The sequence below is a fragment of the Pseudomonas fluorescens genome, assembly GCF_902497875.1.
GTDB classification, from domain to species: Bacteria; Pseudomonadota; Gammaproteobacteria; order Pseudomonadales; family Pseudomonadaceae; genus Aquipseudomonas; species Aquipseudomonas fluorescens_BR.
In genome coordinates, this window is sequence record NZ_CABVHY010000006.1 from 170,837 (window position 1) to 227,306 (window position 56,470).

Sequence of the window (56,470 nt, forward strand, 5' to 3'; positions counted from 1 at the left end):
AAGCGCTTGAACGATGATTTTGGCATACCCCACGAAGTCGGGATGCCCAGGTTGGTAGATCGCCTGGCGTGCTTCGATCTTCGATGCCTGGAGAATCCGCTGTTTGGCGAGGCCAGTGTGCGCGCCGCCCTTGATGGCCTGGCGGACCTGTTGCAGGAAGTCGCCGAAGCCAGCGGGCAAGTGTCCGATCGGCTGGCACTGCGGCATTTCGCTCACGTCGATGATGTCAGCCAACAAACGGTGTCCGTCTGATGAGCGCCCATTACCAGATTCTCCACGACACCCACTATCACTACGACAGCCCGGTGTCGCTGGCCCAGCAGCTTGCGCACCTGTGGCCACGGTCTTGTGCCTGGCAGCGCTGCACTGAACAGCAACTGCTGATCAGCCCGGAGCCGACTTCGCGCCGCGATGAGCTGGATGTATTCGGTAACCCGCTGACTCGCCTGGCCTTCGAACGGCCTCACGATGAGCTGCGGGTCAATGCCCGGCTCAGGGTCGAGGTGCTGGCCAGGCCCGCGCTGGACTTCAACCACTCGCTGGCTTGGGACCTGACCCGCAGTGCGCTGACTTACAGCGGCCAGCCGGTTGCCTCGGCGTTGCTGGAAGCCTGTCGCTATCGCTTCGAATCGCCTTACGTGCATTTGAAGAGCAGCTTCGTCGAGTTTTCCGAAAGCTGCTTCCCCCCTGGCAGGCCGTTGATGCTGGGGGTTCAGGCATTGATGGAAAAAATCTTCAGGGAGTTCACCTTCGATGCCGAGGCGACCCAGGTCGCCACGCCACTGGTGGAAGTGCTGGAGCGTCGACGTGGAGTCTGTCAGGACTTTGCCCATCTGATGCTCGCCTGCCTGCGCTCCCGTGGGCTGGCGGCGCGTTATGTCAGCGGCTACCTGTTGACCCAGCCACCGCCGGGCCAGCCGCGGTTGATCGGGGCTGACGCATCTCACGCTTGGGTTTCAGTGTTTTGTCCGGTGCTGGGCTGGGTCGACTTCGACCCGACCAACAACGTGCAGCCGGCGCTGGAGCACATCACTCTGGCCTGGGGTCGGGATTTTTCCGATGTTTCGCCGTTGCGTGGGGTGATTCTCGGGGGAGGGAGTCATGATCCCGAAGTGCGGGTAACGGTGATGCCGTTGGAAGAACACGATTTATGAGTGAATGCACTCCCCTGTGGCGAGGGGGCTTGTCGGAACGCCGCACCGCCCCGCTGGGGCGCGAAGCGGTCCTAAAACCTGCAATCGCATTTTATCAGGCACAGCGAATTCACCGGCTTTGCGGCTGCTGCGCAGCCGAACGGGGGCAAGCCCCCTCGCCACAAGGTTCGCGACCAATCAATGCTGGGTGGTTTTCTGCTTCGGGGATTTGTGCAATTGGAGTGTGGCGCTGTGAGGGTCAGCAGCGTAACTGCTGACCCTGGACACAGATCCGATGGGCCTGATCAGATCATCCGGCCCGGAGGGTCTCAGGCGTCAGGCGCCTGATCTTTCGGTGCTTCAACATCATCGGCAACCACTTCACCCTCTGCATCCGGGTTCAGTGCGGCGGCTTCTTCTTCAGCTGTAGCTTTCTTGCGTTGAAGCTTTTCCTCTTTCTTCTGCTCTTTAGCCAAGTCTCTCTGACGTTTGGCGAACGAGTAATTAGGTTTAGCCATGGGCGATCCTCTGGGGTCGAAGGTGAGGTTGAGCGGCGCGTATTCTGCCTTAAACAGGGCTCAAGGGTTAGCTGGGTTTTTGCCCGGCCCATTTTGGCGGTACCGAGGGTTTCCAGGCATCCAGCGCATCGAGCAATAGTTGCGGCGATTCGCTCACTTGCAGCATGGCACGGTGATGGTCGCGAACGAAGCCTTCACCGACGACATGATCAAGAAAACCGGTGAGTTTCTGGTAAAAGCCATTCACTTCCAACAGACCCAGCGGTTTGCCGTGGTAGCCGAGCTGGCCCCAGGTCCAGACTTCGAACAGTTCTTCCAGAGTGCCCAAGCCGCCAGGCAGGGCGATAAAGGCGTCGCTCAGCTCAGCCATGCGGGCCTTGCGCGCATGCATGCCGTCGACCACTTCCAGGCGGGTCAGGCCTTCGTGGCCGATCTCCGAGCTTTTCAGGCTTTGCGGGATGATCCCGATCACTTCACCGCCCGCCGCCAGCGCGGCATCGGCGACGATCCCCATCAAGCCGACCGCACCGCCGCCATAGACCAGGGTCAGCTTGCGCCTGGCCAGTTCCTGTCCCAAGGCAATCGCCGCTTCACGGTACGCCGGATGGGTGCCAGTACTGGCACCACAAAATACACAAACAGACGCTAAAGACATGCCTTACTCCGTGGTCAGTAATGTCCCCAGAGTAATGGCTGATGGATAGCTCTCCAAGGATTAAACCTCGCGCCGGGCCTTTTCATAGGTGCCGCTGGCACCGCAGGCGTAGGCGGCAAGCAAACTGCGAAACAAGCTATTAAGGTGCATGGCAGACACTCCAGATGAGGATGACGAGCTGAGCATAGGGCGTCATGAAACCGCTGGCTGGTTGATTATTTCGATCGGCGTCATAGCCTGAAAGTTGTATACAACTTGTTGCTCCAGGTCATAGGAACTTGTACCGATTTCAGGCAGTCTTCCCTTTTGTTAACCCTGCCTTGGAGATTCACCATGTTTGCCAAACTCGTTGCGGTTTCTCTGCTGACATTGGCCAGCAGCCAATTGATGGCTGCCGAGTGCAAAGTCGATGTCGATTCCACCGATCAGATGTCCTTCAGCACCAAGGAAATCACCATCGACAAGAGCTGCAAGACCTTCACCGTCAACCTGTCTCACTCAGGCAAGCAGCCGAAAAACGCCATGGGCCATAACTGGGTACTGAGCAAAAGCGCAGACATGGCCGGCGTCGCCACCGATGGCATGGCGGCGGGAATTGACAAGAACTACCTGAAAGAAGGCGACAGCCGCATCATCGCCCACACCAAAATCATTGGCGGTGGCGAGAAAGACTCGGTGACCTTTGACGTCTCGAAACTGACCGCAGGCGAAAGCTACGAGTTCTTCTGCTCGTTCCCGGGCCACAACTCGATGATGAAAGGAACTGTTGTTCTGAAGTAAGCAGGCTCACCGCGTTATCGTTCATCGCGAGCAAGCTCGCTCCTACATTTGATCTGCGCCAAGCACACTATCGTGGGCTGGCGCAGATTCAGTGTGGGAGCGAGCTTGCTCGCGATAGCGGCCTTAGCATCGACAAATGTTTCAGCCAAAGAAAAGCCCACCGAGGATCAACCCTCAGTGGGCTTTTTGCTGTTCCGCCGCCGCTTACGGCGCGAACGGCATCACGCGCTTGTGATGGGTTTTCCTGTAGGTGTCGCAGATGATCTTGAACGCTTCTTCACGCACCGGTTGGCCGTGCAGGAACGCATCGATCTCGGCATAGGTCACGCCGTGGGAGGCTTCATCCGGTTTGCCCGGAGACAGATCTTCAAGGTCGGCAGTCGGGATTTTTTCCACCAGCGACTCCGGCGCCCCGAAATGCCGCGCGATAGCCCGGACCTGATTCTTCACCAGCCCGCTCAGTGGCGCTAGATCGCAGGCGCCGTCGCCGAACTTGGTGAAGAAGCCCATCACCGCTTCCGCCGCGTGGTCAGTGCCGATCACCAAGCCCTGAGCAGCGCCGGCGATGGTGTACTGCGCAACCATACGCATCCGCGCCTTGGTGTTGCCCAGGACGAAATCCACCCAGACCGCGTGCTTGCCTTCAAAGGCTGCCACTTCATTGGCCAGTGACTTGACTGCCGGGCCGATGTTCACCGTATGGCGCTCGTCCGGGGCGATGAAGTCCACCGCTGCCTGGGCATCGGATTCATCAAACTGGGTTTCATAGGGCAGACGCACTGCGATGAATCGGTACTGCGGGTCCGCAGTTTGCTCGCGCAGTTGTTTCATTGCCCGTTGAGCCAGCAGGCCGGCGGTCAGGGAATCGACGCCACCGCTGATGCCTAGCACCAGGGTTTTGAGCCCCGAGCTCAGCAGACAGTCCTGGATAAAGGTGATCCGCCGGGCGATTTCCGCCTCAAGGGCGGCCTGGTCGATAAAGGGCGGTTGGACCTTGAGCTGTTCAGCAATCTCACGCTGTACGGCTTGCATGATTCACTCCTTGCTTGATTTGCCTGATAGGGCGGCAGGTACTTTGAAAACGTGGCGCAAATAGGCGACAAAATTCGGATCGGTGCAATGGGTCTTGCCCGGTTCATCGGAAATCTTGGCGACGGGCTCACCATCGCAGGCGGTCATTTTAAGCACGATGCTCATCGGCTCGACACCGGGAATATCGCACGTCAGGTTGGTACCGATACCAAAGCTGACATTGATCCGACCACGCAGTGCACGAAATATCTCCAGCGACCGGGGCAGTGTCAGGCTGTCGGAGAACACCAGGGTCTTGCTCATCGGCTCGATGCCCAGCTTGTGGTAGTGGGCGATGGCCTTTTCGGCCCAGAGGATCGGATCGCCGGAGTCGTGACGCAGACCGTCGAACAGCTTGGCGAAGTACAGATCGAAATCGCTGAGAAACGCATCGGTGGTGATGCAGTCGGTCAAGGCGATCCCTAGCAGGCCGCGGTACTCGCGGACCCAGCAATCGAGCGCGGCGATCTGGCTATCGACCAGCCTTGGGCCGAGTTGCTGATGGGCCATGATCCATTCGTGGGCCATGGTGCCCAGCGGCTTCATGTCCAGTTCACGAGACAGATGCACATTGCTGGTGCCGACGAATCGCCCCGGGAAATCGTGCTTGAGCACGTTGACCACTTCTTCCTGGACTCGGTACGAGAAGCGCCGACGGGTGCCGAAGTCGGCGACCTGCAGGTGCGCCAGTTCATCGGCGCTGGCGTTGGCCGTCAGCCAGTCAAACTTGCGGTACAGCTGCTCGCGGGCCTGCTCCAGGACAATTTCGCGGTAGCAATAGCGGTTGCGCACTTCGCTGACGATCGCCAGCAGCGGCACTTCGAAGAGAATGATGTGCAGCCACGGACCGCGCAGGCGGATGAACAGCTCGCCGTTTTCGATACCGGTGTGGACGTAGCGCAGATTGAAGCGGAACAAGCCGAGAAAACGCAGGAAATCCGGCTTCAGGAAGCTGATGTGTTCCAGAAAACTCAATTGATCTGCGCTCAGGCTCAATTCGGCCAGACGCTCGATCTGAAAGCGGATCTCGGCCAGATACGGCCGCAAATCCTCACTGTTACGGCAGCGGAATTCCCATTCGACTTCAACGTTGGGATAGTTGTGCAGCACCGCCTGCATCATGGTCAGCTTGTAGAAATCGGTGTCGAGCAGGTTCTGCACGATGCGATCGGCAAACACACTCTCGCTCATAACGGGAATCTCCAGGCTGGTCGCCGCTGGGCCGCGACATCTCAGCTGTTTCAATGAATGGGCTAGTGGCGCATATCAGCGGCCTGTTTTGCCAGTGTTTTTTGCATTCCCACCGAGCCATGTCCCCGTAGGAGCTGCCGAAGGCTGCGATCTTTTGATCCTGGTTCCTGGTGCAAGTCTTACCACCGCAGCGCTCCTAAAAAGATCGCAGCCTGCGGCAGCTACGGTAGTCAGGTGTTTGGACTATCCACCTGCTCCAACATCCATTTCACAAAATCCCGCACCTTCGGCACTTCCGCCGAATGCTCGGGGTAGGCCAGGTAATAGGCGTCGCTGCTGGGCATCGCGTGTTGCCATGGGATCACCAGTTTGCCGTCGGCCAGTTCCTCTTCCACCAGGAATCGCGGCAATAGCGCTACGCCGCAACCGACCTGAGCGGCGCGGATGCACATGTAAAAGGTCTCGAAACGCGGGCCGTGATAGCTGTGCTCGGTGTGGTAGCCCTGGCTGTCGAACCAGTCGTGCCAGGCCTGGGGACGGGAGGCATTTTGCAGCAGCACCAGTTCGCTGAGTTGCGTCGGGTCGGTGAAGGGGGTCTCCGGCAGGCTGCCGGGGGCACACACAGGCACCAGTTCTTCGCCGAACAATCTCAGGCTCTCGGTGCCGGGGCGCGAGCCTTGGCCGAAGTAGAATGCCAGATCGCTGCGGCCTTGCAGCAGGGCGTCGGCTTCCTGTTCGTTGCACAGGTCCAGATGGATATGCGGATGGCGCAAACGCCAGCCCTTGAGCCGCGGCACCAGCCAGCGCGCACCGAAGGTCGACGGCGTCGAGACCCGCAGCACTTCAGTTTCGCCGCCGTAGGAGCGCAGGTAGTGGGTCGACATTTCGACCTGGGTGAGGATTTTACGCACCTCGACCAGGTACAGGTCACCGGCCGGGGTCATTTGCAGGCGTCGGCGAACACGCCGGAACAGCAAGTGCTGCAACAACTCCTCAAGCTGCGCGACCTGTTTGCTGACGGCGCTTTGGGTCAGGTTCAGCTCTTCGGCGGCGCGGGTAAAACTTAAGTGACGGGTGACCGCCTCAAAGCACTGCAGTGCGGTGATCGATGGCAGGTGGCGTTTATTCAGCATGGGTGGTCCCTTGTTCTTGTCTCAGCGCTGCGATGCCGACGCAGCATGAATAAACGGAATGATATCTCGCCTAAAGGTCGTTTGTTGACAAGTCTCAGTGCGGCTACAACTAGAGGTCTGAATAGCCGCGTTTGCCGGCTACGAACTTTCTGTTTTTCATGTTTGAGGAGTGACCCATGGTTGCCGCATTGCTTGATCGTCTTGGTGTGAACCCGGCGCTGTACCAGAACGGTAAACAGCCAGTGCATTCACCGATTGATGGCAGTCGTATTGCCGCCGTGAACTGGGAAGGCGCTGCGCAAGTCGAGCAGCAGGTCAGTCGCGCAGAGCATGCATTCGAACTCTGGCGCAAGGTTCCGGCGCCGCGTCGTGGCGAGCTGGTGCGTCAGTTGGGAGATATTCTGCGCGAATACAAGGCCGATCTCGGTGAGCTGGTGTCGTGGGAAGCCGGCAAGATTACTCAGGAAGGCCTGGGTGAAGTGCAAGAGATGATCGATATCTGCGACTTCGCGGTCGGCCTGTCTCGTCAGCTGTACGGTCTGACCATCGCTTCCGAGCGTCCAGGTCACCATATGCGTGAATCCTGGCACCCGCTGGGGGTGGTCGGGGTGATCAGTGCGTTCAACTTCCCGGTCGCGGTCTGGGCCTGGAACACTACGCTGGCGCTGGTCTGCGGCAACGCCGTGATCTGGAAGCCGTCGGAGAAGACCCCGCTGACCGCACTGGCCTGCCAGGCGCTGTTCGAGCGTGTACTGAAGAACTTCAGCGATGCGCCGCCGTACCTCAGCCAAGTGATCATCGGTGGTCGTGATGCCGGTGAGGCCCTGGTCGACGATCCGCGCGTGGCCTTGATCAGCGCCACCGGCAGCACCCGCATGGGCCGTGAAGTGGCGCCGAAAATCGCCGCACGTTTCGCCCGCAGCATTCTTGAACTGGGTGGCAACAACGCGATGATCCTCGGCCCAAGCGCCGACCTCGATATGGCGGTACGGGCGATTCTGTTCAGCGCGGTCGGTACCGCGGGTCAGCGTTGCACCAGTCTTCGTCGGCTGATTGCTCATGAATCGGTCAAGGAAGAGATCGTCACCCGCCTCAAGGCTGCTTATTCCAAAGTGCGCATCGGCAACCCGCTGGAAGGCAATCTGGTCGGTCCGCTGATCGACAAACACAGCTTCGAGAACATGCAGGATGCGCTGGAGCAGGCACTGAGCGAAGGCGGCCGGGTGTTCGGTGGCAAGCGTCAGCTGGAAGAGCAATTCCCCAACGCCTATTACGTATCGCCGGCCATCGTCGAGATGCCGGAGCAGAGCGATGTGGTCTGCACTGAAACCTTCGCGCCGATTCTGTACGTGGTGGGTTACACGGATTTCGCCGACGCGCTGCGCCTGAACAACGCCGTGCCACAAGGCCTGTCGTCGTGCATCTTCACCACGGACGTGCGTGAGGCCGAGCAGTTCATGTCGGCGGTGGGCAGTGACTGCGGCATCGCCAACGTCAACATCGGCCCGAGCGGCGCGGAAATCGGCGGCGCCTTTGGTGGTGAGAAAGAAACCGGCGGCGGTCGCGAGTCCGGCTCCGATGCATGGCGCGGTTACATGCGTCGCCAGACCAATACCGTCAACTACTCGCTGGAGTTGCCGTTGGCGCAGGGGATTACCTTCGACTGAAGGGTTCCAGTCGGCATCGGGTGCGCCTGAAAAGATCGCAGCCTGCGGCAGCTCCTACGGGATTTGCGCACGGCTGCGATTTTGCGGATGTGTCCGGTGGCGAAGGCTGCGATCTTTGTCCAGGGTCGCACTCACAACGAGGGTTGGTTAGGTTTCATTTTCGGAGTCTGGCAATGCCGCTACGCGAAGAATGTCTATGGGAAAAACTGACGCCGCAAAGGCCTGACAATGCGGTACTTCAGGGCGAACTGACGGTGGATGTCTGCGTGATCGGCGCCGGCATTACCGGGCTGTCGGCGGCGATTCATTTGCTTGAGCAAGGCAAACGGGTGTGTGTACTCGAAGCCCATCGCACCGGCCACGGCGGCTCCGGGCGCAATGTCGGGCTGGTGAATGCCGGCATGTGGATTCCCCCGGACGAGATTGAAGCCGGTTTCGGCAAAACGGTCGGCAGCCAGCTCAATCGCATGCTCGGTGCCGCGCCATCACTGGTGTTCAGCCTGATCGACAAATACCACATCGATTGCCAGTTGCGTCGCGAGGGTACCTTGCACATGGGCCACAACGCCCGTGGCGAAGCCGACCTGCGCAGTCGAGAAGAACAATGGAAGCGTCGCGGCGCCCCGGTGGAGTTGTTGACCGGTGCCGCCTGCGAAGCCGCCACCGGCACCAAAAAAATCGCCGCGGCCTTGCTTGATCGGCGTGCTGGCACCCTGAACCCGATGGCCTACACCTGCGGTCTGGCCAAGGCGGCTGTGGGCCTGGGGGGGCAGTTGTTCGACCATTCGCCGGTCACCCAACTGGAACGTCAGGGTCAGTGCTGGTCGGTGCAGACTGCACAGGGTTCGGTGCTGGCCGAGCAAGTGGTGATTGCTTCCAATGCCTACACCGAAGGCGAGTGGACCGAACTGCGCCGCAACTTCTTCCCCGGTTATTACTACCAGATCGCTTCCAAGCCGCTGACCGAAGAGGCGGCGCAACAGATTCTGCCCGGTGGCCAGGGCTCATGGGATACCCGTCAGGTACTGAGCAGCATTCGTCGGGATGCCGATGGGCGCCTGTTGCTTGGCAGCCTGGGCAATGGCAACAAGAAGCCGACCTGGTTCTTGAAGTCCTGGGCCGACCGGGTCCAGCAGCATTACTTTCCCTACCTCAAACCGGTGGAGTGGGAGTCCACCTGGACCGGTTGCATTGCCTTTACCCCTGATCACTTGATGCGCCTGTTCGAACCTGCGCCCGGTTTAGTGGCAGTCACCGGCTATAACGGTCGCGGCGTGACCACGGGCAGCGTCGTTGGCAAAGCCTTCGCCGATTACCTGTGTAACGGAAATCCTCAGGCCTTGCCGATCCCCTTTGCCCCCATGCGACCATTGGCCGGAGTGGGGCTGCGCAGCTGTTTGTACGAGGCGGGCTTCTCTCTGTATCACGCGGGCCAGTGCCTGCGGATCGTTATCTAATTGTCGAAAAGTGTTGCAGGATGCTGCGGTTTTCAGCGAAGCGACTAGCCTGTAGTGGTGCGGGTTGTAGCAGTCCCGCACCGGCAGTGTGCACTTCGGTGACGCATGCTGTTACAGGCAGGTTGCACGTTATTAAGTGTCGCGGTTGCAATGATGGCACTTGATGGTTGCGCCTTTAAAAAAATACGGTTTTACCTTCCGCGGTTTAGACGGTTGCACGCCCAATGAAAATGGGCTCAAAACAGTCGATAAAACAATAACAGTGCGACTTTTTTCAGAATAAAAAACCAATGGCACGGCACTTGCTCTGAGCATTCAGTGAAGTCGCAGTGCCAACTAAAAAAGAACCATGGAGCATCACCTCATGTCCCAGACGTTTTACAAGAAAGGCTTTCTGGCCCTCGCAGTGTCAGCTGCGTTGGGTGTTTCTGCGTTTGCTCAGGCTGACATCAAGTTCGGGGTAGCGGGTCCAATGACCGGTGCCAACGCATCGTTCGGCGAACAGTACATGAGAGGAGCGCAGGCAGCGGCGGACGAAATCAACGCCAAGGGCGGCGTCAATGGCGAGAAGATCGTGTTGGTGAAAGGCGATGATGCCTGTGAGCCGAAACAGGCCGTGGCTGTGGCCAACCGCATGGTTGACCAGGACAAGGTGGCGGGCGTAGTCGGGCACTTCTGCTCATCTTCGACCATTCCGGCTTCCGAGGTGTACAGCGATGCCGGCGTGATCGCGATCACCCCAGGCTCCACCAACCCGGCGGTGACCGAACGTGGCCTGAGTGCCATGTTCCGTATGTGCGGGCGTGACGATCAGCAAGGTATCGTTGCCGGCGACTACATCGTCGACGTGCTCAAGGGCAAAAAAGTCGCGGTACTGCACGATAAGGACACCTATGGCCAAGGCCTGGCGGATGCCACCAAGGCACAGCTGACCAAGCGCGGCGTGACGCCGGTGCTGTACGAAGGCCTGACCCGTGGTGAAAAAGACTTCAGCGCCGTGGTGACCAAGATCCGCGCCGCGGGTGCCGACATCGTCTACTTCGGTGGCCTGCACCCGGAAGCCGGTCCTCTGGTTCGCCAGTTGCGCGAGCAGGGTTTGAAAGACGTCAAGTTCATGTCCGATGACGGTATTGTTACCGACGAGCTGGTGACCACTGCTGGCGGTCCTCAGTACGTCGACGGCGTTTACATGACCTTCGGCGCCGACCCGCGCATGCTGCCAGAGAGCAAGGCGGTGGTAGAGCAATTCCGCAAGTCGGGTTACGAGCCTGAGGGCTACACCCTGTATGCCTACGCTTCAGTCCAGACGCTGGCCGCCGCCTTCAACGGTGCCAAATCCGACAAGGGCGAAGACGCGGCCAAATGGCTGAAAGCCAATGCGGTCAAAACCGTGATGGGCGAGAAGACCTGGGACGCCAAAGGCGACCTGAAGGTTTCCGACTACGTGGTTTACCAGTGGGACAAGGACGGCAAATACCACCAGCTGGAAAAACAGAAGTGACATGAACCTCTGATCTGGCCGACACCTGCGGTGTCGGCCAGACGCAAAGCGTGTCCGTGCAGTACCTGTCTTTTCTCGTAGAGCTGCACAAGTGTGTGTTGCCGGGTGGTTGAACCCCAAGCCGTCGCAGCAAGTGTTTGTGCAGTCTCTCAAGTGTGTGAGATTGCGTTATGGATGGTATTTTCCTGCAGCAACTGATCAATGGACTGACCCTAGGGTCCGTCTATGGTCTGATCGCCATCGGCTACACAATGGTCTATGGCATCATTGGCATGATCAACTTCGCCCACGGCGAGGTTTACATGATTTCCGCTTACCTCGCGGCAATCAGTCTGGCTCTGCTGGCCTACTTCGGTATCGAATCCTTCCCGCTGCTCATTCTCGGAACCCTGGTCTTCACCGTCGTTGTGACGGGGATCTATGGCTGGGTCATCGAGCGTGTCGCGTATAAACCGCTGCGCAACTCTACCCGACTGGCACCGCTGATCAGCGCCATCGGCATCTCGCTGATTCTGCAGAACTACGCGCAGATCAGTCAGGGTGCAAAACAACAAGGTGTGCCGACGCTGCTTGCCGGCGCGCTGAAAGTCGATATCGGCACTGGTTTCGTCCAGCTCACCTACACCAAGATCTTCATTCTGATCGCAGCATTCGCCGGGATGGCCGTGCTGACCTACATCATCAAGTACACCAAGCTCGGGCGCATGTGCCGCGCCACCCAGCAAGACCGCAAGATGGCCTCGATCCTGGGGATCAACACTGACCGGGTGATTTCCTACGTGTTCATCATCGGTGCAGCCATGGCGGCCCTGGCCGGTGTGCTGATCACCATGAACTACGGCACGTTCGACTTCTATGCCGGCTTCGTCATTGGCATCAAGGCGTTCACCGCGGCGGTACTGGGCGGGATCGGTTCGTTGCCCGGCGCCATGCTCGGCGGGATCATTCTCGGGATCTCCGAGTCGCTGTTCTCCGGCCTGATCAACTCTGACTATAAAGACGTGTTCAGTTTCTCGCTGCTGGTGCTGATCCTGATCTTCCGTCCTCAAGGCCTGCTGGGTCGCCCACTCGTGGCGAAGGTGTAAGTATGTCTGCTGCCAATAAACCGATTGATATCAAAAAAAGTGTCATTGACGCCGTTCTGGCCGGGCTGATCTCGCTGATCGTGTTCGGGCCGATTGTCGGCGTAGTGCTCGACGGCTACAGCTTCAACCTCCAGCCCGCGCGCGTTGGCTGGCTGGTGGCGATCGTCATGGTCGGACGCTTTGCAATGAGCTTGTTCATGCAAACCCCCAAAGGTTTGAAAATCCTCCATGGCTTCGAAAGCACGGGCTCAGGTGTGCATGTGCTGGCGCCGGACTACAAGTCACGGCTGCGCTGGATCATTCCGGCGCTGATCGTGATCGCCATCGTGTTTCCGTTCTTTGCCAACAAGTACATTCTGACCGTGGTCATTCTCGGCCTGATCTACGTGTTGCTCGGCCTTGGGCTGAACATAGTGGTCGGCCTGGCCGGCTTGCTCGATCTGGGCTACGTGGCGTTCTATGCCATCGGCGCCTATGGCCTGGCGTTGGGTTATCAATACCTCGGACTGGGGTTCTGGACGGTGTTGCCATTGTCGGCCCTGGCGGCGGGGCTCGCGGGATGCCTGCTCGGCTTCCCGGTCTTGCGAATGCATGGGGACTACCTGGCCATCGTGACCCTGGGTTTCGGCGAGATCATTCGTCTGGTCCTCAACAACTGGTTGTCCTTCACTGGCGGGCCGAACGGCATGCCGGTGCCATCGCCGACCTTTTTCGGCCTGGAGTTCGGACGCCGGGCCAAGGAAGGAGGGGTGCCGTTCCATGAGTTCTTCGGCCTTGAATACAACCCCAACATCAAGTTCCTGTTCATCTACATCGTGTTGTTCCTGGTGGTATTGCTGGTGCTCTATATCAAGCATCGCCTGACGCGGATGCCGGTCGGCCGGGCCTGGGAAGCGTTGCGTGAAGACGAAATCGCCTGTCGCTCGATGGGCCTGAACCACGTGCTGGTCAAGCTCTCGGCCTTCACCATCGGTGCTTCCACGGCGGGTTTGGCTGGGGTGTTTTTCGCCAGCTACCAGGGCTTCGTCAACCCGTCATCGTTCACCTTCTTCGAATCGGCACTGATTCTTGCCATCGTGGTACTGGGCGGCATGGGTTCGACGGTCGGTGTGGTGATCGCCGCGTTCGTGCTCACGGTCGCGCCGGAGTTGCTGCGCACCTTCTCCGAATATCGGGTGCTGCTGTTCGGCGTGTTGATGGTGGTGATGATGATCTGGCGACCACGGGGCCTGATTCGCATCAGCCGTACCGGTGTGACCCCGCGTAAAGGAGTGGCGCCATGAACGATGAAGTCATTCTCTCGGTCGAGAACCTGATGATGCACTTCGGCGGCATCAAAGCCCTGAGCGACGTCAGCCTGCAAGTCAAACGCAACTCGATCTTCGCTCTGATCGGCCCCAACGGCGCAGGCAAGACCACGGTGTTCAACTGCCTGACCGGCTTCTACAAAGCCTCCGGCGGCAAGATCGAGCTCAATACCCGTGGCGAGCCCATCAACGTCATCAAGATGCTTGGCGAGCCCTTTCGCGCGACCGATTTCGTCTCGCCGAGAAGCTTCGCCAGCCGGCTGTTCTACAAGATGTTTGGCGGCACTCACCTGATCAACCGCGCCGGGCTGGCGCGGACCTTCCAGAACATTCGCCTGTTCAGGGAAATGTCGGTGGTGGAAAACCTGCTGGTGGCCCAGCACATGTGGGTCAACCGCAACTTGCTGTCCGGAATTTTCAACACCAAGGGCTATCGCAAGGCTGAAAGCGATGCGCTGGATCACGCGTTTTACTGGCTGGAAGTGGTGAATCTGGTGGACTGCGCCAACCGTCTGGCCGGTGAGTTGTCCTACGGACAGCAACGGCGCCTGGAGATCGCCCGGGCCATGTGCACCCGGCCCAAGCTTATCTGCCTCGACGAACCGGCTGCCGGCCTCAACCCTCAAGAAACCGAAGCGCTGAGCGCGATGATCCGGCTGCTGCGCGACGAACACGATCTGACTGTGGTGCTGATCGAACACGACATGGGCATGGTAATGAGCATTTCCGACCACATTGTGGTGCTGGACCACGGCAACGTGATTGCCGAAGGTGGCCCTGAAGCGATCCGCAACGATCCGAAGGTGATCGCTGCCTACCTGGGCGCTGATGAAGAGGAGCTGGTATGAGTCAACCGATCCTCGAACTGAAAGAGATCGATGTGTTCTACGGGCCGATCCAGGCCCTGAAGAAGGTCTCGCTGCACATCAATGAAGGGGAAACCGTCGCCCTGATCGGCTCCAACGGGGCCGGCAAGTCGACGCTGCTGATGTCGATCTTCGGTCAGCCTCGGGCCGAGGATGGGCAGATCATCTACCAGGGAGTCGACATTACCCACAAATCGTCTCATTACATCGCCTCCCACGGCATCGCTCAATCGCCGGAAGGACGGCGGGTATTCCCCGACATGACGGTCGAGGAAAATCTGCTGATGGGCACCATTCCGATCGGTGACAAATACGCCACCGAGGACATGCAGCGCATGTTCGAGCTGTTCCCACGGCTCAAGGAGCGGCGTACTCAGCGAGCCATGACCATGTCCGGCGGCGAGCAGCAAATGCTCGCCATCGCTCGGGCGCTGATGAGCCGACCCAAGCTGCTATTGCTCGACGAGCCGAGCCTGGGGCTGGCGCCTATCGTGGTGAAACAGATCTTCGCCACCCTGCGCGAGCTGGCTGCGACCGGTATGACGATCTTTCTCGTGGAGCAGAACGCCAACCATGCGCTCAAGTTGTCGGATCGGGCGTATGTGATGGTCAACGGCGAAATCCGCTTGAGCGGTACCGGCAAGGAGCTGCTGGTCAACGAAGAGGTGCGCAACGCCTATCTCGGCGGTCACTGAGTTCTTTCTTGCAGGACCCAGCCTCGGCGAGTGATCGCCGGGGCTTTTTTCGGTCTGCAAAACACCACTAATCCTTTGTGGGAGCGAGCTTGCTCGCGATAGCAATCCGTCAGGGACCGCAGTGCTGAATGTGCTGCAGTCATCGCGAGCAAGCTCGCTCCCACAAGGACCGTGTTGCTCTTTTGAGAAATTGTGGAAAACAAATTTAACAACCTGTTAAAGCGCGACATAAAGCCGCTGCAAATAACTGTTTTGTCACAGTTTTGACTTGTCCCCGTTTGCTGTGGAACTGACTGTGGGTAACGTGGGAGTATCTGGCTGGACGCCTTGTTTTACGTGGCTTTCAGAGTTGTGGTTGTTTTTTGATCAAGGGTTTTTACGTGGCTTTAGGCGGGCGTTGTCAACCTTTTTATTGTCGCAGCAGATGGACCGAAAAGGCGTTGCACAGCCTGTGGATAAGTCTGTGGTTAAACTCTGGAAAGAAGCGGCAAGACGGCGTAATTACTGGCTTGGCGCCATCGTGGGGAGAACGGAAAGGGCGCACTGATTGCAGAGGGCTGCATGTGACGCTCCCGCGGGTCAAGCAAAATACTTGCAAAGTCACGCTGCAGGCCTTGTGGATAGCGGCTCCGAGGAAATTGCACTTGCCCCCAAAGACTGTGGACGGGGCTGTGGATAAGATGCGTGCACATGGCTGCAGGCCACGGTGGGCCGGGCTTTGGATCGAGTGATCAATTTTTGTACAGTGATTATGCTCTTCGTAGCAGCTGCCGAAGGCTGCGTTCGGCCTGGGCCGCATTCGGACGAAGCGGTCGTAAATCAGGTGCCCGCGATTAACTTGGTGAAACCGAGTCGCCTGGATTGCGACCGCTTCGCGCTCGAACGCAGGCTTCGCCAGCTGCTACGAAGGGTTGTGCCGCATACTTTTCCTTTGCTTCGGTTGCCGCTATGGCGCCAGCCGGGCATGCTGCAAGGCGACTTTTATTCAATGATGGCTGATTCAGGCCCAGCAAGGAGAACACGATGTCCAACACCCTGTTTATTACCGGCGCGACCTCCGGTTTTGGTGAAGCCTGTGCCCGTCGTTTTGCCGAGGCGGGATGGTCATTGGTGCTGACAGGCCGTCGTGAAGAGCGCCTGAATGCCTTGTGCGCCGAACTCTCGAAGCAGACCGAAGTCCATGGCCTGGTGCTTGATGTACGTGATCGCAAGGCCATGGAGGAGGCGATTGCCAATCTACCGCCATCCTTCAGCAAGCTGCGCGGGCTGATCAACAACGCCGGCCTGGCGCTGGGCGTCGACCCGGCGCCCAAGTGCGATCTGGACGACTGGGACACCATGGTCGATACCAACATCAAGGGCCTGATGTACAGCACCCGCTTGTTGCTGCCACGCTTGATTGCCCACGGTCGCGGTGCCGGGATCATCAACCTGGGCTCCATCGCCGGTAACTATCCGTACCCGGGCAGCCACGTCTATGGCGCGAGCAAGGCCTTCGTCAAACAGTTCTCGCTGAACCTGCGCTGCGACCTGCAGGGCACCGGTGTGCGGGTGACCAACATCGAGCCGGGTCTGTGCGAAAGCGAGTTCTCGCTGGTGCGCTTTGCCGGTGACCAGGCCCGCTACGATGCGACGTACGCTGGCGCCGAGCCGATCCAGCCGCAGGACATCGCCGAGACGATTTTCTGGGTCCTCAACACCCCGGCGCACATCAACATCAACAGCCTCGAGCTGATGCCGGTGAGCCAGACCTGGGGTGGTTTTGCCATTGAGCGCGGGGCCAAGGGTTAAAACCGAGTCGCCCCTTGTGGCGAGCGGGCTTGCCCGCGCTAGGGCGCGTAGCGGCCCTAAAACCTGCAACCGCGATTTATCAGCAAGACCGCGTTTGCTGGCTTTACGACTGCTGCGCAGCCGAACGGGGGCAAGCCCCTCACCACACGGGTCTGACAGTCAGCCGAAGTATTCGACCAGGCCGCGATAGCAGGTCGCCAAATGATAAGGCGTGGTCGATGGCATATCCCGACGGCTCACTGTGCCTGCCGCATCCAGGCACTCATACCAGCCACCGGCATGCAGAAACCGCTGTTGCAGCGCATTCAACTGGCGTTGCAACAGCGGCTGGGCGTCTGGCCGCAACGTCAGGGCGCGCAGGTATTCGGCTTGAGCCCAGATCCGCTGAGTACCGTCACGAACGCTTCCGTCGGTATCCAGCATGCCACTGACGGTGCCGGTTTGCGGATCGACGCCGACCTGTTCGGCATAGGCGAAGGCGCGTTCCAGCGAGGCGTGCAGCGGCGAGCCTTTGAGCAATGGGGAAGACTCGAGCAGGAAGAACCACTCGAACTGATGCCCCGGCTCGAACCAGTTATCCACAGCCCCCAATGGCTTCTCCATCATTACGCCGTGCTGACGGTCGATGAAGCGCCTTTGCATGGCATCGCACAGTGAGCCAAGGGCCGATTGCACGGCGGCGTCCTGGCGAACCGATAGCGTGGCAAGGAAGGCTTCGGCCAAGTGCATCAGGGGGTTCTGCAAGGGCCCGGATTTGAGCGATGACCAGTCCCGCTCGAGACTGGCTTCATACAAACCGTCGTCGCTGGCGAAGTGCTCGGCCAGCATTTCCAGGGCGGCATCGAGCACCGACTCCACCAGCGGTTCACGAACCTTGTCCCAGTAATGGGCGCAGGCGAAGATGATGAACGCGTGGGTATAGAGGTCTTTGCGTTGGTCCAGCGGCGTGCCTTGGGCGTCGATGCTGTAGAACCAGCCGCCATGCTCGGCATCGTGGAAATGCCGCTGCAACGAGCGGAACAGCGCCGCGGCGTGGTCCTCGGCAGCGGCAAACCCGGGTTCGCCGATCAGGCTTGAAAACAGGTAAAGCTGACGCGCGCAGGCCATGGCCCGGTAACGTTGTGGCGGCAAGGGCCGATGTTCGGCGTCCAGCGCTTCATAGGGCAGCGCCAGCTCGGCATTCCAGCCAGGACCCTGCCAAAGCGGCACGATCACATCATGGAAATGCTGCTGCACGGCCGCGAACAAAGCGGTCAATTCAGGCTGGGAGGCGGAGCTGGAAACATCGGGCATCGGCGCGTCGTCACGGCAGGGGTGTTTGCGCGACATGGTAGCAGAGAGGTTGGCATGAGAGAGGTTGTGTCTTTCAGACCGCCAATCGCGAGCAAGCTCGCTCCCACACTGGACCTGTGTCGATCACAAGTTATGTGATCGACGAATATCTAAGGTGGGAGCGAGCTTGCTCGCGATGAGGCCAGAGCAAATGCTGAAAATTCAGCCCGCCAACAACCAAACCCCAGTCGCCGCCGACGCCGCCCCGGCCAGCCTCACCAGTGGTGCAGCCGCTCGCGGCAGTACGCGCACTACCACGAAACCAACAGCATGCAGCGCCGCCGTGGCGGCAACGAAACCTGCGGCATAGGCCCAAGGGCTGGACATCTCCGGCAGCTCCAGGCCATGCGCCACGCCATGGAACAGGGCAAACAGGGCTGTTGCGCCAAGCGCCAGGCTCAACGGCGGACGCACTGCCAGCGCCACGGCCAGTCCCAGCGCCAGTACCGAAGCGGCGATTCCACTTTCCAGCGCCGGCAGGTTCAGCCCTTCAAAACCAAGCAGGCCTCCAATCAACATAGTGCCGACAAAGGTGCAGGGTAGCGCCCAGCGCGCCGCCCCTTGTTGTTGCGCAGCCCACAAGCCAACCGCGAGCATCGCCAGCAGGTGATCGAGGCCGCCGATCGGGTGGCTGATGCCGGCGATCAAACCGTTATCGCCATGGCCGGGGTGGGCGAAGGCGAGAGCGGGAGTGAGCAGCAGGGCGACGGCGCCGAGGATGCGTTTGAGTGTCATGAATAAGCTTCCTTGTTGATGTTCTTTTTCAATGAAGGCATCAGGCCGCGGTCAGCAGCCCCTGGCGTTCGATAAAAGCGATGATTGCGTCCAGCCCAAAGCCGGTTTTCTGGTTGCTGAAAACGAACGGCTTATCGCCGCGCATGCGTTTGGTGTCGCTGTCCATCAGCTCCAGCGAAGCGCCCACCAGTGGGGCCAGGTCGATCTTGTTGATCACCAGCAGGTCGGATTTGCAGATCCCCGGGCCGCCCTTGCGTGGCAGCTTGTCACCGGCCGAGACGTCGATCACGTAGATGGTCAGGTCCGACAATTCGGGGCTGAAGGTCGCCGACAGATTGTCGCCGCCGGACTCCACCAGAATCAGATCGAGACCGGGGAAGCGCCGATTCAACTGATCGACCGCTTCGAGGTTGATCGAGGCATCCTCACGAATCGCCGTGTGCGGGCAACCGCCGGTTTCCACACCGATAATCCGCTCCGGCGCCAACGCCGCATTTCGCACCAGGAAATCGGCGTCTTCACGGGTGTAGATGTCGTTGGTGACCACCGCCAGGTTGTAGCGTTCGCGCAGGGCCAGGCACAGGGCCAGAGTCAGGGCGGTCTTGCCGGAACCGACCGGGCCGCCGATACCAACGCGCAACGGTTGTGCGTTCATGTGTTTCTCCTAGGAGCGGAATAGACGGCTGTACTGGCGCTCATGGGCCATGCACGCCAGGGACAGGCCGAAAGTGGCGCTGCCGTACTGATCGGGAGCGATGTTCGAAGCCTTGTGCTGGGCTTGCTGCAGCACCGGCAGCAGTTCGCTGGTAAGACGCTGGGCAGCTTGTTGGCCAAGCGGCAGGGTCTTCATCAGCACCGCCAGTTGATTTTCCAGCCAGCTCCAGAGCCAGGCGGCCAGCGCGTCCTGCGGGCTGATTTGCCAAGCGCGAGCGGCCAGCGCCCAGCCAAGAGCCAGGTGCGGTTCTGGATGTTGCGCAAGAAAGCTCCGGGCGGGGGCGTCGAGTTCCGGCAAGCCATTGAGCAGCTGTTGCAGGGAGTAGCCCATTTGCCGGCTTTCCTGATGCAGTTCGCGGGTCTCGCGGCTGGCACGGTGTGCTTCGCAGTGTTGCAACAGTTCGGCCCAGTCTTCGTCCGCCGCGGCGCGGCAGTGAGCGAGCAACAGCGGTGCTTCAAAGCGCGCCAGGTTGAGCAGCAACTGATCGCTGATCCAGCGTCGGGCCGTTTGCGGGTCGCTGACTCGAGCCTGTTCCACGGCCATTTCCAGCCCTTGGGAATAGCTGTAGCCGCCGATCGGCAGTTGCGGGCTGGCCAGACGCAGCAAGGCCCAGGCCGGGTTCATGGGCGTACGCCGAACTGGTGCAGGCGTGGTGGGTAGTTGAAGTCTTCGTCGCCATGCCGTGAATGGTGGTGGCCACCGCCATAGGCACCCTGTTCCGGCTGGAATGGCGCTTCGAGGGGCTCGGTGTGGGCGCCAAGCTGTTCAAGCATGGCCTTGAGGACGTAGTCGTCAAGCAGGCGTAGCCAGCCATCACCGACCTGCAGCGCGACATGCCGATTGCCCAGATGATAGGCGGCTCGGGTCAGCTCAAAGGCATTGGCGCAGGTGACGTGCAGCAGCCGCTCGGGACGAGCGCAGACTCGCACGATGCGCCCGTCTTCGGCTTGCAGGAACTCGCCGTCATGCAAGGGTGGTTGACCACGCTCCAAAAACAGACCGACGTCTTCACCATCGGCACTGAAACAGCGCAGCCGGCTTTTTCTGCGTGCCTCGAAATTCAGGTGCAGTTCGGCGGTCCAGAGGGGTTGAGGGTCGATTCTGCGATGAATCACCAGCATTGGAGGGCTTCCAGCAAGAGACGTTGTTCAGGCTAGAGCAAGGCCCTTGCCAACAGCGCTGGATGTAGGAAAAAACCGAAAACACTGTAGGTGCGTTGCCTGCGCCAGAAAGGGAGGGCGCAGGTTTTGCGTGGGAATGGTGCGGCGAAGAAGTCGGCGCACCGTTTTGCGGCGAGAGGTTTGCCCCCTCGGCGGGCAGCCGGTGTTCACCCGCTGCTCAGCTCCGTCAGTCAGGCTCCATCACCCCGCGATAAAACAACCACTCCTGCTCCAGCGCATGAGCTTGATTGCCAGCCTTGCGAAAACCGTGGCGTTCGTCGGGGTAGTAATGAGCCTGGGCCGGGATGCCGTTGTCCTGCAAGGCTTTGAGCATGTCACGGGTCTGTTGCGGGACGACCACGGCGTCGAGTTCGCCCTGGAAAAATATCACTGGCACGCGAATGTTGCCGGCATGCAGCAGTGGTGTGCGGGCGTTGTAGCGCTCGGCGTCCTGTTCGGGGTCGCCGATCAGCCAGTCGAGGTAATCACCCTCGAACTTGTGGGTTGTGCGAGCCAGCGCGATCGGATCGCTGACACCGTACAGGCTGGCGCCAGCGCGGAAAACCTGGTGAAACGCCAGCGCGCAGAGGGTGGTGTAACCGCCGGCACTGCCGCCACGGATGAAGGCGTTTTCGCCATCAATCAACCCTTGCCCGGCGAGGTAGGCGACGACGGCGCACGCGTCCTCGACATCCACCTCGCCCCAGCTCAAATGCAACGCTTGCCGATAGGCGCGACCGTAGCCGCTGCTGCCGCGGTAGTTGAGGTCGGCGATGGCAAAGCCTCGTTGTGTCCAGTACTGGATACGCGGATCGAGCATCGGGTAGCAGGCGGAAGTCGGGCCGCCGTGGATAAACACCACCAAGGGCGGTTTGGCGACGCCGTTCATGGCCGGGTAGAAAAAGCCATGGGCTTCGTCCTTGCCGCTTGGGTAGCGCAAGGTTTGCGGACGACTGATCTGCTCGGCAGGCAAGGGCGCAATACCACCGGCGAGTACCTGGACCTCATGGGTATCGCGATGGATGGCGACTACCGCCGCGGGGCTCACGGGCGACGCAACTATGCAGTAAACAAACTGTTTATCCAGCGCCAGATTGCGGAATCGGCTGTAACCGCCGGTGAAATCTTCCAGTGATCCATCACCTTTGCGCAGCCCCAATCGGCCAAAACCCGCTTCGGTCCAGCTCGCCAGGTAGGCGCCTTCACCCAGTGGCAACCAGCTACTGCCACCCAGTTGCCAGGGCGCGGGTGCGTGATCGGCTGCAGCACTGGGCAGCGGGCTAAAGCCTGATGCGGATTCGATCCAGGGTTGCCAGAACCCTGCGCGATCCGTCAGGCAATAAAGACCGCCAGACTGATCAAAACGCGGTTGTTGCAGGGACTCTTCGGCGCCATCGCCGGCCACGCAACGCGGTGGGCTCCAATCGCTGCCCACCTGATGCTCGGCCACCATCAGGCGGGTAGAGGTCCAGGGTTGATGGGGACGATCCCATTCGATCCAGGCTAGCCGCTGACCATCTGGACTCAAGGTCGGCGCAGCGTAGAAGTCCGCGCCTTCGGCCAGTAACTGACGTTGCCCACTGGCGCTATCGATGGCGACCAATCGGTGTTGATCAAGGTTCTCTTCGACTGCCAGAACCTGTCCGGCCGCGAACTGCAGATCGCCATAACGGCACACGCCCTGGGTCAACGCCTGGGGAGTCTCGCCTTGCAGTGATTGCCGATACACTTGCTGGTCCGTTTCGTTGACGAACACCAGCCCGTCATCGCTCAGGCAGAACGAACCGCCGCCATATTCATAGACCCGACTGCGCACGCTGAACCCCGAGGGCGTCAGGCAGCGGGCTTGACCCGCGTGCCAGTGCCAGATCCGGCAGGCCGCATCTTCGGGGCGGTATTCATTCCAGAACAGGCCGTGCCGGCCGACTTGCAGTTCAGCGAAGTCGATACCGGCGGCGACAGCCCGGGCGGCGCTGAAAGGTTCAGCCTTTAACGATGAGGCGTGAGTTTCGTTCATTGCGAAAGGCCAGTTGTTCGATGGTCTGGGTCGCGTGCTCGGCTTCTTCGCGGGCCTTGAGAATCACGCCGTGATGTTCCGATTTGCTGCACACCGGATCGGCGTTGCTCGCATCGCCGGTGAGCATGAAGGCCTGGCAGCGGCAGCCGCCGAAGTCCTTTTCTTTCTCGTCGCAGGAGCGGCAGGGCTCGGGCATCCAGTCATAGCCGCGAAATTTGTTGAAGCCGAACGAGTCATACCAGATGTGCTGCATGCTGTGCTCGCGCACGTTCGGGAATTGCACCGGCAGCTGCCGCGCGCCGTGACACGGCAGGGCAGTGCCGTCCGGAGTGACGGTGAGGAAGATACTGCCCCAGCCGTTCATGCAGCCTTTGGGGCGTTCCTCGTAGTAATCCGGAGTGACGAAGATCAGCTTGCACGGATTCCCTTCGGCTTCCAGTTTGACGCGGTATTCGTTGGTGACACGTTCGGCGCGAACCAGTTGATCTTTGGTCGGCAACAGGCCGACTCGGTTGAGCTGAGCCCAGCCGTAGAACTGGCAGGTGGCGAGCTCGACGAAGTCGGCTTCCAGTGCGATGCACAGCTCGATGATGCGGTCGATCTTGTCGATGTTGTGCCGATGGGTGACGAAGTTCAGCACCATCGGATAGCCGTGGGCTTTCACCGCACGAGCCATTTCGAGCTTTTGCGCGAAGGCTTTTTTCGAACCGGCCAGCAAGTTGTTCACTTGCTCGTCGCTGGCCTGGAAACTGATCTGGATATGGTCCAGCCCGGCTTTCTTGAAGTCACTGATTTTCTGCTCGGTGAGGCCGATGCCGGAGGTAATCAGGTTGGTGTAGAAACCCAGCTTGCGGGCTTCAGCAATCAGCTCGGCGAGGTCCTGGCGCACCAGCGGTTCGCCGCCGGAAAAACCCAGCTGCGCGGCGCCCATCTCCCGTGCTTCGCGGAACACCTTGATCCACTGTTCGGTGCTCAGCTCCTTGCCCTGCTCGGCGAAATCCAGCGGATTGGAGCAATAGGGGCATTGCAGCGGGCAGCGGTAGGTCAGCTCGGCCAGCAGCCACAAGGGCAGGCCGATCTCAGGCTTGGGCGGTATCCGTAGCGCCTGTTCAGACAAGTTCGATCCAGTGCTGTGCACGGGCGACCTCCATGAATTGCTCGATGTCGTCAGCGAGCTCGGGTATGCCGGGGAATTTGGCGTCCAGTTCGGCGATGATCGCCGCGACGTCACGCTCTCCGTCGATCAGGCCGCCAATCAGCGCGGCACTTTCGTTGAGTTTGATCATGCCTTCGGGGTACAGCAGCACATGGCCTTTTTGCGCCGGTTCGTACTGGTAACGGTAGCCGGTCCGCCAGGTCGGGGTCTTGCTGCGATCGAAACTCATAGGGTGATCCCTTTGTGCCAGACCCGCTGTTCGGTCACGCTGTGATAAGGCGGGCGGTTCAGTTCGTAGGCCATGCTCATGGCATCGAGCATGCTCCAAAGGATGTCCAGTTTGAACTGGAGAATTTCCAGCATGCGCTCCTGGCCGACCCGCGTGGTGTAGTGCTGCAGAGTGATCGCCATGCCGTGCTCCACATCCCGTCGAGCCTGGCTCAGGCGCATGCGGAAATACTCATAACCGGCCGGGTCGATCCAGGGGTAATGCTGCGGCCAGCTGTCGAGTCGCGACTGGTGGATTTGCGGGGCGAACAGTTCAGTCAACGAGCTGCTGGCGGCTTCCTGCCAATTGGCCCGGCGGGCGAAGTTGACGTAGGCGTCGACGGCAAAACGCACGCCGGGCAAGACCAGTTCCTGGGAGCGCAGTTGATCCGGGTCGAGGCCGACCGCCTGGCCCAGCCGCAGCCAGGCTTCGATGCCACCGTCTTCACCGGGCGCGCCATCGTGGTCCAGCAGGCGCTGAATCCACTCGCGGCGGACCTCGCGGTCCGGGCAGTTGGCCAGGATCGCCGCGTCCTTGAGCGGGATGTTCACCTGATAATAAAAACGGTTGGCAACCCAGCCCTGGATCTGCTCGCGGGTCGCCCGACCTTCATACATCGCCACGTGATAAGGGTGATAGATGTGGTAGTAGGCACCCTTGGCGCGCAGCGCCTGTTCGAATTCGGCGGGGGACATTGGTTGGTCAGGCATTTCGGTTCTCCGGGGAACAACTTTATGTCGTCTGGGTAAGCTGCTTTCGCGCAAACCCTGTGGCGAGGGGGCTTGCCCCCGTTCGGCTGCGAAGCAGTCGTGAAACCGGTTCATGCGTTCTATCAGATCAGTTGCGTTGGATGATTTCAGGACCGTGGCGCGGCCCAACGGGGGCAAGCCCCCTCGCCACAATTGCCTGCAATTGATCGTGTGACGATCGCGGCTACAGCTCAATACTCATTCCGTCGTAAGCCACCTCGACCTTTCGTCGTAGAAGTTCGGCACGTTCGGCGGAGTCTTCGTCGAGAATCGGGTTGGTGTTGTTGATGTGGATAAGCACTTTGCGCTGCTTGGGCAACTGTTCCAGTACTTCCAGCATGCCGCCGGGACCGTTCTGTGCCAGATGGCCCATCTCCCGACCGGTACGGGTGCCAACGCCACGGCGCTGCATTTCGTCGTCGTCCCACATCGTGCCATCCACCAGCAGGCAGTCGCTGCCGGCCATGATTTCCAGCAACGGTGCATCGACCTTGCCCAGGCCCGGCGCGTAGAACAGCTTGCCGCCGGTGCGCAGGTCTTCGACGATCAGCCCGATATTGTCGCCGGGGTGTGGGTCGAAGCGATGGGGCGAGTAGGGTGGTGCGGCGCTGCGCAGCGGCAGCGGGGTGAAGCGCAGGTTCGGGCAGGCGGGGATGGTGAACGTGCCTTCGAGCTCGATGCGGTTCCAGTTCAACCCGCTATTCCAGTGAGTGAGCATGGTGAACAGCGGGAAACCGCTACTCAGGTCCTCATGGACCATGTCGGTGCACCAGACCTGGTGCGGGCAGCCTTCGCGCAGGCTGAGCAGGCCGGTGGTGTGATCGATCTGGCTGTCCATCAGGATGATCGCGCTGATCCCGGTATCGCGCAGGGCACGGCCCGGTTGCATCGGGGCGAAGTTCTGCAGTTGCGCGCGGATGTCCGGCGAGGCATTGCACAGCACCCAGTTCACGCCATCATCGGAGATCGCGATGGACGACTGGGTGCGTGCCTCGGCCCGCAGGCTGCCGTCGCGAAAACCCGCGCAGTTCACGCAATTGCAGTTCCACTGCGGGAACCCACCGCCGGCGGCGGAACCTAGAATCTGGACAAACATCGCCGCTCCATTACTCAAAAGCTGAAAATAAAAACGCCCCGGGCTGGCCGAGGCGTTGCACCACGTTTTCTACTCAAAGGCAGAATTAACGGCTGGCGAAGTACATGGTGACTTCAAAGCCGATACGCAGGTCGGTGTAAGCAGGTTTGGACCAGGTCATAAAAACGTTCCTTCAGGCGGGTGAGAAAAATTCCACTCTATACATATAGTCCACCTCCCGTGGGAGGTGTTCATATGTTTGCCGGGCTATGGTACTGAAACGTTTCCGCTAATTGGAGATATCTATCGAAGAAAGCTCATTACAGCCCCGGTAATGATCGGGCAGTCGGTTGCCAGGTGCCATCCGGGCAGGCACCGCTGGCCAGGCATCTACGGCCACCTTCTGCGTGAATCAACCGCCTTGCCGCGTCGAGCAACGCTGTGCGGTCCAGTAGCAACACGGCCTGTTGCAACTGAAGCAGGTAATCCGACGAATGGCCGCCCAGTTTGCCCTGCCACAGCAGTTCAAAGGCCTGGGCAAGCGGCATGGTATTGCCGTCGAGTTGTTCGGCCAGGGTCTGACGTTGATTGATCAAAGACGCATCATCGAGCGTCGAGATGAGTTCGGGCAGTCGCTTCAGGAAGGCTTCGATGTGTTCGAGGATCTTTTCCACCGATGCGTTCGGCGATTGCACGCCGAACAGCAGCCCAGTCTGCCCGTTGATCTGGCGGACACCGCTGAACACCGCATAGCCCAATTGCAGTTCGACCCGCAGGCGTTGATAGAAAGGCGTTTGGCAAAGTTGGGCCAGCAGGCGCCACGCGGCTTCGTCGGCCAATGCCTGAGTGGGCGTAGGGCAAAACAGCAGCAGCGCATTTTCATTGGCGTCGCTGGGTACTTCACTCCAGAGGTGTTGGCCGGCAATGGAGGCGGCCGCTGTCATCTTACTGTCGGGAATGCCAGGCACGCGGTTCAATACACGGGTGATTGCCGTTTGACCGGTTGCCGGCAGACCTGCGCTCAGTCCATCCCAGCGTGCAGTGGCCCACTGTTGTTGCAGATCCGCATGGCTGACAGGCTGCGGCGCAGGACGCGGGCTCTGTCCCAGGCATTGCTCGGGCAGCTCTTTGAGCAACTGCCGAATCGCAATCATCGGCACAGGCGAGTCATTGCTTTTCCAGGCATCGGCGGCGGGTTTCGTCAGGCACAGCAGCGCCTGTTCGAGAATCGCCGGCATCGGCTCATGCCGCCCGCTCATTTTCAGCAGCCATTGGTTGCCCGTTTCGCTGAAGGACAGCTCGACGCCCGCCTGACGGGCGTCGTCGCACAGGCTTTGCAGACTGCGGGCGAGTGTCGGTTGAAGATTGGCTGACGGTGCCGGGTCGAGACGCCAGCGCAGGTAAATCGCCGCTTCGCCGCTGTCGTCCGCCAGTGCCGGGCTGAACTGCATGGGCGAATGTTCACGGCGACTGCGCGTTCGATCCTGGGCAAACGTGCGCAAGCCCCGATGGGCGCTGGTTTGTCCACGGATCAACCCAGCCGGCGCTGGCGCCTCGGCGGTGCGTAGGAAAGGGTTAGCAGGCGGCAGCTGCCAAGCGACAGTCAAGTTATCCACAGGCGTGGGATTCATCTGCTGCAAGATCGCCTTGAGGGCAATCGCACCCGACTCCGAGAGTTCTGGCTCCAACTTCTCGCAATCCAGACGGGCAAGCATCAAGGCGTCGCTGGCCTGACGTTTTCGCCGTTGCAACAAGGCATATTCTTCGCGCAGTTCAGACCAATCGGCATGGCCAGCGAAGAAGCTCAGCCAATCGCCAAGCAGCTCGCTGATTGTCCCGGTTTGCGTTGCGGCGTTGGCCGTCAGCTTGAATTCGACCTGCAGCACCGCTTGTCCGGCGAACTGGTACAGCGGCGTCGCCTTCAGGTTGTCGATCAGTTGGCGCTGGCGTAACTCGGCGAACAAACCTCCCGGTTTCGAAGCGTTCAGCCAGGTGCAGAGAAAATCCAACGCTTCAGCGGAGGCGTTCGGCAAGCGTTCAAACGTAAACAGCAGGTTGAATCGGCGTTCGTCAGTCTGTTGATAACTGCCATTTGCGGTTGTCATCAACGTGGGCGGGGCGCTTTGCGGTTGCTGCTCACCGACGGTGAAGTCGGTGCTGAAGCGTTGCGCCAAGCTCAGCAATTCATCCACAGACTGTGGCCCGGCAAGGCTCAAGGTCATTTGGCCGGTCTGAAAGAAGCGTTGATAGAGCGCGCTTAATGCCTGTTGAAACTCAGGCTGTTGCACCGCCAGGCTGTCGCGGTTGCCGGCATGGAAGCCACGCAAGGGATGATCGGGCGAGAGCCCGTTGAACAAGGCGACGTGTCGCTGCGCCTCAGCATCCTGAGACCAGGCAATGAACTCCGCTTCCAGCACTTCCCGTTCGCGCAACTGATCGTCTGGATTCAGACGCGGGTGGGCGAGCATGTCGCACAAACGCTCAAGTCCGCCGGCGAAGGCATTTGGTTGCAATTCGAAGAAGAAATCGGTGGTGCGCTCGCGAGTGCTAGCGTTCAGCTGTCCGCCGTGGCGTTGCACGTAGGCCATCAACCCATCGTTTGCGGGAAAGCGTTCGGTGCCGAGAAATAACAGATGCTCAAGAAAGTGCGCCAGGCCAGGCCAGGCCAGCGGCACGTCGTGACTCCCGGCGGCGACCCGCAAGGCAGCGGCGCAGCGCTTCAAGCGTGGCGCGTGACGCAGAGAGATCCGTAGCCCGTTAGCCAGGATCTCAGTGTGGGGATGAGGGTGGTTCAGCGCGGGCATGAGCACTTCCAGAACAGTGAAGCGCTCATGCTAGCGGATAACCACCGATCAGCGCTTGTTCAGGTCGCCATAAAGCTCGGGTCGACGATCATGAAAGTAGCGATTGACCGCGCGTGAATCGATCATCAATTGGCGATCCAGGGTTGCGACAATCAACGCCTCATCCAGACCGGCCTGGGCGAGACGACTGCCATCCGGTGCGGCAATGCTGCTTTGACCGCAGTAGTGGATCTCGCCTTCATGGCCGCAGTAGTTGGCATAAGCCACATAACACTGGTTTTCGAAGGCGCGGGCACGCACGGTGACGTCGGCGATAAAGTCGTACGGAATCATATTCGCCGTCGGCACCAGAATCAGCTCGGCACCGGCCAGGGCCAGTCGGCGGGCATTTTCCGGGAATTCCAGGTCGTAGCAGATCAGAAAGCCTAGCTTCCACCCGTTCAACTCCACCAGGGGAAACTCGTCGGGGCCGACACTGAACATCGAGTGATCGAGCTCACCGAACAAATGAGTCTTGCGGTAATTGCACAGGCTTTGGCCCTTGGCATCGATCAACTGCACGGCGTTGTAGATCTGCCCGTCGTCGCCGCGCTCCGGGTAGCCATAGAGGATGGCCACTCCCGAAGACTTGGCGATGTTGGCAATGCGTTGTGCCGACTCGCCATCGCGCGCCTCGGCCAGTGCGCCGACCGCCTCGACGCCGATGTTGTAGCCGCTGAGGAACATTTCCGGCAGCACCAGCAAATCAGCGTCCCTGGCTTCCATCGCCAGGTGTTGCAGACGCTGCAGATTGCCAGTCACGTCCAGTGGCAGCGGTGGGCATTGGTAGAGGGCGACACGCATAGTGAGCTTCCTTTTACTCGGGCAGGGCTATCGGGCCGATTTCATGGAACACATCACCCGGGCCAGGGTTCTGCGCAGGCGTCTCGCCGCCGAAGTGTTTCATGATGCCCCACACGGCATTCAGCGAAGTCTGCACTGCGCCTTCAACCCACGCCGGGGTCCATGAAACATCGTCGCCTGCAATGAAGATTCCGCGCTGCTCGACGGGCATGTCTTGCTGCATGAAGTGTGCATACATGCGTTGGTTGTAGCGATAGTGGCCCGGCAGCGCACCCTTGAAGGCACCGAGGAAATGCGGATCGGCTTCCCAGGAGATGGTGATCGGGTCGCCGATAATACGCGCGGCGATATCGACTTTCGGGTAGATCTTCTTCAACGCGTCCAGCGCCAGCTTCACGCGTTTTTCCACCGGTTGCGGGAGCATTTTCAACGCGTCGCTCATCCACGAATACGACAGGCAGATCACCCCGGGCTTGTCGTCGCCATTGTCGAAGAGGTAAGTGCCACGGGTCAGGCGGTCGGTGAGGGTCATGCTCATCAGGTCGCGCCCGGTTTCCGGGTCCTTGTCCTTCCAGAACGGCCGGTCGACCATGACGAAGGTTTTCGACGACTGCATGTAGCGGGTGCGGTCCAGGGCCATCCACATCTTCTGCGAGAACAAGGTTTCGTCGCATTCGATCTGGGTGGTCAGCAGCCAGCTCTGGCAAGTGGTCAGTACCGCGGCGTATTCCCGGGTATCGCCCCAATTGTCGGTGACGGCAAAACGACCGTTGGCCGCGTGGGCGATGCGTTTAACGCCAGTGCGCGGCGCGCCGCTGTGCAGCGAGCTCAGGCTGGTGCCTGCGGGCCAATGGGCACAGCGCTCGGGTACATGGCGCCAGATGCCCAGCGGCACTTGCTCGACGCCGCCAACCACCAGGTGCTGGTGGTCGTCGCAGTTGGTCATCACCACGCGGAAAATTTCCAGCATCGAGTTGGGGAAGTCCGAATCCCAGCCGCCGGTGCCGAAGCCAACCTGGCCGAACACTTCGCGGTGATGGAAGGACAACTTGGCGAAGGCTTTCGAGGTGGCGACGAAGTCGTAGAAGGTGCGGTCATCCCAGAGCGGAACCAGGGTGTTCCACAGCTCTTTCAAGCGCGGCACATCGCGGTCGCGGATCGCTTGCTGGATCTCGCCGAAGCGCGAACCGTCCTCCAGTGCATCGGCCCAGGCGTCGGCGACTTCCTGGAACAGTGCCGGCAGGTCGGCGAGCTTCTGCGCGTAGTGGGTCTGGCCTTCGAGGTCGATCACCGTGCTGCCCGAGGCGGGAGTCAGCGGGTTGGGGAAGGGTTTGGTTTCCAGGCCGAGCTTGTCGACATAGTGATAGAACGCGGTGGACGACACCGGGAAACGCATACCGCCGAGCTCGGCGATGATGCCTTCAGCGCCTTCAAAGGCCTGGGAGCGCAAACGTCCGCCCATCTTAGAAGCCTCATAGACCACCGGTTTCAAGCCCAGCTTCATCAACGCGTACGCGGCCACCAGCCCGGCGATCCCGGCTCCGACGATCGCCACTTCGGCCCCGTGGTTCTGCGCTGGAATACTGCCCAGGCCGGCCGGGTGCTCGATCCAGTCGTCGAACGCGAACGGAAAGTCCGGGCCGAAAATAGTGACCGGTTTTTTACCGTCTGCAGGATGGCGATTGTTCTTGTTCATGGCTGACCCTTGCTGGCGACTCGCGCGGTACCGTGGCCCGCAGCTGAGTATAGGAAGTAGTAAAAAGACTGCCGCCATTCTAAGGAGCGTAGAACACGTTAATAAGACGCAATGTGTCGTCGATATGAATGCTTGTTTAGCAATTTGACGAAGCTACTGAGCTAAATGACTGTTCGGGGAACTTTGGTCGCCGGAAGGGGGCAGGCAGACCTTAAACCGGCTGGCCGCGATCGATCTTGCTGCTGAGAATGATCGAAGTGGTGGTTTTCTCCACGCCATCGACGCTGCCGATCTGATCGAGCAACTGGTCGAGCTGTTCCGGCGAATCGGTGCGCAGCCACGCCACGTAATCAAACTCGCCACTCACCGCACACAGCTGCTGCACCTGGGCCATGGCACTGAGCCGGCGCAGCACTTCCTTGCCGGAGCGTGGTTGCACGGTAATCCCGACATACGCCTGCAACCCGCCATCGACCAGCCGCTGACCGAGACGCACGCCGTAGCCGGTAATCACCCGAGCCTTCTCCAGCCGCGCCAGGCGTGAGGTGACCGTGGTGCGCGCAATGCCCAGCTGCCGGGCAAGCATGGCTACGCTTTCGCGGGCGTTGATCTGCAAGGCCGCGATCAATTGGCGGTCGATTTCGTCGAGAACGGGCGGGCGGGTGTCAGGCAAAGGTTGTCTCCAGCGGCACAGAACAAAGGGCAAGCATGTTACAGGCACTCATGCCGTCAACGGGTTAATTGGATGGACACAAACGGTCACTCGTAGTCGAATGCGCAACAAGGGCTGTGAAGCGAGAGGATCGAAATGAAGAGCATGCCTGCTGCTCTGCGAGACTATGCACTGCAGATTGCGAATCACGAAATGGCGCACTACGTAGTAGCCCGAGCCTTGGGCTTTGAAACGAGTGATGTGACCCTGAAAGTTACCATGGCCTTGACGCACCATGGGGGGAGCTCCATTACCTTGACGCGGTCAATTTCGTCGATCGAAGAAATGAAGGAACATTTGGAAGCCCGGATGATGGTCCTCTTCGCCGGAGCGATGGGGCAGACGTTACCTCCAAAGCATTCGTCCGAGAAACTCGTTGATAAGTCGAAAGCGGCAGCCATCCTGAAAGGAGAGCTTGGGGCGGAACAGGATTACGCAAAAATAAGGGAGTTAGGGCACCTGCTGCGCAATATCTCCTACCCCGATACGGATCCAGCGTCGTGTTACAGCGTAACGGCTGAGCTTAAAGAAATTACTGATCGCACGTGGTTTCGGACTCAAAAAATCGTAGAGGAATTGGCCGATACGATTACCGGATTGGGCGCGGCGCTGGTAGACGGCATGGTCATCGTGGAGCAGTGGGGTAGGCCGGCGGATACGTATGAGGTCGTGTTGACGGGTGAAATGCTTGAACGGCTGCGGTCAGTGCAGGCCATTCCAGCGTTAGGTGTTCGGGCGTAAGCATCCAGGTCGCCGTTGGACGTAGTAAAGGGCGGGCATTACAGCGGTGATTCTGCCTAGGACCGAGCAGGCCGCGGTGTAACCGTCATGGTCTTACTCCTGGGTTCGAGGAGCTGCCTGTACGCAGGGTGGTAAACCGGGAGCCAAGGAACCGGCACGCGCGAAGGCGTCCCGCGCACAGCTGCCATATCAAGATCACAGTTCAGCCACCAGGGACTCGACGGAGATCTGAAGCTGGTCAGCTTTGAGCTGAACCTGCGCCTTTAACGCACCTCCTCGTTGCCATAAATACATAAAAACGCTAATATGACCTCGTCAGCACAGACCGGAACCTTGGAAGCAAGGGGTGTTGATTTCGGTGGCGTAAGCCACTCCTAGCCAGTGAGCGGGATAAGCGGGAAACCGTGAAAGGAGAGGCCGATATTGAGATTCACAAGAAGCCCTGGTGCGAAAGCGTCGGGGCTTTTTGCTTTCTATCAAACGGATTTGCCTGCGCTCCGCATCTCGAGAATGTATCGCACGTTTTGCGGTTTCCCCTTGGGCAGCTTTGCCCGACCCCATTCAGCCACCTCATACGCCGAGATCACCCTCAGTTTGAGAAGATTTGTCGTGCCTTGCGGTTTGCTGATCGAGAAGAAAATCGCGTAGTCATGTAGATCCAGGCAGAAATATCGCTGACTGTTTTCGACGTAAAACGGAACGGCAAGCCCTTTAAAGAAACGCTTGTGAATGTATTCCGTAATTTGACTGCTGCAATGGTGCCGATCAGCACAGAAATAACGACGTTCCCTTCTGTGTGTGAGCGGCTGCCCGTTGCCTTTGTCATCGGTGAAGCAATGGAACCCGAACTCGAATTTGACGGTGAGCTGCTCACCAGCGACCTCGAATACCAGCTCGAACGGTTGTAGGTGCTCCATGCTGTACTGGCGTCCGCCAATGATCAGGTCTTTCCATTGCATGTAGGTCGTCGCCGGACGCGGTAAAGGGCGCGCATTGTAGCAGCACCCCGATCATGATTTGAAAACCCCAAAAATTCGGGGCTCATGCCACGGTTTTTCGGCCGCTATTCTTCAGCCGCTGTCGCCGTCCGAGCAGGGCTCGGTAAGCACCTTCACCACATCATCAATCACCGCCTTACTCATCGCAGTCAAATAGTGCGCGGCCCAGGCGTGGCGGTCGGTGTCTCTGGCATAGGCTGCATCCTCAGCAAACGACTTGGCGAGGAACAGCAGATCGGAGGCCTGTGCCAATGCATCACCAATGGGAACGCCACGACAAACGTGGAACAGCGGCTGATCCGAGCAGTAGATGAAAGGCGTGAAGCCGATGGTTTTCAGTTCTGAAGGTGTGGACGGATTTGTTTTGGTCATGGTCTTACTCCTGGGTTCGAGGAGCTGCCATTTTCGTTACCACACGAAAGGGTGGCAGCTGTACGCAGGGTGGTAAACCGGGAACCAAGGAAACCGGCACGCCCGAGGGCGTCCCACGCACAGCCGCCATATCAAGATCACAGGCATAGAAAACTGCCTGTATTCGTGATGAGTGCACTATTGCGCTGGTTTCACCGGGTTACCACACCCGATCGCTGCATTGGCAGCGACGTCCGGAGAGTATCCCGTCGAAGAGAACGCCAACAAGGCGGCAAAGTGCCCAAACGCAAGATTCGGAGTTTGCCTACAAGGTCTGCGGGAGTCATCCGATATTGCGACACCGTGGATAAACGAAACCAAACGCGCGCGAGAGATTTTACAAGTCGGTGGAGCCTCCGGCCAAAAACAAAAAAGGCCTACGCCGCTAAGCGTAAGCCTTTTGTTTTGTATGGTGGGCCCAGTAGGACTCGAACCTACGACCAAGGGATTATGAGTCCCCTGCTCTAACCAACTGAGCTATAGGCCCTCAGTAGGCCGCGGATTATAACGATGGTTTCTCGGCTGTGCTATCCGAAAAATCCGAAAGGTTGATACGAAGAAAGGCTGCAGCGAATTCGTCGGCGGGGAGGGGGAGGCTGACGATGTAGCCCTGGATCTCTTCACAGCCCTCAAAGGTGAGGAATTGCTGCTGGGCCTGGGTTTCGACGCCTTCGGCGATTACGGTGAATTGCATGCTGCGGCCCAGGGCGATGATGGCGCGGACGATGGCTACATCGTGGGGGTCATCGGGCAGGCCGCGGACGAAGGATTGGTCGATTTTCAGGAAGTCCAGGGGTAGGCGTTTGAGGTAGCTCAGCGAAGAGTAACCGGTGCCGAAGTCGTCAATGGCCAGCTGCACACCGAGGCGTTTGAGTTGATGCAGGACGTCCAGTGCTTCTTCCGCCTGGCTCATGATGAAGTTTTCGGTGATTTCCAGTTGCAGGAGGCCGGGCATGAGACCGTTGTCATTGAGTAACTGCTCGATCCGGTTGAGCAGGTTCGGTTGACGCAATTGCGCCCCGGCCAGGTTGACCGAGAGCGGGCCGAAACTCTCATACATGTGGTTCCACTCGTACAGCTGCTGGCAGGCTTGTTCCAGCACCCAGTCGCCAATTTGCAGGATCATGCCGTTTTCTTCGGCCAGCGGGATGAAGTGTTCGGGAGGTACGTCGCCGAAAGTTGGATGGCGCCAGCGAAGCAGGGCTTCGGCACCGACCAGGCACTGATCCTTGAGGCTGATTTTCGGCTGGAAGTAGAGCATTAGCTCATTGCGTTCGATTGCCCGGCGCAATTCATGTTCCAGCGCGATGCGTTCGCTGGCCTGGGCGGTGAGGTCGCGGGTATAGCTTTCGACCCGGTTGCGGCCCTTGGCTTTGGAGCGATACATGGCCGCGTCGGCATTCTTGACCAGCGTGGCGACGTCACAACCGTCCTGAGGGTAGAGGCTGGTGCCAATGCTGGCACTGATGAAGAACTCGTGTTCGCCGGCCTGGAAGGGGGCTCCAAAGCAGTTGAGCAGCTTGTTGGCGATGTGTTCGGCGTCGCTGGCTTGCTGCAGGCCCGGCAACAGGATGATGAACTCATCACCGCCCAGGCGGGCCACGGTGTCGATGTCACGCAGTTGTTCTTTCAGGCGTACGGCAATGCCCTTGAGCAGCAGGTCGCCGACCGGATGGCCAAGGCTGTCGTTGATATGTTTGAAGCGGTCGAGATCGAGGAATAGCACGGCGCCCTGGCCGCCGTTTTCTTGCTGGCTGTTGAGCGCTGTCAGCAGCCGGCTCTCGAACAGGGTGCGGTTGGGCAGGCCGGTCAGCGGGTCGTGGTGGGCCTGGTAGTCGAGGCGCGCCTGGGCGTGCTTCAAACTGGAGATGTCGGCAAATACCGCCACGAAGTGAGTAATGAATTTGTCCCGGTTACGCACGGCACTGATGGTCAGCCAGCTGGGGTACAGCTCGCCATTTTTGCGCCGGTTGGAGATCTCGCCTTGCCAATGACCTTCGGCGGTCAGTTGGTGCCACATGGCGGCGTAGAAGGCGCTGTCGTGCAAGCCTGAGGCAAGTAACCTGGGGGTATGGCCGAGCGCTTCGGTTTCGCTGTAGCCAGTGATCTCGGTGAAGGCCCGATTGACGGCGCTGATGTGCTGTTGAGTGTCGGTGATCAACACCCCTTCGGCGGTGCTCTCGAACACCGTGGCGGCCTGTTGCAGCTTTTCCTGCATCAGGTGGCGCTCGGTGATGTCGCGGGCGATGGTCAGTATGCAATCCTCACCCGCGATAGGTAGCGGGCGGCTGGAGAGCTCGCACAGACGAATCTGTCCATCGTTGCGGCGGATGTGGCAACTGAAGTCACGGACAAAACCGTCGCGTTGCAACAGGTCGAGCATCTGTTTGCGTTCGTTGAGGTTGACCCAGATACCCAGGTCCAAGGTGGAGCGGTCCAGGGACATCGCACTGTTGAAGCCGGTAATCCGGCTGAAACCATCGTTGACCTCAATCAGCAAGCCGTCGCGTTGGCGGCTCAGCAGCAGGCCATCGGGTGATGCATGGAAGGCTTTGGCGAATTTCTCTTCGGAGGTTTGCAGTTGTTGCTGGGTTTCCTTGAGTTGGCTGATGTCGCGCACCACCACTACCAGCGCGGGAGTGGTGTCGAGGTCGAAGTGTTCGGCGGAGATCAGCCCGGTGAACAACTGCCCGTTGTTGCGCCGGAACGGCATTTCCAGGTTGCGAATGCTGCCCGCCTGCAAACGCAGCAAAAGGCCGGGGCCGACGCCCGGAACGCCCCAGATGTTCAGGTCGGTGGCGGTCTGGCCGATGACTTCCCCGGCGCTCAGGCCGATCTGTTCCTCAAAGGCTTCGTTGACCTCCAGCAGGCAGCCGTCGGACAGCCGCGCGATAACCAGAATGTCCGGGCACTGCTGGAATACCGAAGCGAATTTCTGCTCGGACAGGCGCAAGGCTTCTTCGGTTCGCTTGGCTTCGCTGATGTCGATCATCAGGCCGCGCAGAATCGGCTCATGGCCGTGCTCTATCAGGCTGACGATATCGCGAACCCACAGGCAGCGACCGTCGGCGGTGATGACGCGGTAGTCGACGCTGTGATCGCGGCCGGCCAGTATCTCGCGGTCGCAAAAGGTCTGGGCGCGAGTCAGGTCGGCGGGATGAATGATGTTGAGCCAAAAGCCCGGGATCAGCCAGTTAGGCAGGGGGTAGCCGAGCAGGTCTTCGGCATGGGGTGACACGTAGCTGTAGGTGTAGTCGCTGATGCGGGCCTCCCAGGCTATCGCCGAAAGGCTTTCTACCAGACCGCGGTAGTGGTATTCGCTGCTGCGCAACTCTTGTTCGAGCGCGACCCTGCGCGAGATTTCCGAGCTGAGCCGACGATTGATGCGAATGACGACCGCCAGCACGGTAAACAGCAGCAGCACGCCGGGCAAGCCATACAACAAAAGACCGGACCAGAAGGTGCGGTGGTCCAGGACGTTGCCCACCCAGCGTTCCTGGATGCTGCTGATTTCCTCGGGGCTCAGCTCGGCCAGCACTTTGTCGAGAATGCCGACCAGGATTTTGCTTTGTTGCGGTACTCCCATCGCCAATTGATAGCGATAAGGCGTTTCACCGCTGACGTAAAGACCGTCCAGTTTAAGCTGGCGCAGGCTCCAGACGCTGGAGGCGAGATCACCCACCACCGCATCGACCTCGTCCGTGGCCAGAGCCTGGAGGGCCGAGCTGACATTCGGCAGCGCGACCAGGTTCAGGTCTGGATGGTGGGAGCGTAATAGCTCGTGAGGCGCATAGTTTTCCACGACGGCAATCTTCAGGCCGTACAGATCGTTGAGATTACGCGGTTGTGGCCCGCCCTCGTGGGCCAGGATCACGATCGGGAAGTCGAGGTAGGGGCGTGTGAAGGACAGGTAAGTCTGGCGTTCGGGAGTCGACATGATCCCTGGCAGCAGGTCCAGCTTGCCTTGTCTGGCCTGTTCCAGCACCTGGCTCCAGCTGACCGGCTCCACGGGGGTAACCTTGATGCTCAGGCGTTCCTGGATCAGGCGAATGTAATCCGCCGCCAGGCCCTGGTAACGGCCTTCTTCGTCGCGATACTCAAAAGGTGGCCATGATGCATCGACCCCCAGACGCAATTCCGGGTGGGCCACAAGCCAGCTACGTTCTTCGTCGGTAAGAGTCAGCGCGCCAGCCGTTGCAGTCCAGGTCAGCAGCCACAGCAAAAACACAGCCGGCATTCTGGGCATAACGGTCTCGTTATGGCTCTGGGAGTAGGTTCGAGTGTAGACGGGCAATTCGGTGGGAGGGACGCTTGGAGAATTTTATCTGCACAAAGCAAAACCCCCAGCAAGGCTGGGGGTTTTGTGATCACTCGTCGAGGAAGGAGCGCAAATGCTCGCTTCTCGTCGGGTGGCGCAGCTTGCGCAACGCCTTGGCTTCGATCTGACGAATCCGCTCGCGGGTAACGTCGAACTGTTTACCGACTTCCTCGAGGGTGTGGTCGGTATTCATGTCGATGCCGAAGCGCATGCGCAGTACCTTGGCTTCACGGGCAGTGAGGCCGGAGAGTACTTCGCGAGTCGCTTCTTTAAGGCTCTCAACAGTGGCGACATCGATTGGCGACTGCATGGTCGAGTCTTCGATGAAGTCACCCAGGTGGGAGTCTTCGTCATCACCGATCGGGGTTTCCATGGAGATCGGCTCTTTAGCGATCTTCAATACCTTGCGGATTTTGTCCTCAGGCATTTCCATGCGTTCGCCGAGCTCTTCCGGAGTCGGTTCGCGACCCATTTCCTGCAACATCTGCCGGGAAATACGGTTGAGCTTGTTGATCGTCTCGATCATGTGCACCGGAATACGGATGGTGCGGGCCTGGTCGGCGATCGAGCGAGTGATCGCCTGACGGATCCACCAGGTGGCATAAGTCGAGAATTTGTAGCCACGACGGTATTCGAACTTGTCCACCGCTTTCATCAAGCCGATGTTGCCTTCCTGGATCAGATCGAGGAACTGCAGACCACGGTTGGTGTACTTCTTGGCGATGGAGATCACCAGACGCAAGTTCGCTTCAACCATCTCTTTCTTCGCGCGGCGGGCCTTGGCCTCACCGATCGACATGCGACGGTTGATGTCCTTGATCTCGGCAATCGTCAGACCGGTTTCGGTCTGCAATGCAGTCAGCTTTTGCTGGCAACGAAGGATGTCCGGTTGCAGGCGACCAATGGCTTCAGCGTATTTGCTTTTGCCTTTGGCCAGTGCATCGGTCCAGCTTTCGTCGACTTCATGGCCCGGGAACTGGCGCAGGAAGTCGGTACGCGGCATACGCGCATCGCGAACGCAGAGCTGCATGATTGCGCGCTCTTGCTGACGCAGACGATCGAGAGCGCCGCGGACACGCTCAACCAGGCCTTCGAATTGCTTCGGAACCAGTTTGATCGGCATGAACAGCTCAGCCAGTGCCACCAGCTCGGCGATGGTCAGCTTGTTGCCGCGACCGTGCTTTTTCAGCGCCTTGCGAGTGACTTCCATCTGGTCAGACACGGCGCCGAAACGCTGTGCAGCGATGACCGGATCCGGACCGCTTTCGACTTCATCTTCTTCGTCAGTGCTGGCTTCGGCTTCGTCGTCGTCGGTTTCGTCATCCGCTTTCGCGGTTTTCGGATCGACAGGCGGCGGCACTTCGGCAGCAGGCGGCGCAATACCGTCGTCCGGGTCGATATAACCGCTCAGGACGTCGGACAGGCGGCCACCTTCGGTGGTGACGCGAGTGTACTCGGAGAGAATGTGGTCGACCGTGCCAGGGAAGTGCGCAATTGCGCCCATCACTTCACGGATGCCCTCTTCAATACGCTTGGCGATTTCAATTTCGCCTTCACGTGTGAGGAGTTCTACCGTGCCCATTTCACGCATATACATGCGCACAGGGTCAGTGGTGCGACCAATGTCGGTCTCGACCGCTGCCAACGCAGCCGCTGCTTCTTCCGCGGCGGCCTCGTCGGTGTCGGCGTCGGCCAGCATAAGGGAATCCTTATCTGGCGCAACCTCGAATACGTTGATCCCCATGTCATTAATCATGCGGATGATGTCTTCCACCTGTTCCGGATCTGAAATATCCTCCGGCAGGTGGTCGTTGACCTCCGCGTAAGTCAGGTAGCCCTGCTCACGACCAAGAACGATCAACTCTTTGATACGAGACTGCTGTTGCGCTTTTCCGGACATAACACCCTATCCACTGAAGGTCTTGGCGGGCAAAAAACAAGCCGAGGATTATACCTGAGCTATGACCTCACGCGCCAGTTGAGGTCGGGTTTGATGCGGAAACATTGCGACTTAGGAGGTCGCGCAGCTGATTTTTTTCCTCGGTACTCAATTCACTTTGACGCGCTTTCCTGAGAAGTTGTTCCAAACTCCGCTCGCGTTGGCGAGCTGACAAGCTAGTTATAGTGTCGAAAAACTGTTGTTCAAGGTTGTCGCCCTCAATCAGCCATTCCTTTTCTGCCAATGCTTTGAGCAGGCGTCCTTGTTCGGTGCCGTGCCAGCGAGCAATCAACTGAAATGAGTTTAGCTTGGGATTCTTCTGTACGGCTTCGAGTAGCGCCACCAACAGTTGTGTATTGGTGTGATCCTCGGCGGCAAAGTGCCCGGCATCCTCGACTTTTTCCGCCAGCTGCGGGTGATGCAGCAAGGTGCGCAAGGCCGCCAGCGTCGGCGGCTCCACGGCTGCGGGAATGCGTGGGGCGCGGGGCTGATCGCGATCGCCCTGGCGCTTGCCCTTTTTATCCCAGGGTTTATTTTCCCATTTCTTGCCGCCACTGCCCGGTTTTTTCGGCGTCCACTCCTGTTGCGGCGCGTAGGCCTCTTGGGGTTGGTGGTAGTCGGCGTAATCCGGCATGGCGTCGTAATCGATGCCCGGGTCGTAGGCGGGCGGCGCCTCTTGGGGCGCGCTGTGCACCAGTTGGCTGACCGCTTCGCTGTTGAGGCCGGTGATTTCTGTGAGTCGCTGGCGCATCAGGGTGCGCAGGTTGGCCCCTGGAACCTTGTCGATCAGCGGCGCTGCAAGGGTGGCCATATGGGCCTTGCCTTCGAGCGAGCGGGGGTCGGACTCTTCGGTCAGCTGCTGGAAAAAGTAATCGGCCAATGGTTGGGCGTGCTGGTTGATCCGCGCGCGGAACGCGTCAGTGCCTTCGGAGCGGACCAGGGTGTCCGGGTCTTCGCCTTCGGGCAGGAACAGAAAACGTGCGCGCCGCCCATCCTGCAGGCTTGGCAAGGCTGCTTCCAGTGCGCGCCATGCGGCATTGCGCCCGGCCTGGTCGCCGTCAAAACAGAACAATATGTTGGGCACCACCCGAAACAGTCGTTTCAGGTGTTCTTCGCTGGTGGCGGTGCCGAGTGTCGCAACGGCATTGCGCAAGCCTTGTTGGGCGAGGGCGATGACGTCCATGTAGCCTTCGACGACGATGATTTCGTCGAGATTGCGATTATTCTTGCGCGCTTCAAACAGCCCGTAGAGTTCCTGGCCCTTGTGGAATACCGGGGTTTCCGGGGAGTTCAGGTACTTCGGCTTGTCGTCGCCCAATACCCGGCCGCCGAAGGCGATGATCCGGCCGCGACTGTCGCGGATCGGGAACATTACGCGATCGCGGAAGCGGTCGTAGCGCTTGCCGGTTTCGGCATTCTCGACCAGTAGGCCGGCATCGATCATGGCTTTCTGCTGCAGGGTGTCGCTGCTCAGGTGCTTGTACAGATTGTCCCAGCCGGGCGGGGCGAATCCGAGGCCGAAATCCCGGGCGATCTCACCGGTCAGGCCGCGGCCCTTGAGGTAATCGACGGCAGCCTTGCGCGCCGGATGGCTTTTCAGCGCCTGGCGATAGAAATCGGCGGCGGCGGTAAGCAGCGGGTAGAGCGGCGAGTCGGTCGGTTGCCGGGGTTTGTGCGGCCGGCCACTTTCCTCTCGGGGTATTTCCATGCCGGCGGCTTTGGCCAGTTCTTCGACTGCCTGGGGGAAATCCAGGTTGTCGTGGTCCATGATGAAGCCCAGCGCATTGCCGCCAGCGCCGCAGCCGAAGCAGTAGTAAAACTGTTTGTCCGGGCTGACGCTGAAGGAGGGGGTTTTTTCTTTGTGGAACGGGCAGCAGGCAGTGTAATTCTTGCCGGCCTTTTTCATTTGCAGGCGCGAGCTGACCACGTCGACGATGTCGGTGCGGTTCAGAAGGTCGTCAATAAAGCTCTGGGGAATTAGCCCGGCCATGGCGTTCTCGTCATCACTGCGCGGAAATTGATCCAGGGCGAAGGGCTGCCGAAATCTGGTCGTGGTTTTGAGGCGCAACAGTCTGCGTCTCGACCGGATGTCGTCTGCGTGATCGCTGTCGGGAAGTGTATCTGCCGAAAATCCACTGACGTTAGTTCCAATCAGCATTCGACTATTTGAAAGTGTTGCTCTGAGTCCGGCAACGGCCAAATGGCGGCCTCGGATAGCTCATAAGCGGGCACGGGAGATCGTGCCTTGGGCTGATCGTCTGTTGAGGAATCAGTAAGGTGTGCTCGTCAGTAGCCTTGAAAGGCTCGTCAGAAAAGACGTGCACCGCTGGCAAAAGAGCCAGGTCTGACGTGGTGAAGCAGGTTTGTCTCGGTCGCATCGGCGGCTTTGACGATAAAGCATCAAGCGATATACGCAAATGCCAATAGCCCGGCTGAGGGCCGGGCTTGGCAGAAGCTTGCTACGAACGTCTGTGTATTAGTACAGACGAACGGCGCGGCGCTGCTCGCGCTGAACTTTCTTCGCGTGACGCTTAACAGCAGCTGCTGCTTTGCGCTTACGCTCGGAAGTCGGCTTCTCGTAAAATTCGCGGCTACGAACTTCAGCCAGTACACCGGCTTTTTCGCAGGAGCGCTTGAAACGACGCAGAGCTACGTCGAAGGGTTCGTTCTCTTTAACTTTGACCGCGGGCATCCAGAGCTACCTTCATTCATTACCGGGGATCAACATCCTCGCGGCATAAAATGCACTTGAAGACGTCGGTTTTTAAGGGTTGCGGATGTTAACCCCTCAACGCTCGGAATGCAAAGCCTCTGATCGAAAACCGCTGGTAGGTACCGGAAGTGGCGACTATTATGCGCGCCTTCGAATCTAGCCTCTACAAGGCGCAAACCCATGCTAGTACTGGGATTAGAAACCTCTTGCGACGAAACTGGTGTCGCACTTTACGACAGTGAACGCGGCCTGCTGGCCGACGCGCTGTTCAGCCAGATCGACCTGCATCGAGCCTATGGTGGCGTGGTGCCGGAGCTGGCTTCGCGCGATCACGTCAAGCGCATGCTGCCCCTGATTCGCCAGGTTCTGGCCGAGGCCGGCTGCGTGCCGACCGAGATCGATGCAATCGCCTACACCGCGGGTCCCGGGCTTGTCGGGGCGTTGCTGGTCGGCGCCTCATGCGCTCAGGCGCTGGCGTTTGCCTGGGACATTCCAGCCCTGGGGGTGCATCACATGGAAGGTCATTTGCTGGCGCCGATGCTGGAGGAGCACCCTCCGGAGTTTCCGTTCGTCGCTTTGTTGGTGTCGGGCGGGCATACCCAGCTGGTTCGGGTCGATGGGATCGGCCAATACCAGCTTTTGGGTGAGACGCTCGATGATGCCGCCGGCGAGGCTTTTGACAAGACGGCGAAGATGATGGGCCTGAATTATCCGGGCGGGCCGGAAATCGCTCGATTGGCGGAGCAGGGCGTGGCCGGACGTTTTGTCTTCCCGCGTCCGATGTGCGATCGCCCGGGTCTGGATTTCAGTTTCAGCGGCTTGAAAACCTTTGCTTTGAACACCTGGCAGCAATGCGTCAGCGCTGGGGACGACGGCGAGCAAACCCGTTGCGACATCTCGCTGGCCTTCCAGCAGGCAGTGGTGGAGACTTTGACCATCAAGTGCAAGCGGTCGCTGAAGCAGGCGGGTCTCAAGCGCCTGGTCATTGCTGGTGGCGTCAGTGCCAATAAGGCGCTGCGGGTTTCACTGGAGAAAATGCTCGGCGACATGAAGGGCGACGTTTACTACGCACGTCCGGAGTTCTGCACCGATAACGGCGCGATGATCGCTTTTGCCGGGTGTCAGCGTTTGCAGGCCGGGCAGCAGGAAAGTCTGGCGATCAGTGTGCAGGCGCGTTGGCCAATGGAGCAGTTGTCGCCGCTGTAGACGGTGGTTTTGATGAGCGCGGCCGATGAACCTGAGCCGCGCTCATCAGCAGAATTCAAAAATGCCGTTCGCGCCCGGCAAACAGGTCGCGTAGATTGCCGCGATGGCGCCAGACGATCAGTGCCGTCAGTGCGCTCATCGGCAGCAAGGCTGCAGGCTCTTGCCAGGCAAGCAGTGGCAGGGTCAGCGGTGTGGCGATCAAGGCGGCCAGTGAGCTGGTGCGGGTGAGGTAGAAGGTCAGTAGCCAGGCGCAAAGGGCCAGGAGGGCAGCCGGCGGGTACAGCCCCAGCAGCATCCCGGCAGCGGTGGCCACGCCTTTGCCGCCGCGAAAGCGAAAGTACAGCGGGAACAGGTGGCCGATGACGGCGCATAAGCCGACCCAGGCCTGTTGTTGCAGTGACAACCCTGCGAGGCCGGCGATCAGTACTGGCAGCAGGCCTTTGCAGAGATCGCCGAGCAACGTCAGGGTGGCGAGTTTTTTGCCCGCTACGCGCAGCATGTTGGTGGCGCCGGCATTACCCGAGCCACTCATTCGCGGATCGGGGCTACCGGTCAGGCGGCTGAGCAAAATGGCAAAGGACAGAGAGCCGAGCAGGTAGGCGAGGATCGCCAGTAACCAAAACATGCTAACTATTCCGGGCGAGGACGCCCTGATTCTAACGGCGCATTGCGCCCTTGTCGTGCTGCGGAGAAAAGTGCTTGGACAGAGTGTTTATCGAGGGCCTGGAAGTCGACACAGTGATAGGTGCCTACGACTGGGAGCGGGGTATCCGACAGTGCCTGCGTCTTGATCTGAGCTTTGCCTGGGATAATCGCCCGGCCGCCGCAGGAGACGACCTGACGCTGGCGCTGGACTATGCCAGTGTCTCCTCGCGTATTCAGGCGTTTGCCGAGCAGGCACAGTTCCAGCTCGTGGAAACCTTCGCCGAGCGTCTGGCCGAGGTGCTGATGAGCGAATTTCATATTCCCTGGCTGCACCTCAAGCTGACCAAGCCGGGTGCAGTGGCCGCCGCCACGGGTGTGGGCGTGGAGATCGAGCGCGGATGTCGCTAAACCAGGTGTTTCTAGGTCTCGGTAGCAATATCGAGCGCAACACCCACTTGCAGGCAGGACTGGATGCTCTGGCCGGTTTCCTTGTGGATATGCGCTGTTCCGCGGTGTTTGAAAGCCAGCCAGTGGGCATCAAGAGCGGTCCGTTCTTCAATCTGGTGGTGTCGGCCTACACCGACCTGCCGCTGATGGAGCTGGATCGCCGATTGAAATTCATCGAGGCGGACAACGGTCGTTATGCGCCGGATCGCAAGGGTTTGCCGCTGGATATCGACGTGTTGCTCTATGGCGATCTGGTGGGTAATTTCGACGGATTGATCCTTCCTCGCACCGAAATCCTGAAAAATGCCTTTGTGTTGTGGCCGTTGTCATTGATGGCGCCTGACAGGGTGCACCCGGGCGTAGGCAAGAGCTTTGCGGTTTTGTGGCGTGAGGCGCAGATTGATCAGGTCTTGGCGCCTGTGGCGTTTGAGTGGCGTGGGGTACAGCTGACTTCCTCGAGCCTGCTCTGAGCCGATAATTCTTCGTTGTATTTCGAATAGCCAAGATCGCAGCCTGCGGCAGCTCCTACAGGGGCCGGGTCTACACGATTGTGTAGGAGCTGCCGCAGGCTGCGATCTTTTGATCTGGCTTACTGCTGTTCCTTGTAAGCCACAAGCGCTTTCAGGCGTTCGCGTTTAAGGGCTTCGCCCAACTCCGGTCCTTTGAAGCCTTGCTCCAGCAGCGGCTGTACGGCCACGGTCCGCGCTGCGGTCGCTGCGCCGCGCAAATACTCCGCCTGTGGATAACTGCGCTGTTCGAAGCCTTTGCGGCCTCGGGCGTCCATTTCGCAGGCGACGACGAACTCTTCAAAACGTTGCGGCCGTCGATAGACATCAAAGCTTTGCAGTAACTCCAGCAAGGTCGAAGGCTTGAGCTCGAGGGCGCGATGTCCATGGGTGTGATATTGGCCGACCAGCAAGGCCAGTTCCGAACAGTCCCTGGGCGCTTTGAAGCGCTCATTGACCGCCTTGATCAGGCGCAATCCCTTTTGCTCGTGGGCAATATGTTGCGGCCACTGAGTCTCCGGGGTCAGTCCCTTGCCCAGGTCATGGAGCAGGCAGGCCCAGCGTACTGTCAGTGGTTGGGCATGCCTGGCCGTCTGTTCAAGGACACTCAAGGTATGTATGCCACTGTCGATTTCCGGGTGATGGGCTTCGGGTTGGGGCACACCGAACAGCGCATCAACTTCGGGAAGCAGGACCTTGAGTGCGCCGCAGTCACGCAGCACCTGGATGAACACCTGAGGCTGATCTTCCATCAAGGCGCGGGAGATTTCTTTCCAGCTGCGTTCCGCAGTCAGCGCCTCGAGTTCGCCTGATTCGCTGAGTTCACGCATCAACGCCAGGGTTTCGGGAGCGATGCTGAAGCCGAGCCCGGCGTAGCGTGCGGCGAAACGAGCGACGCGCAAAACCCTGAGGGGATCTTCGGCGAAAGCGGGGGAAACGTGGCGAAGTATGCGGGCATCAAGATCGCGCTGGCCATGATAGGGGTCGGTCAGTCGACCGTGCTCATCCTCGGCCATGGCATTGATCGTCAGGTCACGGCGGATCAAGTCTTCTTCAAGGGTGACTTCGGGGCTCGCGTGGAAAGTGAAGCCGCCATAGCCTCGACCACTCTTGCGTTCGGTCCGGGCGAGCGCGTACTCCTCGCCACTGCGCGGGTGCAGGAATACCGGGAAGTCGGCACCTACCGGACGAAAGCCCTTGGCGAGCATTTCTTCGGTACTGGCGCCGACCACGACCCAGTCGATATCGGTAACAGGCTTGCCCAGCAAGCGATCGCGCACTGCGCCACCGACTTTATAAATCTGCATAAAAAACCTCCGTTAGCTCGACAGGATAACCCTTGCGTCGAACTTTCGGAGGCCTTGGCTGGAATCAAAGGTGGATGACGGCCAGGTCCAGTCGGCCGTAATCCCCTTCGCTATGATCACCTCGTGGGGGGACGTGATGGGTTTTCACCACCTGGTCACCTTGCAGGGTTTCCAGGTGAATATCGAAGCCCCAGAGCCGGTGCAGGTGCTTGAGCACTTCATCGGTGGAATCTCCAAGGGGTTTGCGGTCGTGTTGTTGGTGCCGCAGGGTCAGCGAACGGTCTCCGCGCCGGTCGATGCTGTAGATCTGTATGTTGGGTTCACGATTGCCCAGGTTGTATTGCGCTGCCAGGGTTTCGCGAATAATCCGATAGCCGTCTTCGTCGTGGATCGCAGGAACCAGCAGATCCTCCTTCTGATCGTCATCGAGGATGCTGAACAGCTTCAGATCTCGGATCACCTTGGGTGACAGGTACTGCAGGATGAAGCTTTCGTCCTTGAAGCTGCTCATGGCGAACTTGATGCTGGACAACCAGTCAGTACCGGCGACGTCCGGAAACCAGCGGTAGTCTTCTTCCGTGGGCGTTTCGCACATCCGCCGGATATCGCGGTACATGGCAAAACCCAGGGTGTAGGGGTTGATCCCGTTGTAATAAGGGCTGTCGAAGCCGGGCTGGAACACCACGCTGGTATGGGAGGTCAGGAACTCCATCATGAAGCCGTCGGTCACCAGGCCTTCGTCGTACAGGTCGTTCATCAAGGTGTAGTGCCAGAAGGTTGCCCAGCCTTCGTTCATGACCTGAGTTTGCCGTTGTGGGTAAAAGTACTGCGCAATCTTGCGTACGATCCGCACGATTTCACGCTGCCAGGGCTCCAGCAATGGCGCGTGTTTTTCGATGAAATAAAGGATGTTTTCCTGGGGTTCGGCGGGGAACCGCGCATTGTCCTTGTCGCTGTATTTGTCCGCGCCCTTGGGAATGGTGCGCCACAGGTCGTTGATCTGCTTTTGCAGGTGCTCTTCGCGGTCTTTCTGCCGCCGCCGTTCTTCCTCCGCGGAGATCGGATAGGGGCGTTTGTAGCGGTCTACTCCGTAGTTCATCAGCGCGTGACAGGAATCCAGAAGGTCTTCTACCGCATCAATCCCGTGGCGTTCTTCGCATTGCATGATGTACTGCTTGGCGAACACCAGATAGTCGATGATCGAGCTGGCGTCGGTCCAGGTGCGAAACAGGTAATTGCCTTTGAAGAAGCTGTTGTGGCCATAGCAGGCATGGGCCACTACCAGCGCCTGCATGCAGATGGTGTTTTCCTCCATCAGATAGGCAATGCACGGGTCCGAATTGATCACAATTTCGTAGGCCAGCCCCATCTGGCCACGGGTGTAGGACTTTTCGGTACTGAGGAAGTGTTTGCCATAGGACCAATGGTGATAACCCAATGGCATGCCCACGGAGGCGTAGGCATCCATCATCTGCTCGGCGGTAATCACTTCGATCTGGTTGGGATAGGTATCCAGCGCATACCGAGCCGCGAGCCTGCTGATTTCGCGGTCGTAGGCCTGGATCAGCTCGAATGTCCATTCCGAGCCGGTGGATATGGGTAGGCGTTTCTGCTCTCTGGCGGTCATGTCACTAACCTGCGCTGGAAGAGTTCACGGAAGACCGGATAGATATCTCCGGCCGAGACCAATTGTTGCTGGGCGAAAGTGTCGGAAAAGGCTTCGGCGATCCGTTCGTACTCGAACCACAGGGCTTGGTGTTCGCGGGGGGTAATCTCCACATAAGTGTAGTACTGCACAAAGGGCATGATCTGGTTGATCAGGATGTCGCGGCAGATCGGTGAGTCATCGTTCCAGTTGTCACCGTCGGACGCCTGGGCGGCATAGATATTCCATTCGTTGCTCGGATAGCGTTCAGCCATGATTTCCTGCATCAACTTCAAGGCGCTGGAAACGATGGTGCCACCGGTTTCGCGGGAATAGAAAAACTCCTCCTCGTCGACTTCCCGGGCACTGGTGTGGTGGCGAATGAACACCACATCGATCTTGTCGTAGTTACGCTTGAGGAACAGGTACAGCAGGATGAAGAAACGCTTGGCGATGTCCTTGGTCGCCTGAGTCATGGAGCCGGAAACGTCCATCAGGCAGAACATCACCGCCTTGGAGCTGGGATTGGGTTGCTTGATCAGCAGGTTGTACTTGAGGTCGAAGGTATCGAGAAATGGCACGCGATGGATACGTGCAATCAATCGTTCGATTTCCGCCTCAATTTCCTGAATATCGCCGAAGTTATCCGGTTCTTCTCGTTTAAGGCGCAAGAGCTCGTCCCTGGCTTCGCGCAGTTTTGCCCGGCTGCTGCCGGACAGGGCGATCCGTCGGGCATGCGCCGAACGCAATGTGCGGATGATATTGATCCGCGACGGGTTGCCCTCGTTGCTGATCCCTGCTCGAACGGTTTTGAAGGTGTCGGTCCCGGTCAGGTTGCGTTTGACCAGGTTGGGCAGTTCGAGGTCTTCGAACATGAATTCGAGAAACTCTTCCTGAGTGATCTGGAAGACGAATTCGTCCATGCCTTCGCCGGAGTTGCCGGCCTTGCCTGGGCCGCGGCCGCCACCTCCGCCGGGTGGACGGGGGATATGTTCGCCGCTGGTGAATTCCTTGTTTCCAGGGTGAACCACGGTCTGTTTGCCGCCGCGACCATGATGAAGCACCGGCTCGTCGATATCGCGGCCGGGAATGCTGATTTGCTCGCCGTGCTCCATATCGGTGATGGAGCGACGACTGACGGCTTCTTCAACAGCTTTCTTGATGTGGTCACGGTAGCGCCGCAGAAACCGTTGGCGGTTCACCGTGCTCTTGTTCTTGCCATTGAGACGTCGGTCGATCACATAGCTCATGACTGCTCCTTAGAAGCTGCCCTGCAAGCGGTGAGCGGGTTTGTGGCAAGCCAACTTCCCGGAGGCGGCCATTGGGCCTCCTGAGCCGTTTGTACTGCCAGGACCTCGCTACCGACTTCTGACACCTTCCTGGAACCTGTGTACCAGAAAATCCTGGCACAGGCTCCGGGCTAACGACAACCGGTGCGACCGGTAGCGGGTTACTGTGATTTTCTGACCCGCAGGTACCACTCGGAGAGCAGTCGTACCTGTTTGTCGGTGTAGCCGCGCTCGACCATCCGTGTAACGAAGTCGTTGTGCTTTTGCTGGTCCTCTTTGCTGGCCTTGGCGTTGAAGCTGATAACCGGCAGCAGATCCTCGGTGTTCGAGAACATTTTCTTCTCGATGACCACCCGCAGTTTTTCGTAGCTGAGCCAGGTCGGGTTTTTGCCATTGTTGTTAGCCCGTGCGCGCAACACGAAGTTGACGATTTCGTTGCGGAAATCTTTCGGATTGCTGATGCCGGCCGGTTTCTCGATTTTCTCCAGCTCTTCGTTCAGCGCCACGCGGTTAAGGATTTCGCCGGTTTCCGGATCGCGGTATTCCTGATCCTGAATCCAGAAGTCTGCGTAGAGCACGTAACGGTCGAAGATGTTCTGACCGTACTCGCTGTAGGACTCGAGGTAGGCGGTCTGGATTTCCTTGCCGATGAACTCGATATAGCGCGGTGCCAGGTACTCTTTCAGGAAGCGCAGGTAGCGTTCACGGGTTTCCGCCTGGAACTGTTCCTGTTCGATCTGTTGCTCCAGTACATAGAGCAGATGCACCGGGTTGGCAGCGATCTCATGGGGGTCGAAGTTGAAGACTTTCGACAGGATCTTGAACGCAAACCGGGTCGACAGACCATTCATGCCCTCATCGACACCGGCATTGTCACGGTATTCCTGGATCGATTTGGCTTTCGGATCGGTGTCCTTGAGATTCTCGCCGTCGTACACGCGCATTTTCGAGTAGATATTCGAGTTCTCCGGCTCTTTCAGGCGCGAGAGTACGGTGAACTGTGCAAGCATCTTCAGGGTGTCGGGCGCGCAATGAGCCTTGGCCAGCGAACTGTTGAACAGCAGTTTGTCGTAGATCTTCACTTCGTCGCTGACCCGCAGGCAGTACGGCACTTTGACGATGTAGATCCGGTCGATGAAGGCTTCATTGTTCTTGTTGTTACGGAAGGTGTGCCATTCCGATTCGTTTGAGTGGGCCAGCAAGATCCCGGTGAATGGAATGGCCCCCAGACCTTCGGTACTGTTGTAGTTGCCTTCCTGGGTTGCCGTCAGCAATGGGTGCAGCACCTTGATCGGTGCCTTGAACATTTCGACGAATTCCATCAGGCCCTGGTTGGACCGGCACAGGGCGCCCGAGTAGCTGTAGGCGTCTGCGTCGTTCTGCGGGTACTCTTCCAGCTTGCGGATATCGACCTTGCCCACCAGGGCAGAAATATCCTGGTTGTTTTCATCCCCGGGCTCAGTCTTGGCGACCGCGATCTGATTGAGGATCGATGGGTAGAGTTTGACCACCCGGAACTGGCTGATGTCACCGCCAAACTCGGCCAGGCGCTTGGTGGCCCAGGGCGACATGATGGTGCTCAGGTAGCGCCGCGGAATACCGAAGTCTTCTTCAAGGATCTGGCCATCTTCCGTGGCGTTGAATAACCCGAGAGGTGACTCGAAAACCGGTGAACCCTTAATGGCGTAAAAGGGCACTTTCTCTATCAGCTGTTTCAGCTTCTCGGCCAGGGACGACTTACCGCCGCCCACCGGACCGAGCAGATAGAGGATCTGTTTCTTCTCCTCCAGGCCTTGAGCCGCATGGCGGAAGTAGGAAACGATCTGATCGATGCATTCCTCCATGCCATGGAAGTCTTCAAAGGCCGGGTAGCGACGGATCACCTTGTTGGAAAAGATTCGCGACAGACGCGAGTTGGCAGAGGTATCCAGCAGCTCAGGCTCGCCGATTGCCAGTAGCAGGCGTTCGGCTGCGGAGGCGTAAGCGCTGCGATCCGTTTTGCACAGCTCCAGATACTCCTGCAGCGAGAGTTCTTCCTGGCGTGTGGACTCGAAACGTTGTTGGAAGTGGCTAAAAATACTCATGACGTCACCTCGCTCGATACGTGGAGCCGACGCCGGATCAGATCAGTCAAGTGCTGGCATGCAACTGAAATCCAGTTGCTGTTTACCCCCCAGAACACTTTCAAAGCAATCTACCTTGAAAGCTAGTACCGATGACCCGCACGCCGGTGTACCGGCTCTCCCCTGTTTTGGATGGCCTGAGGCTAAGGATAGTTCGGAATCGGAGAGATCAAGGCGCAATGCGCAATTAGTTACCACTGACCGTTCGTCAGCCACCGCGCTAGCCCGCGGGGGGCGTGGGCTAGAGCGTTAGAAAAAATTATTCGGAAACGCCTTGCGCGGTTTCCGACGGATAAATCGTACGCCATAGCTCAAAGCCGCCGTCGAGGCTGTAGACGTCGGAAAAGCCCTGGCTGATCAGATAGGCCGCGGCGCTTTGGCTGGAGTTGCCGTGGTAGCAGACCACCACCAATGGCGCATCCAGGTCGGCGTTGCGGATAAAGTCAGGAATGGAATGGTTATCCAGGTGTTGCGAGCCGCTGATGTGATTGACGGCATACGTCTGCGGGTCACGAATGTCGACCACGACTGCACCCTGTTCACGCAAGGCTTGGGCTTGTTCAGGGGGGATGCGTTTGAATTCGCTCATGGCGGGCTCCTGTGGCCTGGCTGAAAGCGCCGTTCAGCGCTTCGCGGTGGCCGGCAATTGTTCGGGGGTAGTGTGGGCGACGTGTGGATTGACGTGGCCCAAGGCATCGCACTTGCACTGCAAGCGTTCACCGGTGTCGATGTTCAGCAGCGTCAGGGCGCCGCCCCAGACACAGCCGGTGTCGAGGGCAAAGATGCCCGGTTCGTTGCATCGACCTTCAAGGGATGCCCAGTGGCCAAAGACGATCTTCAGGCCCTTGGTCTTGCGCTCCTTGTGGCGAAACCAGGGGGCGTAACCGGGTGGCGCGCTATCCGGGCCTTCCTTGCCCTTGAGGTCAAGTTTGCCTTCGCTGGTGCAGAAGCGCATGCGAGTGAAATAGTTGGTGATCATTCGCAAGCGGGCAGCGCCTTTGAGGTCGTTGTCCCATTTCACCGGCTCGTTGCCGTACATGCCATCCAGATAAGGTGCGAAGAGGATGTCGTCATGCAGGGCCTCTTCGACTTCCGCCGCGCATTTCAACGCTTTGCGCAGTGACCACTGAGGCGGTATGCCGGCATGGACCAGCACCATGTCGCGCTGTTCGTCGTAGTGCATGAGTTTTTGCTGGCGCAACCACTCGAGCAGCTCGCCGCGATCAGGTGCTTCGAGTATCTCGCGCAGGGTGTCGGCTTTCTTCAGGCGCTCGATATTTTGTCCGACGGCCAGCAGGTGCAGGTCGTGGTTGCCCAGCACGCACACCAGCGATTCGCGGATGCTGTAAAGAAAACGCAGGGTTTCCAGCGACTGCGGGCCGCGGTTGACCAGGTCGCCGACCAGCCAGAGGCGGTCCCTGGCGGGATCGAAGGCGACACGTTTGAGCAGGCATTGCAGTGGTTCAAGGCAGCCTTGCAGGTCGCCGACGGCGTACACCGCCATTAGTGCAGGGCTCCGGGCACCGCGAGGCGAAATGGCGCGATGATAGCGTCGAAGTGTTTACCATCTTCGGCGAGCATCTGGTAACTGCCCTGCATGGTGCCTACGCGGCTGGTCATCACCGTCCCGCTGGTGTAGGTATGGCTTTCGCCAACCCCGATCAACGGTTGCTGACCGACCACGCCCGCACCACGGACTTCCTCGACGTGCCCATCGCCATCGGTAATCACCCAATGCCGAGAGAGCAACTTGGCCGGCAGCTGGCCATTGTTCTGGACGGTAATGGTGTAGGCGAAGGCAAAGCGATCTTGCTCGGGTAGCGATTGTTCTACCAGAAAGCGGGTGACGACGCTGACGTCGACCTGATAACGAGGATCGGACATGCAAAAGGCCTTAAAAGCAAAGCGGAACGCGGGACATAACTGATGAGATCAGTCTAGGCCAAGTATCGGGTAGTAAACCAGACATGACGCCTGGTGTCTTACCCGAAAACGATCATGGAGTGTCAGCTGAGGCTGGGCGTCTCGGCAACTTGCTCGCCCAGCTTGTCGGCCAGGCGGACAAAGGCGGCCAGATCGAGCTGTTCCGGGCGCAGGCTGCCATCGACACCAGCGGCTTCGATTTCGGCATTGCTGAGCAGGGCTTTGAGCGTGTTGCGCAGCGTCTTGCGGCGCTGGTTGAAGGCTTCGCGAACGACGCGCTCAAGCAAGCGATGATCCTTGGCCGGGTGCGGCAGAACGGCGTGGGGCACCAGGCGGACAATCGCCGAGTCGACTTTTGGCGGCGGGTTGAACGCACCCGGACCGACGTTGAACAGGTGTTCGACCCGGCAGTGGTACTGCACCATGATCGACAAACGGCCCCAGTCCCCGCCGCCAGGGCCTGCAGCCAGCCGCTCGACCACTTCCTTTTGCAGCATGAAGTGCATGTCGCGGATCAGGCTGGCGTTGCGCAGCAGGTGGAAGATCAGCGGGGTGGAGATGTTGTACGGCAGGTTGCCAACCACTCGCAGGCTGCTGGGCGCGGCATTGAGGCTGGTGAAGTCGAACTTCAGGGCGTCGCCTTGATGCAGGTTGAAATTGCTTTTGCCGGCGAACTGCTGATTCAGGATCGGGATCAGGTCCTTGTCCAGTTCCACCACATCAAGCTGTGCACCGCTGTTGAGCAGGCCTTCGGTCAATGCACCCTGGCCCGGGCCGATTTCCAGCAGGCGGTCTTCAGGGCGGGCATGAATGGCGCGCAGGATACGGTCGATCACCCCGGCATCGTGCAGGAAGTTCTGGCCGAAACGCTTGCGCGCCCGGTGTTGGTAATGCTCGGTCATAAACGGGTCTCGGCCATCTGATAGGCGGTTTCCAGGGCGACTTGCAGGCTGCCGGTGTCGATTCTTCCGCTACCGGCCAGATCCAGGGCGGTGCCGTGGTCGACTGAGGTGCGGATGATTGGCAGACCGAGGGTCACATTGACTGCGGCACCGAAACCTTTGTATTTCAGTACGGGCAGGCCCTGGTCGTGGTACATCGCCAGCACTGCGTCGCAGTGCTCCAGATATTTGGGGGTAAACAGAGTGTCGGCAGGCAGGGGGCCGCGTAGATCCATGCCCTCACTGCGCAGACGCTCTAATGTAGGTTCGATGATGTCGATTTCTTCATGGCCCAGATGTCCACCTTCACCGGCATGCGGGTTGAGCCCGCAGACCAGGATGCGCGGCTGGGCAATGCCGAACTTTTGTTGCAGGTCGGCGTGCAGGATCCGCGTCACTCGCTCGAGGCGTTCCGGGGTGATTGCATCGGCAATCTGCCGCAAGGGCAAGTGAGTGGTGACCAGGGCCACGCGCAGACCGCGGGTGGCGAGCATCATCACGACTTGCGCAGTGTGGGTCAGGTCGGCGAGGAATTCGGTGTGGCCCGAGAACGGTATCCCGGCCTCGTTGATCACGCCTTTGTGCACTGGCGCGGTGATCATGCCGGCGAAATGCCCGTCGACACAGCCTTGGGCTGCGCGAGTCAGGGTCTGGAGCACGAACCCGGCGTTTGCCTTGTCCAGTTGCCCGGCAACGACGTTGGCCTGTAGCGGGGTATCCCAGACATACAGGCTGTTGGCCGGTGCCGGTGAGTCCGGCCAGCTGTCTGGAGTCACCGCCAGCAGGTCGACAACCACGCCCAGTTGCGCGGCCCGCTCAAGGAGCAGGTCGCGGCTGGTAATGGCAATCAGGGGATGTGGCTGGGGTAGCGAGGCGAGCAGCAGGCACAGGTCTGGACCTATGCCGGCCGGCTCGCCGGGAGTCAGCGCGAAACGCTTGGGTTTCACTGCTGTGCCTGGTCGGCGCCAGGGAGCTTGATTTCAACGTAGGCTTCGTCACGGATCTGACGTAGCCAGGTTTGCAGCTCTTCGTCGTATTTGCGGTTACGCAGCACGGTCATCGCCTGCTGTTCACGGGCTTGGCTGGTGCTGTCGGTGGCGCGACGGCCAAGGACTTCCAGAACGTGCCAGCCGTAAGAAGTCTTGAACGGTTTCGACAACTGACCCTGAGGGGTATCGGCCATTACCGTGCGGAATTCAGGCACCA

Annotated in this window: 52 protein-coding genes and 1 tRNA gene (2 of these 53 cut by a window edge); 15 read left to right on the top strand and 38 right to left on the bottom strand. The window is 59.3% G+C overall.

The features are described from left to right. Together F8N85_RS07790 and F8N85_RS07795 are read left to right on the top strand one after the other, a co-directional pair. Positions 1–252, top strand: the 3' end of a protein-coding gene (locus F8N85_RS07790; protein WP_150803067.1) for a circularly permuted type 2 ATP-grasp protein. 2,235 nt of this gene lie to the left of the window's left edge; 252 of the gene's 2,487 nt are visible here — the last part of the coding sequence; its start codon lies off the left edge, out of view; its stop codon occupies positions 250–252. Beyond that, positions 252–1,154 carry a transglutaminase family protein gene (locus F8N85_RS07795; RefSeq protein WP_150803068.1) on the top strand — a complete coding sequence of 301 codons (903 nt, stop codon included), beginning with the start codon at positions 252–254 and terminating at the stop codon, positions 1,152–1,154. Before F8N85_RS07790 ends, F8N85_RS07795 begins: the two co-directional genes overlap by 1 nt. Positions 1,155–1,462: 308 nt before the next feature. Here the strand turns inward: F8N85_RS07795 and F8N85_RS07800 are convergent, their stop codons facing one another. Both F8N85_RS07800 and F8N85_RS07805 read right to left on the bottom strand, forming a co-directional pair. After that, positions 1,463–1,651 carry a hypothetical protein gene (locus tag F8N85_RS07800; protein WP_150640425.1) on the bottom strand — a complete coding sequence of 63 codons (189 nt, stop codon included), beginning with the start codon at positions 1,649–1,651 and terminating at the stop codon, positions 1,463–1,465. 67 nt (positions 1,652–1,718) lie between these two features. After that, positions 1,719–2,306, bottom strand: a complete 588-nt coding sequence (locus F8N85_RS07805; protein WP_150803069.1) for a TIGR00730 family Rossman fold protein — start codon at positions 2,304–2,306, stop codon at positions 1,719–1,721. A gap of 333 nt (positions 2,307–2,639) precedes the next feature. Here F8N85_RS07805 and azu point away from each other — a divergent pair, with 333 nt between their 5' ends. Beyond that, complete coding sequence (azu, locus tag F8N85_RS07810; RefSeq protein WP_150803070.1) at positions 2,640–3,086, top strand: azurin; 447 nt, start codon at positions 2,640–2,642, stop codon at positions 3,084–3,086. Positions 3,087–3,290: 204 nt separating this feature from the next. Here the strand turns inward: azu and nadE are convergent, their stop codons facing one another. From nadE to F8N85_RS07825, 3 genes are all read right to left on the bottom strand, one after another. Beyond that, positions 3,291–4,118, bottom strand: a complete 828-nt coding sequence (nadE, locus tag F8N85_RS07815; protein ID WP_150803071.1) for an ammonia-dependent NAD(+) synthetase — start codon at positions 4,116–4,118, stop codon at positions 3,291–3,293. 3 nt (positions 4,119–4,121) lie between these two features. Further along, positions 4,122–5,348, bottom strand: a complete 1,227-nt coding sequence (gene pncB / locus F8N85_RS07820) for a nicotinate phosphoribosyltransferase (RefSeq protein WP_150803072.1) — start codon at positions 5,346–5,348, stop codon at positions 4,122–4,124. A gap of 230 nt (positions 5,349–5,578) precedes the next feature. Next, positions 5,579–6,481, bottom strand: coding sequence for a LysR family transcriptional regulator (locus F8N85_RS07825; RefSeq protein ID WP_150803073.1), 903 nt, complete (start codon positions 6,479–6,481; stop codon positions 5,579–5,581). Between the two features lie 176 nt (positions 6,482–6,657). Between F8N85_RS07825 and F8N85_RS07830 the strand changes: the two genes are divergently transcribed. The 8 genes from F8N85_RS07830 to F8N85_RS07870 all read left to right on the top strand — a co-directional run bounded on the left by F8N85_RS07830 (position 6,658) and on the right by F8N85_RS07870 (position 16,850). Next, positions 6,658–8,148, top strand: a complete 1,491-nt coding sequence (locus F8N85_RS07830) for an aldehyde dehydrogenase family protein (protein ID WP_150803074.1) — start codon at positions 6,658–6,660, stop codon at positions 8,146–8,148. 173 nt (positions 8,149–8,321) lie between these two features. Continuing rightward, positions 8,322–9,605: an NAD(P)/FAD-dependent oxidoreductase gene (locus tag F8N85_RS07835; RefSeq protein WP_150803075.1), complete on the top strand. Its 1,284-nt coding sequence runs from the start codon at positions 8,322–8,324 to the stop codon at positions 9,603–9,605. A gap of 364 nt (positions 9,606–9,969) precedes the next feature. Beyond that, positions 9,970–11,106: an ABC transporter substrate-binding protein gene (locus F8N85_RS07840; protein WP_150803076.1), complete on the top strand. Its 1,137-nt coding sequence runs from the start codon at positions 9,970–9,972 to the stop codon at positions 11,104–11,106. 170 nt (positions 11,107–11,276) lie between these two features. Further along, on the top strand, positions 11,277–12,191 hold the full coding sequence (locus tag F8N85_RS07845; RefSeq protein WP_150640417.1) for an ABC transporter permease subunit: 915 nt from the start codon (positions 11,277–11,279) through the stop codon (positions 12,189–12,191). Between the two features lie 2 nt (positions 12,192–12,193). Further along, positions 12,194–13,474, top strand: a complete 1,281-nt coding sequence (livM, locus tag F8N85_RS07850; protein WP_150803077.1) for a high-affinity branched-chain amino acid ABC transporter permease LivM — start codon at positions 12,194–12,196, stop codon at positions 13,472–13,474. Beyond that, positions 13,471–14,346, top strand: coding sequence for an ABC transporter ATP-binding protein (locus F8N85_RS07855; RefSeq protein ID WP_150803078.1), 876 nt, complete (start codon positions 13,471–13,473; stop codon positions 14,344–14,346). The genes livM and F8N85_RS07855 overlap by 4 nt, the downstream gene beginning before the upstream one ends. Then, positions 14,343–15,059 carry an ABC transporter ATP-binding protein gene (locus F8N85_RS07860; RefSeq protein ID WP_150803079.1) on the top strand — a complete coding sequence of 239 codons (717 nt, stop codon included), beginning with the start codon at positions 14,343–14,345 and terminating at the stop codon, positions 15,057–15,059. The genes F8N85_RS07855 and F8N85_RS07860 overlap by 4 nt, the downstream gene beginning before the upstream one ends. A gap of 1,023 nt (positions 15,060–16,082) precedes the next feature. After that, positions 16,083–16,850 carry an SDR family oxidoreductase gene (locus F8N85_RS07870; RefSeq protein WP_150803081.1) on the top strand — a complete coding sequence of 256 codons (768 nt, stop codon included), beginning with the start codon at positions 16,083–16,085 and terminating at the stop codon, positions 16,848–16,850. Between the two features lie 159 nt (positions 16,851–17,009). Here the strand turns inward: F8N85_RS07870 and F8N85_RS07875 are convergent, their stop codons facing one another. The 15 genes from F8N85_RS07875 to F8N85_RS07945 form a co-directional block, all read right to left on the bottom strand. Beyond that, positions 17,010–18,143, bottom strand: a complete 1,134-nt coding sequence (locus tag F8N85_RS07875; RefSeq protein WP_150803082.1) for an AGE family epimerase/isomerase — start codon at positions 18,141–18,143, stop codon at positions 17,010–17,012. Between the two features lie 201 nt (positions 18,144–18,344). Beyond that, on the bottom strand, positions 18,345–18,917 hold the full coding sequence (locus F8N85_RS07880) for a HupE/UreJ family protein (protein ID WP_150803083.1): 573 nt from the start codon (positions 18,915–18,917) through the stop codon (positions 18,345–18,347). 40 nt (positions 18,918–18,957) lie between these two features. After that, entirely contained in the window at positions 18,958–19,572 is a 615-nt protein-coding gene (gene ureG, locus F8N85_RS07885) for an urease accessory protein UreG (RefSeq protein ID WP_150803084.1), read from the bottom strand. 9 nt (positions 19,573–19,581) lie between these two features. Further along, entirely contained in the window at positions 19,582–20,256 is a 675-nt protein-coding gene (locus F8N85_RS07890) for an urease accessory protein UreF (protein ID WP_150803085.1), read from the bottom strand. After that, the gene (gene ureE / locus F8N85_RS07895; protein WP_150803086.1) at positions 20,253–20,753 is read right to left on the bottom strand and encodes an urease accessory protein UreE; all 501 of its coding nucleotides are present in this window, start codon (positions 20,751–20,753) and stop codon (positions 20,253–20,255) included. Before ureE ends, F8N85_RS07890 begins: the two co-directional genes overlap by 4 nt. A gap of 226 nt (positions 20,754–20,979) precedes the next feature. Then, the gene (locus F8N85_RS07900) at positions 20,980–22,809 is read right to left on the bottom strand and encodes a S9 family peptidase (protein ID WP_150803087.1); all 1,830 of its coding nucleotides are present in this window, start codon (positions 22,807–22,809) and stop codon (positions 20,980–20,982) included. Then, a complete protein-coding gene (gene pqqE / locus F8N85_RS07905) occupies positions 22,775–23,947 on the bottom strand; it encodes a pyrroloquinoline quinone biosynthesis protein PqqE (protein WP_150803088.1) in 1,173 nt (390 codons plus the stop codon). The genes F8N85_RS07900 and pqqE overlap by 35 nt, the downstream gene beginning before the upstream one ends. Continuing rightward, positions 23,919–24,194 carry a pyrroloquinoline quinone biosynthesis peptide chaperone PqqD gene (gene pqqD, locus F8N85_RS07910; RefSeq protein ID WP_150803089.1) on the bottom strand — a complete coding sequence of 92 codons (276 nt, stop codon included), beginning with the start codon at positions 24,192–24,194 and terminating at the stop codon, positions 23,919–23,921. The genes pqqE and pqqD overlap by 29 nt, the downstream gene beginning before the upstream one ends. Further along, positions 24,191–24,943, bottom strand: coding sequence for a pyrroloquinoline-quinone synthase PqqC (pqqC, locus tag F8N85_RS07915; protein ID WP_150803090.1), 753 nt, complete (start codon positions 24,941–24,943; stop codon positions 24,191–24,193). Before pqqC ends, pqqD begins: the two co-directional genes overlap by 4 nt. A 223-nt stretch (positions 24,944–25,166) precedes the next feature. After that, positions 25,167–26,078: a pyrroloquinoline quinone biosynthesis protein PqqB gene (gene pqqB / locus F8N85_RS07920; RefSeq protein ID WP_150803091.1), complete on the bottom strand. Its 912-nt coding sequence runs from the start codon at positions 26,076–26,078 to the stop codon at positions 25,167–25,169. Positions 26,079–26,163: 85 nt separating this feature from the next. After that, positions 26,164–26,238, bottom strand: a complete 75-nt coding sequence (gene pqqA, locus F8N85_RS07925) for a pyrroloquinoline quinone precursor peptide PqqA (RefSeq protein WP_003194766.1) — start codon at positions 26,236–26,238, stop codon at positions 26,164–26,166. A 139-nt stretch (positions 26,239–26,377) separates the two neighbouring features. Then, positions 26,378–28,861: a pyrroloquinoline quinone biosynthesis protein PqqF gene (gene pqqF / locus F8N85_RS07930; protein ID WP_150803092.1), complete on the bottom strand. Its 2,484-nt coding sequence runs from the start codon at positions 28,859–28,861 to the stop codon at positions 26,378–26,380. Positions 28,862–28,909: 48 nt separating this feature from the next. After that, positions 28,910–29,704 carry a carbon-nitrogen hydrolase family protein gene (locus F8N85_RS07935; protein ID WP_150803093.1) on the bottom strand — a complete coding sequence of 265 codons (795 nt, stop codon included), beginning with the start codon at positions 29,702–29,704 and terminating at the stop codon, positions 28,910–28,912. A gap of 13 nt (positions 29,705–29,717) precedes the next feature. Further along, positions 29,718–31,400 carry a flavin monoamine oxidase family protein gene (locus F8N85_RS07940; RefSeq protein ID WP_150803094.1) on the bottom strand — a complete coding sequence of 561 codons (1,683 nt, stop codon included), beginning with the start codon at positions 31,398–31,400 and terminating at the stop codon, positions 29,718–29,720. Between the two features lie 211 nt (positions 31,401–31,611). Then, a complete protein-coding gene (locus tag F8N85_RS07945) occupies positions 31,612–32,073 on the bottom strand; it encodes an Lrp/AsnC family transcriptional regulator (protein WP_150803095.1) in 462 nt (153 codons plus the stop codon). 135 nt (positions 32,074–32,208) lie between these two features. On the opposite strand from F8N85_RS07945, the gene F8N85_RS07950 reads away from it, so the two are divergent. Then, entirely contained in the window at positions 32,209–32,853 is a 645-nt protein-coding gene (locus F8N85_RS07950; protein ID WP_150803096.1) for a peptidase M41, read from the top strand. Between the two features lie 476 nt (positions 32,854–33,329). Here F8N85_RS07950 and F8N85_RS07955 read toward each other — a convergent pair whose 3' ends face one another. From F8N85_RS07955 to rpsU, 7 genes are all read right to left on the bottom strand, one after another. After that, positions 33,330–33,770, bottom strand: coding sequence for a hypothetical protein (locus F8N85_RS07955; protein ID WP_150803149.1), 441 nt, complete (start codon positions 33,768–33,770; stop codon positions 33,330–33,332). Positions 33,771–33,923: 153 nt separating this feature from the next. Then, entirely contained in the window at positions 33,924–34,223 is a 300-nt protein-coding gene (locus F8N85_RS07960) for a DUF3077 domain-containing protein (RefSeq protein WP_191636135.1), read from the bottom strand. A gap of 449 nt (positions 34,224–34,672) precedes the next feature. Beyond that, positions 34,673–34,749, bottom strand: a tRNA-Ile gene (locus F8N85_RS07965). Positions 34,750–34,764: 15 nt separating this feature from the next. Next, a complete protein-coding gene (locus tag F8N85_RS07970; protein ID WP_150803097.1) occupies positions 34,765–38,508 on the bottom strand; it encodes an EAL domain-containing protein in 3,744 nt (1,247 codons plus the stop codon). A 121-nt stretch (positions 38,509–38,629) separates the two neighbouring features. Further along, positions 38,630–40,480: an RNA polymerase sigma factor RpoD gene (gene rpoD, locus F8N85_RS07975; RefSeq protein ID WP_150803098.1), complete on the bottom strand. Its 1,851-nt coding sequence runs from the start codon at positions 40,478–40,480 to the stop codon at positions 38,630–38,632. Positions 40,481–40,547: 67 nt separating this feature from the next. Further along, entirely contained in the window at positions 40,548–42,509 is a 1,962-nt protein-coding gene (gene dnaG / locus F8N85_RS07980; RefSeq protein WP_150803099.1) for a DNA primase, read from the bottom strand. Positions 42,510–42,995: 486 nt separating this feature from the next. Beyond that, the gene (gene rpsU / locus F8N85_RS07985; RefSeq protein ID WP_002551877.1) at positions 42,996–43,211 is read right to left on the bottom strand and encodes a 30S ribosomal protein S21; all 216 of its coding nucleotides are present in this window, start codon (positions 43,209–43,211) and stop codon (positions 42,996–42,998) included. Positions 43,212–43,412: 201 nt separating this feature from the next. Between rpsU and tsaD the strand changes: the two genes are divergently transcribed. After that, the gene (gene tsaD / locus F8N85_RS07990) at positions 43,413–44,438 is read left to right on the top strand and encodes a tRNA (adenosine(37)-N6)-threonylcarbamoyltransferase complex transferase subunit TsaD (RefSeq protein WP_150803100.1); all 1,026 of its coding nucleotides are present in this window, start codon (positions 43,413–43,415) and stop codon (positions 44,436–44,438) included. Positions 44,439–44,493: 55 nt separating this feature from the next. On the opposite strand, the gene plsY is transcribed toward tsaD, so the two are convergent. Further along, positions 44,494–45,063 (bottom strand): glycerol-3-phosphate 1-O-acyltransferase PlsY, encoded by a 570-nt coding sequence (gene plsY / locus F8N85_RS07995; protein ID WP_150803101.1) that lies wholly within the window; start codon positions 45,061–45,063, stop codon positions 44,494–44,496. Positions 45,064–45,137: 74 nt separating this feature from the next. Between plsY and folB the strand changes: the two genes are divergently transcribed. Together folB and folK are read left to right on the top strand one after the other, a co-directional pair. Next, a complete protein-coding gene (gene folB / locus F8N85_RS08000; protein ID WP_150803102.1) occupies positions 45,138–45,491 on the top strand; it encodes a dihydroneopterin aldolase in 354 nt (117 codons plus the stop codon). Beyond that, positions 45,482–46,000, top strand: coding sequence for a 2-amino-4-hydroxy-6-hydroxymethyldihydropteridine diphosphokinase (folK, locus tag F8N85_RS08005; RefSeq protein WP_150803103.1), 519 nt, complete (start codon positions 45,482–45,484; stop codon positions 45,998–46,000). Before folB ends, folK begins: the two co-directional genes overlap by 10 nt. Positions 46,001–46,119: 119 nt before the next feature. Here folK and F8N85_RS08010 read toward each other — a convergent pair whose 3' ends face one another. The 10 genes from F8N85_RS08010 to surA form a co-directional block, all read right to left on the bottom strand. Continuing rightward, positions 46,120–47,343, bottom strand: a complete 1,224-nt coding sequence (locus F8N85_RS08010; RefSeq protein ID WP_150803104.1) for a multifunctional CCA addition/repair protein — start codon at positions 47,341–47,343, stop codon at positions 46,120–46,122. A gap of 64 nt (positions 47,344–47,407) precedes the next feature. Then, positions 47,408–48,970, bottom strand: a complete 1,563-nt coding sequence (locus F8N85_RS08015; protein WP_150803105.1) for a SpoVR family protein — start codon at positions 48,968–48,970, stop codon at positions 47,408–47,410. Continuing rightward, a complete protein-coding gene (locus F8N85_RS08020; RefSeq protein ID WP_150803106.1) occupies positions 48,967–50,238 on the bottom strand; it encodes a YeaH/YhbH family protein in 1,272 nt (423 codons plus the stop codon). The genes F8N85_RS08015 and F8N85_RS08020 overlap by 4 nt, the downstream gene beginning before the upstream one ends. A 200-nt stretch (positions 50,239–50,438) precedes the next feature. Then, on the bottom strand, positions 50,439–52,361 hold the full coding sequence (locus tag F8N85_RS08025; protein WP_150640385.1) for a PrkA family serine protein kinase: 1,923 nt from the start codon (positions 52,359–52,361) through the stop codon (positions 50,439–50,441). A gap of 298 nt (positions 52,362–52,659) precedes the next feature. Continuing rightward, positions 52,660–52,989, bottom strand: coding sequence for a thiosulfate sulfurtransferase GlpE (gene glpE / locus F8N85_RS08030; protein WP_150803107.1), 330 nt, complete (start codon positions 52,987–52,989; stop codon positions 52,660–52,662). A 33-nt stretch (positions 52,990–53,022) separates the two neighbouring features. Next, positions 53,023–53,904, bottom strand: coding sequence for a symmetrical bis(5'-nucleosyl)-tetraphosphatase (locus F8N85_RS08035; RefSeq protein ID WP_150803108.1), 882 nt, complete (start codon positions 53,902–53,904; stop codon positions 53,023–53,025). Then, positions 53,904–54,284, bottom strand: coding sequence for a Co2+/Mg2+ efflux protein ApaG (gene apaG / locus F8N85_RS08040; protein WP_150803109.1), 381 nt, complete (start codon positions 54,282–54,284; stop codon positions 53,904–53,906). The genes F8N85_RS08035 and apaG overlap by 1 nt, the downstream gene beginning before the upstream one ends. Positions 54,285–54,406: 122 nt before the next feature. Then, positions 54,407–55,225, bottom strand: a complete 819-nt coding sequence (gene rsmA / locus F8N85_RS08045) for a 16S rRNA (adenine(1518)-N(6)/adenine(1519)-N(6))-dimethyltransferase RsmA (protein WP_150803110.1) — start codon at positions 55,223–55,225, stop codon at positions 54,407–54,409. Then, positions 55,222–56,211 (bottom strand): 4-hydroxythreonine-4-phosphate dehydrogenase PdxA, encoded by a 990-nt coding sequence (pdxA, locus tag F8N85_RS08050; protein WP_150803111.1) that lies wholly within the window; start codon positions 56,209–56,211, stop codon positions 55,222–55,224. The genes rsmA and pdxA overlap by 4 nt, the downstream gene beginning before the upstream one ends. After that, positions 56,208–56,470, bottom strand: partial view of a peptidylprolyl isomerase SurA gene (gene surA, locus F8N85_RS08055; protein ID WP_150803112.1) — the end only. Its footprint extends 1,054 nt past the window's final position; the window shows 263 of its 1,317 coding nt (coding positions 1,055–1,317); its start codon lies off the right edge, out of view; the stop codon is at positions 56,208–56,210. Before surA ends, pdxA begins: the two co-directional genes overlap by 4 nt.

What these genes read in the sequence shown, in the direction of transcription:
- F8N85_RS07950 (WP_150803096.1), top strand. Translation starts at nt 32,209, where the DNA reads ATGAAGAGCATGCCTGCTGCTCTGCGAGACTATGCACTGCAGATTGCG.
- pqqD (WP_150803089.1), bottom strand. Translation starts at nt 24,194, where the DNA reads ATGAGTTTCGATCGCAGCAAGACCCCGACCTGGCGGACCGGCTACCGT.
- rpoD (WP_150803098.1), bottom strand. Translation starts at nt 40,480, where the DNA reads ATGTCCGGAAAAGCGCAACAGCAGTCTCGTATCAAAGAGTTGATCGTT.
- rpsU (WP_002551877.1), bottom strand. Translation starts at nt 43,211, where the DNA reads ATGCCCGCGGTCAAAGTTAAAGAGAACGAACCCTTCGACGTAGCTCTG.
- F8N85_RS07970 (WP_150803097.1), bottom strand. Translation starts at nt 38,508, where the DNA reads ATGCCCAGAATGCCGGCTGTGTTTTTGCTGTGGCTGCTGACCTGGACT.
- F8N85_RS07795 (WP_150803068.1), top strand. Translation starts at nt 252, where the DNA reads ATGAGCGCCCATTACCAGATTCTCCACGACACCCACTATCACTACGAC.
- F8N85_RS07960 (WP_191636135.1), bottom strand. Translation starts at nt 34,223, where the DNA reads ATGACCAAAACAAATCCGTCCACACCTTCAGAACTGAAAACCATCGGC.
- folK (WP_150803103.1), top strand. Translation starts at nt 45,482, where the DNA reads ATGTCGCTAAACCAGGTGTTTCTAGGTCTCGGTAGCAATATCGAGCGC.
- F8N85_RS07845 (WP_150640417.1), top strand. Translation starts at nt 11,277, where the DNA reads ATGGATGGTATTTTCCTGCAGCAACTGATCAATGGACTGACCCTAGGG.
- nadE (WP_150803071.1), bottom strand. Translation starts at nt 4,118, where the DNA reads ATGCAAGCCGTACAGCGTGAGATTGCTGAACAGCTCAAGGTCCAACCG.
- F8N85_RS07890 (WP_150803085.1), bottom strand. Translation starts at nt 20,256, where the DNA reads ATGAACCCGGCCTGGGCCTTGCTGCGTCTGGCCAGCCCGCAACTGCCG.
- pqqB (WP_150803091.1), bottom strand. Translation starts at nt 26,078, where the DNA reads ATGTTTGTCCAGATTCTAGGTTCCGCCGCCGGCGGTGGGTTCCCGCAG.
- F8N85_RS08035 (WP_150803108.1), bottom strand. Translation starts at nt 53,904, where the DNA reads ATGGCGGTGTACGCCGTCGGCGACCTGCAAGGCTGCCTTGAACCACTG.
- pqqF (WP_150803092.1), bottom strand. Translation starts at nt 28,861, where the DNA reads ATGCCCGCGCTGAACCACCCTCATCCCCACACTGAGATCCTGGCTAAC.
- F8N85_RS07860 (WP_150803079.1), top strand. Translation starts at nt 14,343, where the DNA reads ATGAGTCAACCGATCCTCGAACTGAAAGAGATCGATGTGTTCTACGGG.
- azu (WP_150803070.1), top strand. Translation starts at nt 2,640, where the DNA reads ATGTTTGCCAAACTCGTTGCGGTTTCTCTGCTGACATTGGCCAGCAGC.
- ureE (WP_150803086.1), bottom strand. Translation starts at nt 20,753, where the DNA reads ATGCTGGTGATTCATCGCAGAATCGACCCTCAACCCCTCTGGACCGCC.
- F8N85_RS07880 (WP_150803083.1), bottom strand. Translation starts at nt 18,917, where the DNA reads ATGACACTCAAACGCATCCTCGGCGCCGTCGCCCTGCTGCTCACTCCC.
- F8N85_RS07805 (WP_150803069.1), bottom strand. Translation starts at nt 2,306, where the DNA reads ATGTCTTTAGCGTCTGTTTGTGTATTTTGTGGTGCCAGTACTGGCACC.
- F8N85_RS07800 (WP_150640425.1), bottom strand. Translation starts at nt 1,651, where the DNA reads ATGGCTAAACCTAATTACTCGTTCGCCAAACGTCAGAGAGACTTGGCT.
- F8N85_RS07900 (WP_150803087.1), bottom strand. Translation starts at nt 22,809, where the DNA reads ATGAACGAAACTCACGCCTCATCGTTAAAGGCTGAACCTTTCAGCGCC.
- plsY (WP_150803101.1), bottom strand. Translation starts at nt 45,063, where the DNA reads ATGTTTTGGTTACTGGCGATCCTCGCCTACCTGCTCGGCTCTCTGTCC.
- F8N85_RS08020 (WP_150803106.1), bottom strand. Translation starts at nt 50,238, where the DNA reads ATGAGCTATGTGATCGACCGACGTCTCAATGGCAAGAACAAGAGCACG.
- F8N85_RS07855 (WP_150803078.1), top strand. Translation starts at nt 13,471, where the DNA reads ATGAACGATGAAGTCATTCTCTCGGTCGAGAACCTGATGATGCACTTC.
- F8N85_RS07840 (WP_150803076.1), top strand. Translation starts at nt 9,970, where the DNA reads ATGTCCCAGACGTTTTACAAGAAAGGCTTTCTGGCCCTCGCAGTGTCA.
- F8N85_RS08025 (WP_150640385.1), bottom strand. Translation starts at nt 52,361, where the DNA reads ATGAGTATTTTTAGCCACTTCCAACAACGTTTCGAGTCCACACGCCAG.
- F8N85_RS07830 (WP_150803074.1), top strand. Translation starts at nt 6,658, where the DNA reads ATGGTTGCCGCATTGCTTGATCGTCTTGGTGTGAACCCGGCGCTGTAC.
- pncB (WP_150803072.1), bottom strand. Translation starts at nt 5,348, where the DNA reads ATGAGCGAGAGTGTGTTTGCCGATCGCATCGTGCAGAACCTGCTCGAC.
- F8N85_RS07835 (WP_150803075.1), top strand. Translation starts at nt 8,322, where the DNA reads ATGCCGCTACGCGAAGAATGTCTATGGGAAAAACTGACGCCGCAAAGG.
- tsaD (WP_150803100.1), top strand. Translation starts at nt 43,413, where the DNA reads ATGCTAGTACTGGGATTAGAAACCTCTTGCGACGAAACTGGTGTCGCA.
- F8N85_RS08010 (WP_150803104.1), bottom strand. Translation starts at nt 47,343, where the DNA reads ATGCAGATTTATAAAGTCGGTGGCGCAGTGCGCGATCGCTTGCTGGGC.
- dnaG (WP_150803099.1), bottom strand. Translation starts at nt 42,509, where the DNA reads ATGGCCGGGCTAATTCCCCAGAGCTTTATTGACGACCTTCTGAACCGC.
- glpE (WP_150803107.1), bottom strand. Translation starts at nt 52,989, where the DNA reads ATGAGCGAATTCAAACGCATCCCCCCTGAACAAGCCCAAGCCTTGCGT.
- F8N85_RS07825 (WP_150803073.1), bottom strand. Translation starts at nt 6,481, where the DNA reads ATGCTGAATAAACGCCACCTGCCATCGATCACCGCACTGCAGTGCTTT.
- pqqC (WP_150803090.1), bottom strand. Translation starts at nt 24,943, where the DNA reads ATGCCTGACCAACCAATGTCCCCCGCCGAATTCGAACAGGCGCTGCGC.
- apaG (WP_150803109.1), bottom strand. Translation starts at nt 54,284, where the DNA reads ATGTCCGATCCTCGTTATCAGGTCGACGTCAGCGTCGTCACCCGCTTT.
- F8N85_RS07935 (WP_150803093.1), bottom strand. Translation starts at nt 29,704, where the DNA reads ATGCGTGTCGCCCTCTACCAATGCCCACCGCTGCCACTGGACGTGACT.
- F8N85_RS07870 (WP_150803081.1), top strand. Translation starts at nt 16,083, where the DNA reads ATGTCCAACACCCTGTTTATTACCGGCGCGACCTCCGGTTTTGGTGAA.
- rsmA (WP_150803110.1), bottom strand. Translation starts at nt 55,225, where the DNA reads ATGACCGAGCATTACCAACACCGGGCGCGCAAGCGTTTCGGCCAGAAC.
- livM (WP_150803077.1), top strand. Translation starts at nt 12,194, where the DNA reads ATGTCTGCTGCCAATAAACCGATTGATATCAAAAAAAGTGTCATTGAC.
- F8N85_RS08015 (WP_150803105.1), bottom strand. Translation starts at nt 48,970, where the DNA reads ATGACCGCCAGAGAGCAGAAACGCCTACCCATATCCACCGGCTCGGAA.
- F8N85_RS07955 (WP_150803149.1), bottom strand. Translation starts at nt 33,770, where the DNA reads ATGGAGCACCTACAACCGTTCGAGCTGGTATTCGAGGTCGCTGGTGAG.
- F8N85_RS07940 (WP_150803094.1), bottom strand. Translation starts at nt 31,400, where the DNA reads ATGAACAAGAACAATCGCCATCCTGCAGACGGTAAAAAACCGGTCACT.
- F8N85_RS07875 (WP_150803082.1), bottom strand. Translation starts at nt 18,143, where the DNA reads ATGCCCGATGTTTCCAGCTCCGCCTCCCAGCCTGAATTGACCGCTTTG.
- ureG (WP_150803084.1), bottom strand. Translation starts at nt 19,572, where the DNA reads ATGAACGCACAACCGTTGCGCGTTGGTATCGGCGGCCCGGTCGGTTCC.